Here is a 57,671-nt window from a genome sequence, read left to right on the forward strand (position 1 = left end):
CGGCGCGCAATTGTTCGATTGCCATCATGGCTGTGATGGGATCATTGATCGCCGGCGAGAGCGAGCGGATGGCCAGTTGGACCAGTTGATTGACCGGGAATTCCACATCTTGTTCGTTCGTCCGATCGACGCCCAGCAGCAATGCCGTGTTGACGGTTGTCGAGAGCAGATTGGGATCGTCCAGTTCAGCGGACGTGAAGGCGACCGTGTCGCCGGGAACAACAAAGTCCCCCGGTCGGACCGGCACATGAACGAGCAAATCATGCTTTTCAGCCATTTGCAGCAGCTCAGTATGTTCGATGGCTTGGATATAACCCCGGCTGGTTGCGCCGATGGCATAGGTGGCGGACGCGAACAAGTCGTCCGCTGCTTTGGAATCGAATTTCTCGTCATCCAACGTGGCATCGAATTCATGATCGATGGTTGTGTCGAGGTCCAGCCCCACTGCGGCGATGATATGCGACGCTTGCAATGAAGCCGAGAGATGATTGATGAAATAGATCAGCACGCCCAAGCTGAACATCCCCAGCGCGATGGCTGTTCGCACGGAAATCTCGGGAACAAACGGATTATTGCCACTGGCGCGCACCGTGCGGAGGATCAACACGCAATACACAAACGTGCTGATAAACGTGCCGATGGCCACTTGATCGACGCGATCGCGCAAAAAGGTCCGCAGCAGTCGCGGCCCAAATTGTGATGAGGCGAGCGTCAACGCCACGATGACGATGGAAAACACCACCCCAAAAATGGTCACCATCGAAGCGGCCAACGTCGCCAACAGCGCCCTGGCCCCTTCGCCCCCACTGGAATAAAACCAATCGGTCCCGTCTCGATTGGTTGGCAGAGCGAAATCGATCTTGAGCGTGATCACCGATAAAATGATCGCGCCGCCCACCATCAGACAGGGCAAAAACCAATAGCTGGAACGAATCGAGTTCCAGGTGATCGCGAATTTGATTTTCATAAGAGGGGAGTTGAGACGCGCTGGAGGGAACTCGAAGAACAACCCGGGGTGCGCCGGGAGGCTGCTTTGCAAAACGACCGGCGGAAACGATGTTAGTGCACCGGGGTTTGAAGTACAAATCAGGTGGCGGCGGTTGGGGGATTCGCTTAAGCTGCGACTGCTGTGTTACTCTCCCATTATTGTATGACGGTGGTCGGCGTGCATGACTTACGGCGACTTATAGTTCCCCAATTTTACGAGTTTTTCAGCCAACGCCTTTTCAACTTGTGAAAACGTCTCCTTCATTTTTCGTTTGGGGAAACCGTTTCTCTCGTCTTGCATTGGTTTTGTAGCGAGCAAAAATGCCATATCCCAAAGTTTCGAGGGTGGCCTTGTTCCCACCTTCCAAATTTTTGCATCGATCTCAATCAATTCCTTCAGGGCAGAGAGCGCTAATTCTTCGTCATGGCCAGCAGCTTGGGCCAGAAGGATCTGTTTTCGGGCAGTTGCTTTGCCATACGCATCCTGAATGTGGATCGCCACTTCGTCTGCCGCTTCATAGTTCCCCGATTTGGCCACTGCTGAAGCCAGGGTGGTTGCCGATAATGCACTTGAGAGCGAGACGACCTCGATAGCCTTTTCTATGTCACCGGACTCAACGAACGCGACCGCATTCTCTGTGAGTCTAAAATGCTGAAGGAATGCGTTATCGCTCTGTTTTGCCGCATCGAAAGCTAGTCCGAGCACTTTCCGTGATTGTTCTTTGTCTCCATTCTCCAACAGAACGGAGGCAATGTTTATAAAAGCCGAAGCCTTGTAATCGGCATTTTCAATTTCGTGAGCAAATTTCAAAGCTGAGTCGATTTGACCTTCCTGAGCTGAAGCTGAGGCAATATTCCGGAGTGCACATGATCTGTACCACGGGCTTTCGATTTCTTGACTCACCTTCACGGCTTCCTCGATCTCGCCGATAGTCGACAAACCCGACGCGACGTTTCGGAGCGAGGAAAAGCGTAAATCTTTGTCCTTGATCTTCAGTGCCAGTTGCCACTCTTGCTTTAAAATGGCTAACGCTTGATCTCTGCCACCTGCTTGTAAGAGAGTCGCTGCCGTATCCCAGACATAAAATTCTTGATAGTACTCCTCGTCCACCATTTGAGCCAACTTCACCGCTTGAATGAGGATTGGTAGAGCAGCAGCATTTTCTCCCTGCTTAACTTGAATTGCAGCAATCCGTGTGAGTGCCGCTGATTTAAAAAGTTCCCCTTCAATGGTGTCGGCGATCTTCAAACCTTGATTGACCTCACCCCCCGAAGCTGTGGCTGATGCAATCTCGACTAGTTGTGGATCTCGATGGAACGCATGCTTAACCTCCTGGTTCGCTTCCGCCGCCCAGGCAAGTGTTGTAACAGCCTGTTCATTATCTCCAGCAGCTTGCTGAGCGAGCGCGATCTCGGTTAGAGCCAACGCCTTACTGCCGGCATCGTGAATCTGCTGAGAGACGAAGACTGCGAACCGAACGGGGGTTTCCCACGGACGCAACTCATCGAGATTGATGGTCGTCTTCGCCGGCTTCGATTGATTAGGTTTGGGAAAAGTCTGCGCCACCTCAGCGTTTTGCTTCTCGCTACATCCTGCAACGAGAACACAACCCAAAAGAATGGCCAATAACCACTTGTTCTGAATTGCATGTGAATTGAGAACGGAGTTGGCCATGGATAATTGTCTCGTTGGTTTTTTAGGGACGTTCAACATTCACCACGTCAGGCACAGCATGAACTACGACTACTTTGCAAAACCACCGACGGAAACGATGTTAGTGCACCGGGGTTTGAAGTACAAATCAGGTTGCGGCGGTTGGCCTGTAACGGTGGCTTATGAACTCAATCGCGGCTCCGCACGTCAAGTGGCTGACTGGCCTTCGGCCTCTTCAAATGCTTCGATGTCAAGTAGTTTTAATGTGCTTCCAGTACTTGTGGGCTCAGCAGTAATTGTCACGATCTCACCCCACAATGGTTTTACGATATCATCAAGCATTCCGGGCGGTACAATTAACGTATGTTTCTCTTTGTCATTGACTTCAATGCCAATCCTATGACTCTTATGAGTCATTTCGTCGGCCATTGTTAATCTACCAATAAACGTGGTAACTGTAGTCGAATCCGATGATATACGAGACCACTTCGCCGTTGCTGGTTTTGTCAAACTCGTTTCAGTTTGTTCGTCACCTCGAAACGAAGTAAATCCAACATTCGTGATTTTAGTTCCGTCAGGAGCTAACTTTTTGGTGAGTGACACGAAGTTTTGATAATACGCATCGTGATCGATGTGTTCGTTCAAATTATCCACTTCGTCGTCGTTAAATAGAGTGATGCATGAGAGAAAGTCGTCAACTACAACATTAGGGCTAAGGAAGCCCGGTAGCAACATCTGGCGATTCGGACGGCCCATCCTTACGGTAATTGCGAAACTGGCTGCCCTTGGCACCGACAAATAGGTCTCAAATCCATCCAATTGTGTGGGATTTGGTCTGCCCGTTTCACGAAATTCAATTCCTTTCATGCGTTCGGCAGTGCGGCAAAGTAATTTCGTAGTGATTTCTGCACGCCGCAGGAATTGCCTGCTTTCTACGAGGCCCCTTGAGATGGCGGCACCCGTAAGAGTGAGTTGAAATTCTGTTGGGTCTAACTCCATGCCTCTCAATGAAAGGTGTCGGCTAAAGTACACTTTTTCTAACAAGTCACGAAGTTCTTCGGCAATCTCCTCTGGTGGATTGCCCGATAGTGCAATCGAAACAAGTTTTTCTGCTTCTCTGAATTTGTGGCAATCAATCGCAAGGGAGGCTGCGCTTCGCAAAAGAATTGACCTGGACGGTTCCGCTGAATGGTCAAGTGCTACAAGATCAGCCGCCTTTGCCTCTGATTCGTAAGCTTCCGTGAAAAGTTTTTGTGCTGCATCGTAGTAACCATGGAGGTCCGCAATATAGGCTTGTTCAGCCAACAGCATGGCCTCGTCGTGTAATTGTCTAACATTACTCATCGTTCTTCCAGTTGAGCTTTCGGGGGACCAAAATCGACGACAATTACAAATGCGGGCAAACGAGTCGAGTCGGATATTTTTGTCTGTTCGAGTTTTTGCCTTACCCGTGACGTTAGGCGACTGTCGGATCCATCGAGTAAGCCAGAGACCTCTAGTCGTGCACGATTTTGAAATGGTAATCCATCATGTTCGTCACTCCGTCCAAGCCAATAATCAAACCCAGTGCCTTTCCACGATCTTTCCACGACTGTTAAGTCTGTCATTTCCATAATAAGCAAAATTGCGATCCCACACGCCCCCATTTCGGTAGCATCCTGCAAGTCAGCGTACGCACGAAGCATTTGGTGGGTTACTTTTGGCCAAGAAAGGGGGAATATTTGTGAATCACCTTTAACCAATAGTGAAACGCCTTGCGCGTGTTCATTGTGTTCGAGGCAAACCGCAGCGGCTTCGGCATGCATTTGCCCTAAACTATCAGTCAAACCGGGAATTTTTCCACCAAGAAGATGGAGATCGAGGGTCCTATCATCCACACTTTGAATTCCTTTTAGTCACGTATGTCAGGCAGCCGCATGACGTTTTGCTGGCAGCGAATGCGTGTTTTGTTTGGCGGGAGCCTGACCCATAATTGCTTACACAGCTACCTTCGAGCGGAGGTTTGTCCAGACAACATGATACCCGTGTTGATTCTGGTTGTCACGAAAAAAGTAGGCGACGAAATGCTACGACGTGATGGCTCGCAACGCTTCAATTGCCGCGTCGATGTCCTCTGCCGTTGAAAACGGTCCGGGGCTGAGGCGGATGGTGCCGCCTGCCTGTTTGGTGCCGAGGGATTCGTGGATGCGGGGGGCGCAGTGCAGGCCGGCGCGGGTTTGGATGGCGAAGCTGTCGTCGAGGATCCCCGACAGGTCTTGCGGGTCGAAACCTTCCAGCGTGATGCTCACCACGGCGACGCGCTCCCTCGGATCGGTCGGGCCGTATTGTGTGAGGCCGGGGATCTGCGCGAGGCCCTCTAACAACTGCGCTGTTAGCTGCTGTTCGTGGGCGCGGATGTTGTCGATGCCGCGCTCGGTTAGAAAATCGAGCGCCGCCGCTAGGCCGACCAGACCGGGGGCGTTGTGATTGCCCGATTCGTATTTGTCGGGCAGACTTTCCGGCTGCCGGTCATCCTCACTCTGCGTCCCCGTGCCCCCTTGCCGGAGGCTGCGCAGCCGCTCTTCGATGCCCGGTCGCACGTACAGCAATCCCGTCCCCAACGGGCCGAGCAGTCCTTTGTGTCCGGCGCAGCACAGTACATCGATCGGCAACTCGCCCAAGTTGAGTGGAATGTGTCCGGCGGATTGAGCGGCATCGACGACGAATGTGGCGCCGGCGTTCCGCGCGATCTGGCCGATGTCAGCAATCGGTTGAATCGTGCCGGTGACGTTCGACGCATGATTCACAGCGACGACGCGCGTGTTAGGGCGCATTGTAGCGCGGATATCTTCCGGGGCGACGCGGCCGACGGCATCGACGGGGACGTAGGTGACTTCGATGCCCAACCGGTCCTGCAATTCCCGCAGCGGACGCAGGACGGAGTTATGTTCCACATCGGTCGTCACGACGTGCGCGTTGGAGTCGATCAACCCGTGCAGGGCGGTGTTGAGGCTATCTGTGCAATTGAAAGTAAAGGCGATGCGATCGGGCGACTCGGCGCCCAACAACTCTGCCGCCCGGGAGCGACAACGATTCACACACCCTTGCAACTCAACCGCCTGATCAAACGCCCCACGTCCGACGGCGACGCCCAGATGGCGGTTGTAGTGATCGACGGCATCGTAGACCGCCTCCGGTTTAGGAAAACTGGTAGCGGCGTTGTCGAGATAGATGCGGTTGACAGGATTCATAGCCACAGATTGAACACAGATGAGACACGGACATGAAACTCGTTCCCAAGCTCCGGCTTGGGAACGCACATTCGCGAAGCTCTGCTTCGCTAGCGGTGGCTTACTTTGGAACCAGGTGAAGTTGTGGGCTGGTCGTCAGGTGATTCGGTAGGCGTATTTGAGTTGGGGAAATCGATTGTCCTATGCGAGAAAGGTGCGTCGCGACGCACCTACGGCACTCGAAGCGGAGCTTCGAGAAATTGGGAACCAGGTGATTCTTCCGTGTTTCATCCGTGTTAATCTGTGGCTAAATTTAACCGCCTATGGAGTACATTGGCCGGTCGGGTTGGATGAAGCGGGCGGTGTTGATTTCGTGACCTTCTTTTTTGGCAGCGATCGAGTTGCACATCGCTGCGGCAATTTCCTCGTCGCTACCGCCGCCGCGAATAATCGATTTCACGTCGGTCTCTTCCAAGCTGAACAGGCAGTTACGGAGTTTGCCGTCGGCGGTGACGCGGAAGCGGTTGCAACTCATGCAGAAGGGTTGGCTGACCGAGGCGATCAAACCGATCCGTCCACGGCCGTCGGCGAATTCAAAATCGGTCGCCGGTGCACCGGGGTCCGTTTGTCCGAGCGGCGTCATCGGCCCGAATTCGCGGGTGAGGATGTCGATGATCTCATGGCCAAAGAGCACCTTCTCGCGTTCCCAGGCGTTGTCGGCATCGAGCGGCATGAATTCGATGAAGCGAATTTCGACGCCCGTGCGGCGGGCGAATTCTCCCAGCGGCACAACCTCATCCTCGGTCAGTCCCCGCACGGCGACGGCGTTGATTTTGACCGGTTTGAAGCCGACTTTCTGCGCGGCTTGGATGCCTTCGATCGCTTTTTCGAATCCGTCGCGTCGCGTGATTTCCTTGAACTTGGCAGCGTTCATGGCATCGAGGCTGACATTGATTCGTCGCATGCCGGCGTCATACAACTCCTGAGCTTGTTCGCCCAGCAGAATGCCGTTGGTGGTGATGCCGATGTCGTGGATTTCGGGAATGGCGGCGATCTTGGCGACCAGTTTGTGCAGGTCACGACGGACAAGCGGCTCGCCGCCGGTCAGCCGGACCTTATTCACCCCCAGCCGCGCAGCGACTTGGACAAGGCGTTCGATTTCCTCAAACGTGAGCAGCAGTTCCCGATCCATGAACTGCACATTCTCCGCCGGCATGCAGTAGAAGCAGCGGATATTACAGCGATCGGTCACGCTAATCCGCAAATTCGTATGCACGCGTCCAAAGCTGTCAATAAGTTGCTGAGTCATGATCACGGTCGCTGATTGTAGGTGATGGGAACGTTTGGTTTGGGGCGGTTTTCATAGCCACAGATTGAACACAGATGAAACACAGATTCTTTCATTTAGAAAACCATTCGCTTGAATTCGACTTTGGTTCTTCCAAAGTTGATCAGCAGGCCTGTTTTGATGTTGCTGGCTTTGAGAGCGTTTAGCAATTGGGGCTCATCATTAGGATTGTACTCTTTTGCCACTTTTAATTCGACGAGGACCACCTCGGCGACGAGGAGGTCGGAACGATAGTCGCCGACAATTGCCCCTTTGTAGTGTACCTGAATTACAGGTTCGACGACCGCTTCCAACCCGCGTTTTAGCAGTTCGACCTGCAACGCACGCTGGTAAACTTTTTCCAGAAAGCCATATCCCAACACATTATACACTTCAAACGCTGCCCCAATGACCTGCTCAGTAATTTCCTTGTGAGCAAAGTTCATGAGGGGCTTTCTTTGTTTTTTGATCTGTGTTTAATCTGTGTTCAATCTGTGGCTAAATAAAACTTTTCAATCGCTGTTGGACTCTGGTTCAACGCCGGGGTGGACCCATTCTGTGGTGCCGTCGGTGAAGTTTTCTTTTTTCCAGATGGGGACGATTTCTTTGAGGCGGTCGATGAGGTGTCGGGCGGCTTCGAAGGCGTCGGGGCGGTGGGGGGTGCTGACGGCGACGGCGACGCTGACTTCGCCTAGTTCCAAATGTCCGATACGATGGATCATTGCCACTTCGATAATCGGCCAACGATCGCGGGCTTCGGTTTCCAGTTCGGCCAATTTGGCGAGCGCCATTTCGGGATAGGCGTCGTAATCCAGGGCGGCGGTTTGTCGTCCGGCGGTCATTTCTCGCACGGTCCCGAGGAATAAAACGACGGCTCCCGCTTGGTCGGAACGGACCGATTCGGTGAGGGCGGTGTAGTCAATCGTGTCGCGGGTCAATTCGATCATAGGTACGGACCGTCGTTGAGGCGGAGTGGTTTTGTGAGAAACAGTTACCCGCCGCTGACGGGCGGGAAGCAAGCGATATCGGCGTCGGGAGACAGTACGGTCTCGTCTGAGGCATAATCGGTGCCGATGGCGATCAATAGATTTGGCGACAGCGGCGCAAGCTGAGGGAATTGAGCGGCCAATGCTTCGCGGAGATCGGCGACGGTGCTGCTGTCGGGTAACTCTACGGAGACATGTTCGGCCCCGGCGAGATCACGGGCCTGGGCAAACAGGCGTACGTCGAGTTTCATGTGACAACCAGTGGTTTTTGGGGAGGCTTCAATTTCTCGCGCAGTTCCGGCATCAGGCCGTAAGAGAGCGCGAGGAGTTTGATCGGATGCAGCGTCGGGATCCGCGCGCCTTGCTCCATTTGCATTTTGCAACTGCTGCACTCGGTCGCCCCGATGTCCAGGCTGTCTTCCCGCAACTGGGTGATCAACCCCCAGCCAATGCGGAGCGATTCGCGGAAATTTTGGGTCGATACCCCAAATGTCCCCGCCATGCCCGAACAGCCTTGCTCAATTTTACGCAGCTTGAGGCCGGGAATCAATTCGAGCAAGTCGGCCAACGGCGTTCGGTCCCCCAGGGCCTTCAAATGGCAGGGGGTGTGGTAGCCGACAGTCAGGTCGAGCGGCCCAAAGTCGACTTTCAAACGCCCCTCCGCATGCAGGTTGGCTAAAAACTGGCCTGCTTCGATCGTTTGCTCGGAAATCAACTCCAGGTCGGGATGATCGAGCAGAGCGGGGTATTCCCGCTTCAGGCAAAGTGCCGCTGTCGGTTCGGTGCAGACGATCGGAATCTCTTCGCGGGCAAATTCCGCCAATTCGCGGATGTTGTCCTTGGCGATATCGCGGGCGGCATCCAGATCGCCAGCCGAAATCAGCGCCATGCCGGAGATTTGTTGTCCGGCGGGCGCGTGGACGGGAATGCCGTTGTGACGCAGGATGGCGACAAATGCTTTGCCCAACTCGGGATCGTGAAGATTGGCATAGTGGTCGACAAAATAGACGACACCTCGGCTTTTTCCGCTACGGGACGGATTACGGGTCAGCGCTTTGTGCGACTTGAGAAACGGTCGGCGGGCAAACAATGGGAGTTTGCGTTGGCGGGCGATGCCGAATAGTTTCTCTGCTGCCCACCGCGAAAGGGAGTTTTGTATGGCCCAATTGATCGCCAAGGAAGCGGCACCGATGATCCCGCCGAACAGGTGAATTCGCGACAAGTACCATTCGGTCCGTGACAATCCGTTGGAGGCGACATGCGCGGCTTTGGCCTCAACCATCAAATGCGGGATGTTGACGTTGGTGGGGCATTCCAGTTCGCATTGTTTACAGTTAAAACAAAGATCGGCGACCCGTTTGAATTCATCGCTCTCCAGCAGGTCGGCGTCGAGAGTGCCGGCTGCGATTTGACGCATCAGGTTCGCTTTGGCCCGGGGGCTGGCTTCCTCCAGGTGGCTGCTACGGAACAAGGGGCACATCCGCTGATCGGCGTCTTGTGTGCGACACGATCCACAGCCGTTGCAACGGACGGCCTCTTCGGCGACCTGCTCCCAATTCCAATTCATCTGCAGCGGGACAAGATCCTCGGGTGGTTGCGTCGGGGGGCGGAGGTTTTTGATTGTCAGGTGCGGGTCGTCGCTGATGATCTTGCCCGGATTCATAATGTTATGCGGGTCGAAAATCTGTTTGATTTGCTTAAAGACAGCATACAGCGCGCCGTATTGTGAGCGGAGGAACGACGTGCGCGACAAGCCGTCGCCATGCTCGCCGCTGATGGTTCCCCCGACCGAAAAGACAACTTGATATAAGTCGCGAGCGATCTCCTCCAACCGGTGCGCGTCGGCCGCGGTGGGTTGCGTCAGAAACGGCCGCATGTGCAATTGCCCGGCGGCAGCATGGGCATAGAGCGATGAGGTGACTTCGTGTTTTTTGAAGACGTTTTGGGCGCGGACCAAGAAGTCGGGCAAGGCTTCGGGGGGGACGGCGACATCCTCTACGAAGGGCAGGGGATGCGTCGGCCCGGGAAGCCGCATCAATAACGGCACAACCCGTTCGGGCAGGGACCATAAAAACTCGACTTCATCCGGTTCATAGGCCTCGTGTGTGACCACATTCACACCGGAAAGATCGTGCACGGTCGAGATGACCATGCGGATGCGATCACGAATTTGCCGAGACGTGAATCCAGTTTGCTCGACCAACAGCGCCGCCTCGCCGGTGGTGGGGATCATCTCGGCAAACCGGGGATGGGCGTCGCGCGCCAACGAGAGCACACGGCGGTCCAACAGATCGCACGCGCTGGGCTGTTGCGGAGCGACGGCCTGCACGGCTCGCAAGGCCGATTCCAACTGGCCAAAGACAATCAATACCGCGCCGCGATGCGCCGGCAACGGACTGGTGTGCAGCGTGGCTGCGGTGAACAGCCCCAACGTCCCTTCGGATCCCACCAGCATCCGCGCCATATTCAAATGCGATTTCGTCAGCACCCCGCGTAAGTAGTAGCCTGAGCGATTGCGGATCAAAGGGGGCTGGTGGATGCGGATCAACTCGCTATTGTCGTCGAGTAATTTTGCGAGTTTGCTGATCAAGGTCCGCTTGACCGTCGGTGCATCGCTGCCGGAGTCGAGCCCGGCGGGACTTTGGGACGAGTGAAACGGTGCGGGGGTGTAGGGTTGACCGGTCAGTTTGGTCAGCGGTTCTTGACCCAATTCGACGACATGTCCCCCGGAGAGCACCACTTCCAACTGCCGTACATGGTCGCGTGTGGAACCGATTCGCACAGAGTGTGATCCAGCGGCATCCAGCGCGAGCATGCTGCCAATGGTCGTTACGCCTGCGCCGGAGGGATCGGGGGGAAAGTACCGTCCGATTTGGCGGAGTTCGCGATTCAACATCGAGCAGACCACGCCCGGCTGCACGCGGACCGATTCGTCGTCGATGATCTCGATATGCCGCATGTGCCTGGAGAAATCGACAATGATTCCGCGTCCGAGCGATTCTCCCGCCAAGCCCGTTCCCGCTCCACGGGCCACCAAGGGGGTATCGGTCGATGCCGAGTATTGGGCCAGCGTGACGACATCTTCCTGATCGCGGGGATAGGCGACGCCGGCGGGCGGGATTTGATATAAGCTCGCGTCGTCGGAATACATCGCGACCGTCAACGAGTCACATCGGATTTCTCCTTTGAGGACTCCGCTTAGGTCTTCGGAAATTCGCGTCCGTAGTTCATCCACGCGTGAAACCGTTGCTGCCTGCGTTCATTGACGGATAGGGATGGTAGAAATGAGCCGTGCGGCGACCGCGTTACCGGCCATCATCCATTGTCGAGAACCAGTCCAGACAATCAAGTGCGCGGCACCGCCGGGACGTTGGGGGAAAGCTGCGTTGTTAGCGGTCACAGCGAATGTAGCGACCGGCCGATTCCCCAATCGGTAAGATCCCTACAAAACGCGTCCTCGAGTTGATCGCGATCAGAACGAGGAATAGCCGTCGTTCACATCTCGTGTTTTTCCGACTGCTCTTGCGATTCGGCCAGACGAATCGCCTGCTGCCGATAACGTTCGGCTACTTCCAGATCAAATGCCGGATGCGGTTCGTCCTGCAGATTCGTCCGACGATGGGTGGCTCCGCACCGGTAACAAACGAGAACATCAGGCATCAACCAAAACAACAGCATATCGATCAAAGCAAATACGACCAGTACAGCGATCGCTGTTTTGATCCAATAGTTGTAGTAGGCAATTGTGCTGATCAGGATGCCGACCCCCACCATGGCGACACCGATTTTTTGTGGAAAGTCCTTTTGCCGCCACAGGTCATCGCAACCGCACATCAGACATCGTCGCGGGCGGTTTTCGGCAATGTCGTCCGCCACGACCGGTCGCGACCAATCGCAGGCATCACAGTGCAATCGATCTGCCGTCGACGTAATCTCTGCCCGGACTGCTTGTTGACAACTCGGACATCCCCCAGAAACACGCATCGTCTCATTCGCCTATAAAAAATCAATCACCGCACACAAAGTATCGTAGGGTGCGTCGCGACGCACCTTTCTACGTAGGAAGGAACGCGTCACTCACAAAATAAGTTAGCCACAGTTTAAACACGGATCGAACACAGACTCTATGGCCATCAGAACGTCGCTCCCAACTCAAAGAATAGCAGGATGCCGCTCAGTTCTCCAAGGAAGGTGACAATCACTCCTACGAACAACACCCCCGTCGCCGCCTGGGTATTGCGGTATTTTAATATTCGCCATGCCATTAGATACGTGACCAGCGGGGCCAATACGCCGAAACACCACCGCATCAACAGCAACATCACCATCGTCAAACCGGCGATTTCCGGCCAACCCCACCACAGGGCGACCGCCGAGACTAATAACCGGACAACGGCGGCAACACCGTAGAATTTCGTCATTCGCAATAACGGGTCGAGCGACATCTCCGGAGCGGTTAAATACCAATGTCCCAACAACATACCCGTCATTGCCCCGCCCAGAATCGCGCCGGAGGAAACATCGGAGATCCATTGAAACCATGCCGGCGATACCGCGTCGCTGTTGCGGTAGGCACCTATCGCCAAACCGGCAACCGCGGCCGCTAATATTAAAAGGACTAGTCGATAGGCACCGGCTTTGCGTTCCAACATCCAGAGGACCGACCCCAAAAACGCCAAAACGGCAATAGCGATGCAATCGACCGTCAGCCAGATTGAGGAGAGGATCGCGTTTTGTTCGACCGTCCCGCCCGAGCCGGCAAACATCGACGCCAGCACACTCAACCCCATGACTACCAGCATTTGAATGCGATAAAACCCCGACGAGGTTTTCCTGTAGTCGCTGGTCGCGAGCATCAGCGCCATTCCGCAAATCAGTCGCAGCGCAAATTGTGTCAGAGCCTGGGAGAGCATCGTAAGTTATTCGGGAGAAGGAATTCGGGGGGCCGCCGGGCAGACGGAGACCGCAAGCATGGAAAAGTGTTCGACCTGGCGGCGGACTTCATGCGACCGCCAGCCACCCTGGAGACACAATTTGCGACGTGGCCGCAGGCTGGGTTATTTTTTCATCACCCAGTCTTCGTCGAAGACCGCATGGTAGATTTGCGTGCGACGCTCGGTGAAGATCACGTGGATTTTTCCGTCACGGGTCTGTATCGCATAGGGGTAACCCAAGTCGACGTGGGGCGCTCCCATGATGACATTCCGGAACGGATAGGATTTGTCCATGTCGGTCGACAGGGCAACCGAAAGCGGGACGCGGCTATTCATGCTGTCGTTGTAGACCATCAACAAATTGCCGCTTTGCAGTTTCAGAAAATCCATGGCTGCGTTGGGATTGGGGAATTCAGAATTCCGGCCTTCACTCCAAGTCTGGCCGCCGTCGTGTGATTCACTGCGGACGATGAAGCCTTTTTCATTCGGACCGTAACCACCGCCGCGACGACAATAGGCGACGACATAATCCTTTTTCAATTCCGCTCCCGCCGGCTGGATATTACCGTTGGGAGATTTGATCCGTTCGCTTTCGGTCCAAGTCTTGGTTTTGGGATTGAAGCGAAAGAACATCGACGTGCTTTCCGGACCAACGATTTCGCGGTCATCGCCCCGTTCGCAATAGGCGGGGAGCATGTAATCGCCGTTGGAGAGCACAAACGGCCGGCCTTGGACCATCATGCCTTCTTCGAGTGTCAACAACCGGGAGTCGGTCCAGGTCTTCGCCCCGTCGTGTGAGATTTTGTACTTGATCCGCGAAGAAGACCACGTGTCGCCAAAGCGGACGACGTAAAACAGATAGACGTCGCCATCCGGGGCCTGCCAAACCACACCATTGCCGTCGGTACGGTGCGGGGTATTCGCCAGCTCCACCGGTTTGGTCCAAGTGCTGCTCCCCTTGGGCAGCCGCCCGCCGTAAACGGCTGTATCGGCCGCGTACTCCCCATCGCCGCCGTAATAGGCGACGAACAGGTCACCGTTGTCCAATTCGGTGATTGAGACGGGGTGCTTGTATTTATTGGGCAAATCCGGCCCATAAACCTTAGTGATCTTCAATTCACCCGCGGTCGCGAGGGATGTAATGCAGGCCATTATTAGGCAGATGAAGAGCTGTCGCATGGAATTTCCCGATGTTTTCGCAGTTTTATTGAGAGTATCGATGAGTCATGCATTTTAAGCTGCGGGCGGGGTGGAATGCGAGCCAGTAGAAGGGCGGGGCGGTGGGAAAACCTAGCGGAGAGGCGATCTGCGGGTTCAATTGTGGGATTGAGCGCAGGGAGACGCGGTGAAGAGCTGGGACGATTTTTAGAACGCCTAGCTACCGAGACGTTCCGCATCGTTTTGACAGGCGTGGCCACCATGTCGAATCATTCTAGTCGATGCCCTGGCTGGGGCTGATGCAACGAAAACCGAGGCAGCGGCCGCGGGCGTAGGGAGCCCGGCCGCGACGGAAGGAGCTGCGGCACAACTCGGCCGGTCCGACCCAACTTCCACCGCGTTCGCTACGCACCTGACCGGCAGTTCGGTTGACGGGATTAGGGGCTGTCGCTTCCGGTGTGCGGTAAAAATTCTCGTCATACCAGTCTCGGCACCACTGCCACACATTCCCGGCCACGTGATGCAGACCGAACGGCGACATGCCGAGTTGCTCATTGACAGCGGACAAGGGAAGCGTTTGGACTTGATATTCGACCGATTCGCGATGCCGTCCAAAATTCATGCGTTGTTGCGTTGGTGCCTCTTCACCCCAGGGGTACTGCCGTGATTTCGCTCCGCGCGCGGCGTATTCCCACTGGGCTTCGCTGGGCAAGAACGATTCCCCATCCTGTTCCGTCTCATGCCGATAGCCGCGCCAATCACGGCCGTTGGCCCACAGGGAATAGGCATTCGCGCCGTACCAGGAAACCAGAATCATCGGCCAATGTTCGGTCCCCGCAATCGGTTGCCAGAGCCGGTCCCGCCGTTTGATCGGCATGTGGATTACCCGGTCGTCGCTCGAATCGAGAATGAAGAATTCGGCCAACCTTTCGGTCGAGACATTTGAAATAGAATTGAGGAATCGGCAATAAGCGGTCGTGGAGACCGGCTCCGCATCAATTAAGAACGCATCTAAACCAACGACGTGCTGCGGTTGTTCATCCGCCCGTGCGGTGGGACCGCTAAAGCCGATTTCGACGTCTGCTGCTGGTATCAATAGGCAACGCATACCATCGGTGGGGCGACGATATTGCGGTGGTCCTTCATTGGTTTCCAACTTCTCGAACGCGGGGACATTGTCGTTTTGTTCCGGCTGCCAAATGCCGTCGAGTTGAGAGAAGGGGACGACCGGTCCCGGTTCTGGATCGACAATGGACATTCGCCACCCATGTCGCTGCGGCTTTCCGGTTCCCTGTTGCAAGTAAACCAATTCCGCCAAATCAGCCAGTCGAAATGGTTGCCGCGTGAAAACCGCTTTGTAAACCGAATTGGGATCATTGTCAGGAATCGCGACGTCGAACGACTCTTCCACTTCCATGATCAATTCGATGATATCTAGGCTGTCACAATGCAGGTCCTGAATTAACCGCGAACGCGGGGTCACCTTCTGGCGGGGTATTCCCAATTGCTCTGAAGTGATGTCACAGACTTGATGTTCGATCTCGGTGAGACGGAGTCGTTGTTGGAGCGTCATTGTTTATCTTCCCGCTATTTCAATGCGATGCGACTTATAAGCGTGGTCGTTCGGTCGATTGAGCATACCACACGCTGCGGGAGATTGGGAAACCGAATTGCCCGTGCTCTGCCGGTTGGGTACGATAAATTCTTGAACCATGCCCTCTCCCTCCGCACATTAGGAGCCGTTCGATGACGCAGTCGTTAGATCGCCGTGAGTTTTTGTCGCACGCCTCCGCTACAGCTTTGGCCTTCGGAGCTGGGGCCGTTTTTCTGCCGGGACGCACTCCTCATCTGAAAGCCGACGACGTGAACGATCTTGCTACGATGCCCATCATCGATACGCACCAACATCTGTGGGACCTCAGCAAATTCAATATCCCCTGGACCAAAAACGAAGGGGTGGAAGTCCTCAATCGCGATTACCTCACTGCAGACTACTTGAAGGCGACCGAGGGGCTGAACGTCGTCAAAGCGGTCTATATGGAAGTCGACGTGCATCCCGACCACCAAGTGAAAGAGGCGGAGCACATCAAGCGGTTGTGTGCCAGTGACGACAATCCGACCGTGGCGGCGGTGATATCCGGCCGGCCCAGTTCGCCGGAGTTTGCGGCGTATATTAAAAAAGTGGCTGACGGGAAATACATCAAAGGCGTCCGGCGGGTTTTACACGATGCACAGATCCCGGCCGGGCTGTGCCTGGAACCGCAGTTCGTCAAAAACATGCAACTGCTGGGCGACATGAATCTCAGCTACGACTTGTGTATGCGTAGCGGCGAGGTGATCGATACGGTCAAGCTGGTTGACCAATGCCCAGACACACGGTTTATTCTCGACCATTGCGGCAACATGGATGTCACCAGCACCGATGAAAAAGCGATCAACACATGGAAGCGGGGCGTGCGGGAATTGGCCGAGCGGGACAATGTGATCTGCAAGATTTCCGGCATCGTCGTGACGGCTAAGCCCAAGACTTGGAAACCGGCCGATCTCGCACCGGTCGTCAACTATTGCCTCGACAGCTTCGGCCCCGACCGCGTTGTCTTCGGCGGCGACTGGCCGGTCTGCACGCTCAAGGCCTCCTATGCACAGTGGGTAAATGCCCTCAAGGAAATCGTCAGCACGCGGAGTGCGGAAGAGCAACGCAAATTGTTTCACGACAATGCGGTGCGGCATTACGGTTTGTCGTAACGGCGGCGGATTTGATGAATTGCGTGCCGTTGGCTTCGCCTATGCTTTTCGGGCACAAAACCTTGGTATCGGGGATAGGCATGTACTTCACCGCCATCATCGCACTCTGTGTCGGATTGCCAGTTTCGTGGCTTATTTCGGAGTTCCAGTCGCAACGCTGGATTCGGATTGCGTTGGGATGTTGTGCAATCGGGATGTGCTATCTAGTCGCATTAGGCGTGGGCAAGACCGAACACTGGAACGCAAATGCCTGGTACGGGAGTGCATCGAAGGAATTAGTTGACACCACCATTCTAGAATTGGAAGCCGGGCAAACCGACAAGGTGATCCAGGAACTGCGAGCTCTACAATCGAAATTTCAGCCGACCTACGAAACTCGCGCACGGTATGATGAACTCGTAGAGGAGTACGTCACCGGACTTGGACACGAACCAACAGACGGGATATAGATCGTCAGCGCCGCGTGCCACTGTTGCTTGTCCAGCAGTGCGGGCTAAATTGGACGTACATCGGCTACGAAAACATACCGTGGCTCGGCACTGGCGGACGAGCCCAATCCTGTTCGGCACGGAATTTGCGCCATGGGATATGGTAGTCGATAAAACTGCCAATTTGACGGGGAGGCGCCCTGTGGCCAGGAAGAAAGCGAAGCGGGTTTCCGATGCGGATTTGACCGGACTGAAATATCTGAAACGAATCTCTTCGCTGCTCAAACGCTTGCGGCCCGTCGGCTGCGAACGGGACAAAGCCGGCAATCGTGACTTGTTTTTTGATCAGTATTGCGGGTTGATGCTGCTGTCTATGTTCAACCCGATCGTCACTTCGCTGCGCGGCATGCAACAAACCAGCCAGCTCAAAAAAGTGCAACGCTTGCTCGGTTGCCAACGGGCTTCGCTGGGTTCGTTGTCCGAAGCGGCACGTGTGTTTGACCCGGAATTGCTGCGGGAAATCGCCGGTGAACTGCTCCAGCGCGCTCCGCAACGCGCCGACTGCGACCCGCGGCTGAAAGACTTTGCGCAGACCTTGACCGCCGTCGACGGCAGTCTGCTGAAGAAGCTGCCGCAAATCACGCAGGCCTGTTTCGCCACCCGCAACGATCGCGGTTTTAAGCTGCACGCGCACTTTGAAATCCTTAAAGGCGTGCCTGTCAAATCGGCAGTCACTGACGCCAGCGGCCAAGGACCGGCCAATGAAAAAAATGTGTTGCGCAGCCAATTGGAACCGGATCGCTGCTACGTGATCGATCGCGGTTACGAACAATTTTCGCTGTTCAACGCGATCGTCGATGTCGGCAGCAGCTACGTTTGCCGCATCCGCAACGACCGCGCGTTTACGGCTGACGAGGTTCGCGAACTGGACGAGGAGGCGCGGGCGGCGGGCGTGTTGGAAGACGCCATCGGCCAACTCGGTTCGCCCAAATCGCGACGGATTGAGCATCCGCAGCATCGCGTGCGGCGGGTGGTGATTCGCGCCGAAACGCATCCCAAGCGAGGCGGACGCAAGCGGGCCGCTGCCACGCACGACGTCGTGCTGGTGACGAACTTGCTGGACGTGCCGGCGGAAATCATCGCGTTGATTTATCGCAGTCGCTGGATGATCGAATTGTACTTTCGGTTTTTGAAACATGTGCTGGGCTGCCGCAAGTTATTAAGCGACTGTGACAACGGAATCGAAATTCAAACGTACTGTGCGATCATCGCTTGCCTGCTGATCAGCCTAGTGACCGGCCGCAAGCCGACGCTGCGGACGTATGAAATGCTTTGTTATTACTTCCAAGGTTTGGCGGATGAAGAAGAACTACTGGCCCACATAAACCGTTTGCCGCCGCACGCCACGACAAGCGTCTAACCCCACTCGCTCCGCGACTCCCCGCAGATGACGAGCCGCTCAACGCTGCGCTGAGACAACTCCCCACCCCACCAACCGCAGCCCTTGCAGCCACGCCCTCCCCCAAAAAACAAGCAAACACACCGCCACCTTGCCATCACGCCCAACAATAGCAACAATCGAGCCGAACAGGATTGGGACGAGCCGCCAGTGGCACCCTCGAATCAATTTCTTGATCAATCGTCGTGGTGGAATTTCAGATACCGGCCCGGTAGGCCTTCAGACGTTGGATCGACCGCCACGCCATCGGCGATGATCGGGACTCCATTGACCAGCACGTGTTCAATGCCGGTCGATAATTGACGGGGATCTTTATATGTTGCGTGATCCGTGACGGTCTCCGCATCGAACACCACGACGTCGGCATAGTTTCCCTCGCGGAGTTCGCCTCGATTGACGAGACCGAATCGCTGCGCAGGATACCCGGCGAGTTTGTAGACCGATTCTTCCAACGAAAACAACTTCCGGTCGCGGACCAACGGGCCTAACAACCGTGGGGCGGAACCGTACATGCGGGGATGCACCGGCCCGTCTTCGCAATAGATGCCGTCAGTGCCCATCATGTAAAGGTCATGTTGCAGAATTGGGTCGATATGCCGATCGTCCCCTTCGTTGAAGACCAACAGCACGCCCAAGCGTTCTTCGATCAGCAGATCCATCAAAGCGTCTGCGGCCGGTTTGCCGGTTTCGGCGACGTATTCATCGAGCGGTTTGCCTTGGTGCCGGGAATTCTCCTTGGAGTGGGTCCAGGCGATATGAATTTCATCGAGCGGCAGTTTGTAGTTTCTCAAACCGACCTCCGCCCGTTCACGAATTACGGGATCGGCCAGTTTGCCGATGGCATGAATCGGCCCCTCTTCCCAGACGTCGTAAGGGACGAGGTAACTCAGCATCGTCGAGCCGGGCGAATAGGGGTAGACGTCGAACGACAGATCTACTTCTTTGCGCGCGATTTCTAGGTACTCTAATATTTCCTCGACTGCTTGCGGGTCGCCTCCCTTGAGGTGCGAGATGTGTACGGGGACGCCGGCGCGACGGCCGATGTCGACCGCTTCACGAATCCCATCCATCGTGCCGCGTTTGTATCGCACGTGCGAGACGTACAGCCCGCCGGCAGCCGCCATGGCTGTGCAGGCATCGGCCAATTCGTCGGTGGTGGAAAAGCATTGGCAGATGTAATCTAGCCCCGTCGACAGTCCCACACCCCCTTGCTCCATCCCCTCGGCAATGGCGGCTTTGATCTGCCGCATTTGAAAATCGTCGACCGCTCCACGACCCCAGCCCCGCACATTGGCGCGAATATTCGCATACGGAACGTGCGTGGCCACATTCTGCACCGTGCGGCCGTCGAGCAAATTCAGATAGTCTTCCAAGCTTTCCCAGCCGCTGTAGTCGGCCAGTCCCAGTCCGTTGAGCGCCTTGAGGTAAAAGATCCAATCGCGAGCAGTGTGTGGTGTGACCGGCGCATAGGAAATGCCATCGGCCATCAGGACTTCGGTGGTGAAGCCTTGCGTGGTCTTGGGCAGCAGGTGCGGCTTTTTCAGCAGCCAGCCGTCGCTATGGTTATGCACGTCAACAAAACCGGGGGCGACAATTTTGCCGCGGGCGTCGATGCGCTGCGTCGCTTGTGCCGCACTGAGGTCGCCGATGGCGCGAATTCGGTCGTCGGTGATGCCAATATCGGCGCGGATACGCGGGGCTTTTGTCCCGTCGATGACCGTACCGCCTTCGATGATGCTGTCAAACAATGTCAGTTACTCCTGGTGTATCGTGTTCCCTCTATCATCGTGAATAAAAAGGAATTCGCAAGCCGCTCGGTCTCCGGCGTGAAGCACTGAATCAGCATTGCCCACCGCATCCTCGCCCGGTAGGCTGTATTTCTCGCTCGTGGTGAAGAATGGTGAGAGATTTCAAACCGACCTGTTAGGAGACGATCAATGAGTGGCGCAGTCGAAAAAACCGTTACGTTGAAAGACCGTCAAATGACCTACCTGCAAGAAATGGCGGACAAACACGGTCTCGCCGACGCTTCGAAGGCCTTGCGCTGCTTGATTGACTTTTCAATCTCCAACGCCGCCGAAGAATCGCGGATCTTTACCGAAATCCGCTGCAACGATTGTTGAACCGCATTTTTACTTGAGCACGATACAACGATACATGAATTCCAAAACGATTTTCATCGCCGGAGCTGCACTACTCGCCTGTGCAGCCGTGACGGTCACCAACGCTGATGCGGCTGATAAGACGCGGCCGAATATTATTTTTCTGCTCTCCGACGATCAGCGCTTCGACACGCTCGGTTCGATGGGAAATCCGATTATCCAGACCCCGCATCTGGATGAATTGGCGGCTGAGGGGGTGTTATTTCGTAACTCGTTTGCCACGACATCGATCTGCGCCACCAGTCGGGCGAGCTTTTTGACCGGTCAATATGCGCGGCGGCACGGCGTGCACGACTTTCGCACGATTTTGTCGCCCGAAGCGTTTGCTAAGACCTATCCCATGCTGTTGCGTGAGAGCGGTTACCGAACCGCGTTTATCGGCAAGTGGGGTGTCGGTGGAAAGCTTCCCGCAGAGAACTTTGATTACTGGGACGGATTCGCCGGTCAAGGCCGCTACTTCTATCCGGACGATCCAGTGCACATCACACAGAAACTGGAAGAGAGTGCGGTTAAATTTCTAAAGACGGCCAAGGCAGATGAGCCGTTTTGTCTGGCGATGAGTTTCAAAGCCGCCCACTGCCAGGATGGCGACCCCCATCCCTTTCAACCCGACCATCGCTACGATGCGCTCTACAACGACGTCACGATTCCCACGGTCCCCAAAACCGAACCTGCGGTGTTCGAGAACCTCCCCGAGTGGTTACAAACCTCCGAGGGCCGCGTCCGTTGGCAGATTCGTTTTGCCACGCCCGAGATGTATCAAAAATCGGTCAAGGACTATTACCGGCTGATCACCGGCCTCGACCGCGTGGTGGGCTCGATCGTCGCGCAATTGCGCGAGCAGAATTTGCTCGACAACACGGTGATCATCTACACCTCGGACCACGGTTTTTTCCTGGGCGAATACGGTCTGGCGGGCAAGTGGTTGATGTATGAGGAATCGATCCGCACGCCGCTGCTAATCTATGACCCGCGACTTCCCCAAGCAGCGCGTGGCAAGATCTATGATGAGATGGTGCTCAACATCGACATCGCGCCGACCATTGTCGAACTCGCCGGCGCGAAACGCCCCGAGACGATGCAGGGCCATAGTCTCGTCCCCTTGCTCAAAGGCGAGTCGCCGGAGTGGCGCGAAGAGTGGTTTTACGAGCATCTGTTTCCGCACAAACGGATTCCCAAATCCGAAGGGGTCCGCACCGCGCGTTGGAAGTACATCCGCTACGTCGAATCGGACCCATTGCGCGAAGAACTTTACGACCTGCAAGCTGACCCGCAAGAACTGGACAACCTCGCCGGGAACGCCCAGCATCAATCCGCACTGACCGACATGCAGCAACGCTGGGAACGACTCCGCGAAGACCTCCGCTAGTGCTCCGAGGCTTGTCACAATTGATCGTTGGATTTGATTTGGGTGCCACTGGCTATTCAGCATCATTGTGTGATGGCGAGCGATCCAGGACCCAATACAAGGCTCCGCCAGCGGCCAAGGTTCCCAGGCCGGCGATGGCGACGTTTGGTTCGCGATAGATGACCATTCCGACAATCCACAGCGTAAACAGAATGAACAACAGCGGTGTCAGCGGATATCCCGGCATACGAAACGCATCCGCCGATTGGGGATGACGACGGCGTAACACGAAGAGCCCGCAGACGGCCAACGCGGAAAACAAAGACAACGTAAATCCGACATAGGCCATCAGGACCTGCAAGTTGCCCACAACGATCATGAGGACCGCCACGGCCGCTTGCACAATCAGCGCAACATGGGGACCGCCCCGGCCGCGGCGTAACGCGAACCAGCGTAATTGGCGAAAGTCCTGACCAACCGTTTCATAAACCCGCGACCCGGTCATAATCAGCGCGCCGGCCATCGAAACCAGGCCCAGCACGATTAGCAATGTCATCCAACGCGCCGCTGCGGCGCCGAATAAGCCGATGATTGCTGTATTGGCCACCGTCTCCACACCGGCCAAATCCGCTCTGGGGACAGCTGTTAAGTAGACGACGTTTAATCCCAAAAACAGCGCCGTGACGATCAAGGTCCCCAAGCACAAGGCGATTGGCAAATTGCGCCGCGGCTCGCGAATCTCCCCCGCCATGTAGGCAGCGGCATTCCACCCGGTATACGCATAGGAGATGAAAATCAATCCGAAGGCAAAACCGGGATTCAGTATCGCTTCCAGAATGGGCCGCTTATCGTCGGTAATCCGCGACAAATCACCTTGCGACAATCCGGCAATGATCAAAACAGACAGCAATACGACTTTAAAAATCGTAAACAGATTTTGAAAGCGGCTGCCGTGCGCAACGTGCAGTAGATGAATCAATGTCAGCACCAGCACCAAAATAATTGCGATGCCGCTGTTGACCCATTCAAGGTCCCGGGGCGAGGTGTCGCCGAAGAGAAACGACGCCGTCTGGTGGTAACCATCCGGAATGACCGTCTCCAAATATTTCGCAAATGCCAGCGCGGTGGCAGCGATGGGTGCGCAGAATCCGACGATCAAAGAGACCCAAGCCGACGTGAAGCCAATCGCCGGGTGAAACAACCTAGAGAGTATGTGATACTCACCCCCGTTGCGGGGCATGCAGGCCGACAACTCGGCATAGGCCAATGCTCCCAGTAATGCGGCGATGCCTCCCAACACCCAGGCAAACAAAATTGCAGGCAGCGACGGCACGTCGCGGACCAAGTAACCGGTGGTGGTAAAAATACCCGTGCCGATCATGCTGGCAACGACCAACAACGTTGCCGTAACAACGCCCAAAGTCCGCTGGGTCGGGTCGGAGTCGGGAGAGGCCGGTGTCATTAGACTTCCAACCCTCGTTCCGTTCGAATCTCGCGCACGCGGTCCAACACCGCATTCACCAATTCGCCATTACCACGGATTGCGACATATTCACCAACATTGACTGCCAAGTTGATCGAAACCGTTAAAATGACAACCCAGAGATGCACCTGTGCCGCTGTCAAACTGCCCCAGCCATCGAACTTGACCATCGATGCCGGATCCGCGGCTACGCCGGTGATCATCATGCCGATCAACAGCGCGAAACAAACGGTCATCGCCGGGTAAGCCGACCATTTGAGTTTCATGTTCCGCTCACGAAATTCCGGCCCCAACTCATAAGCCGTGCAGGTCTCCTCCAGCCAGCGTCCCGTTCCCATGAAATAGGTCAGCAACAGGGCATGGCAAAAGCAGCACAACAGGATCGCGAAGAGACCGAATTTCATATGAAACGACACCGCATCCTGCGCAGCCATCTCGGTGGCATCGCCGATATTCCAACCACGATAAATGGCATACCCCAATACGGCAGTCTGGACGGTCACCAAGGAGAGAAAAATACGCGACACGATCGGCTTTTCGTTTGAAGAGCGTGAGAGTGATTACAAAACGGAGCTACAGATCCAATTCTAACGCATCCCGCCGCCACCGTACAGAATACCGGGTTCTGCACAGCAACCGCTGAAAGGTGAATTCCCAACATCCCTGGAAGGCCGACAAATTGTGGAAACCACGAAAAACGCGAAACACACGAAAACATGCAGAGAAAACGGTGAAGACCTTCGGCGCCGAATTAGCGCTCAAAGCCAAAATGGATCTAAAATGTAAGTTCTTTTCGTGTCTTTCGCTTTTTTCGTGGTGACTAGACTGGCCGTCTCCTCCGTCCAGATTCTTCTTTCCGCTGTTGTTTTTTGTTACAACCCCCAATCTGTGTTAGGTTGATCACGCTTGAAACCACCCGTGACTGTTTAAACGGGGCATCAACAGAAAGCGACACTGCAATGGCGTATTGGATCTTCGCCGGCTTGGGATTTTGTCTGCTGGCCGTCATCATCTACGACCTGTTGCAAACCAAGCATGCGATACTCCGTAACTTTCCGGTGATCGGACATTTTCGCTACCTCCTCGAAGCGGTTGGTCCGGAGTTGCGGCAGTATATCGTGACCGACAACAACGAGGAGCGGCCCTTCTCTCGTGATCAGCGGCGCTGGGTGTATGCCTCTTCCAAACTGGCCAACAACTATTTCGGCTTCGGTACAGACAACGATCTTGAGACACCCGCCAATCATTTGATCGTCAAGCAGGTGATGTTTCCGCTGCCCATTTATCACGGTTGCGATGCTGAATTTGATCCGAATTTTTCACTGCCCTGCGCCAAAGTTCTGGGAGGAAAACGAGGCCGCCGGCACGCTTTTCGTCCGAAGTCGGTGGTGAATGTTTCGGCGATGAGTTTTGGATCACTCAGCGCGCCGGCCATCGAAGCGCTGAATCGTGGTTCGCAGATTGCCGGTTGCCTGCACAACACCGGCGAAGGGGGCGTCTCTCGTTACCATCTTCATGGCGGTGAATTGATTTGGCAAATCGGTACGGGCTATTTCGGTTGTCGTGACCCGCAGGGAAACTTTGACCTGCAAATGTTCCTCGACACGGTGGCCGCCCATCCGATTCGGGCGATCGAAATCAAACTTAGCCAGGGGGCCAAACCGGGACTGGGGGGCATGCTGCCGGCGGCTAAGATTTCTCGCGAAATCTCCGAGATCCGCGGCATCCCCATGGGGGTCGATTGTGCCAGCCCCAACAACCATCGTGCCTTTCACGATGTCGACAGCATGCTGGATTTCGTGGAAATGCTGGCTGACAAAACCGGCCTGCCTGTCGGTATCAAATCGGCTGTGGGGGAGCTTGCCTTTTGGCAGAAGTTGGCTGAAGCGATGTCGACTTCCGACCGCGGCGTCGATTTCATCACCGTCGATGGCGGTGAAGGGGGGACCGGTGCGGCGCCGCTCTCCTTCAGTGATCACGTCTCGTTGCCGTTTAAGCTTGGCATGAGCCGCGTGTATCGCACGTTTGCCGAATCGGGACTACACCAGGATATCGTTTTCATCGGCTCGGGGAAACTGGGACTCCCCGAGTCAGCCTTGTTTGCCTTTGCACTTGGATGCGATTTGGTCAATGTGGGCCGCGAAGCCATGCTGTCGATCGGTTGCATCCAAGCACAGCGCTGCCACACCGGCCATTGCCCGGCGGGAATCGCCACTCAAAACCGTTGGCTGATGCGCGGCCTGGACCCGACCTCGAAAGCGGCACGGATGGCAAACTATGTCGTCACGCTCCGCAAGGAACTCACCCATCTCTCCCGCGCCTGCGGAGTCTGCCACCCCGCTTTGCTCACCTGCGACCACTTCGAAATCCTACACAGCAATCTCGAAGTCCCTTCGATGCAAGAGTTATACCACTACGAACCCAACTGGGGCCTCCCCAACCCACAAGACGCAGAGACGCTCACACGCTTGGTGTTGGGGGATGTGCCGACGAAAACTTAATGCGAAAAAACGACGCATGATCCCCTTGCTGTTTACGCACCGACTTTACGTCGTGGGATCGCTGTTTTCCGTTGGATGAAATTCCTCCCAGCGCTGCCAGGCGTAGGTCCATTCCATCCACAGCCGCATGAATGACCACATCAGCCGCATTTTGACCAGTTGCTCGCCTTGTAGGCGGGCCTGTTGTTCCATGCTGGAGCGGACGGCATCGGCCAGATTCCAGCGTTGAGCCAATTCGTGCCCCACGCCGTCGGAGGAAAGATCGGGCAGGTCGGCATCCCCATCGAGCACGAAGCCGGTCGCTTCGGCCATGACGAATAACTCGAACAGCCGTTCTCGAAACGGATCGAGTTCCAGCGGTTTTTGTTCGCGTTCCGCCTCAAGAATCAAAGATTCGACGCGGTCGATAATGTCACGGGCCAGTTGTTCACCAGCGGTCAGTTGTTCGGGCATTTTATTAGTAGGCAGTAGGCAGTAGGCAGTAGGCAGTTACGAAATATTCGCTGGTGACTTCAGCGGTAGCGGCGTGGTTTCTTTTTGCCGCCGGCGAATAGTAAATACCCCATCACGCCGACAAAAGCGAGGGTCAGGCCGCCGGCAATCAGTAATGTGAGGTTGCCGGAACCTGTGCTTGTTTCCGGTACTGTCGCGGCGACCGCAGGTGAGTCGGTAGGCGATGCGATTGCAACGTCCTGTTCGCTGGTTGTGTCGGTTGTCGGTTCGGTGGTGGCGATGCTTACCGGCGGGCGCAGATCCGCGGGAGCCGTGCGGCCCAGATCACTATGGATGTCCTTGTTGAGGGCGTTGAGCTTTGTCCACCACGGGGTTTGACTGATGTTGGCGCCGGCGTGCACCGTGCTGGTGATATCTAATAGTGCCAATTCCAGATACCGCACTTGTTCATCGGTGGCCGATTGCGCAAGTCCCAACCGTCGTCGGCATACGGCCAACCAGTATCGGCTCTCGGCGAACAGTTGAGCCCACTCTTGGATTTTCTGAGCGTCGCCTCCTTGCAACATCGCCGTCAGGACTTTTTGTGACAAGGTCCCCCAACCCCAAATGATTTTGTCGCCGCCGCCCGAGGGTTTGACGCCGCCGATGGCCGCTTCCAGATGCTCCGCTGCATGGCTGGGATCTACAATGGCCCAATCGGTCATTAGCATGGCGGCCTCCATTTGGACGTCAATGGCCCGCGCGTTTTTGCTCAGGATCTGCATGATCAATTTCTGGGCTTGTTCATATTCCCCCTGTTGATGTAAGGCCCGCGCCAACCGCAATTGCCAGTTGTCCGCTTGCTTCCTTTCTCCCAACGTGGGGTCGGCTTCATAGCGCTTTAAGGCATCGGTGAAAACGGCAGCCGACCGGGCGAATTTGTCGACCGCTTCGGGAGGTGGCGGAACTTTGCCGTTACTCAATCCTTGACCCAAGTCATAGTAGGTCAGACCGACCCAAGACAGCATTTGCATGGTTTGGTTTTCACGCTCATACATAGCTGTCAGAAATTCTTCGAACGACTTCACTACGTCCGGCAAACGAGGATCGTTGCGACTTCGCAAGCGTTCCACTTCCTCCTGCAATTGTTTACCCAATTGTACAAGTTGGCCGGTCACCACGTCGCTACTTCCCAGATTTTCCAATTCCTGCAATACGGCCTGCGCTTTGTTGATGTCGCGCGTACCAACATAAGCACGCATCGCCTGTTGATAGGCGGCTGTGGCAAATTTGACGCTGGTCACACCTTGCTCCGGTCGCGGGGCGGTCGTGGCGACTTGCGGCAATACGGCGAATTGTTTTCCGGCCAGCAATTCCACCGCTGCGGGAAAATCGCCGGTCTCGTTATGAATCATCGACAAGGTCAACTTGGCATAGGTCAACGAGTCGGACGGTTTTACATCGGGGGCCAACTCTTCTTGCATCTTGGCGATGCCGACCACAAGGTGTTGCCGGGCTTTCTCCAACCATTGTTGCGTCGTTTTATCATCCACCGGTTCGTTTTCATTATTCGAGGCAGCTGCGACATAGGCATTCCAATAGGCCTGTCCCGCTTTCAACTGCGCGTCGAGATATTGATCCGCCGACTCGTCGACTTGATTATAATAGTCAGCGGCTTTTTGATATTCCTTGAGCCGATTATAAAATTCCCCCAGCCGCACCCGCGCATCATCCGCCTTGGGTTGCTTCGGCCAATGGGTGGTAATCAGTTCCGCCATCGAGATCACCGGCTGCAGATCCACCGCATCAATTTCGGCCGAGGCGTCCGGGGAGCGGTTGGCATTGATAGCCTCGATGTGAGCGGTCATCGACAAAAATGCGGCGTCGAGTGCGACGCTGGGAGTCGCGTCTTTGTAGCGGCGCGCGATGAAATCTCCAATCACGGCCGCGTCATACTCATGGTCATCCATAAAGAAATAGGCGACCGCCAGCCAATACCGGACTCGGTTGAGGTCCTCAAGTTTTGTGGTCTGGTCGGACAACTGAATTGCCAAGTTCAATATCCGAACCGCCTCAGCGACTGTTTCGGCACGTTCTTGTTTTGTAGCTTCGATTGCGGTTTCGTTATTCGAGTTTTGGACCTCACGAAGCTTTTGATTCAATGTGCCGATACGTGTGACCAAGGACCGCCCCTCCGTTAAGGCGACGTCAAATTCCTCTGGATCGGTATTTGCTATTTTTAAAAGCCCCAGAATGACCCGTTCTTTCTCTGAGGCCATTTCGCGTAATTCAGCCGAACGTGATTTGATGAACGTCAGGTCAGACCGCGTTGGACGGAGCAATTTCCCCTTTTCCTTTTCATCGGTGCCTTCAACTGCCGCCAATGCTTCGCGGGCGAGAATCCGTTCCCATAGAATCCCCAGGTGATCGCGGGATCCGTATCTGACCCGCTCGCGTTGATTGAGCCATTCGTTGGCCTCATCGATGACCAGTACATGGTCACCACGGGAATTGAGGCAGGCCATACGAAATCGCTGCACGGCGTCTTGGAGTCGAGCCAGCGTTTCATTCGTGCCGGGATGCTTCAGCAGTTCGGAATAGATCCCCAACGCTTGTGACGTATTCCCCAGTTCTTCGTGGCACTTGCCCTGCCACATTCGCGAATACAAACCCACAATCAAGCTGCGGTAGGCATTGTGGATTTTTTCGAATTGTGCGGCTGCTTTTTCTAACAGTTTTTTATTTTCGTCCGATCCAGGGTCGAAGGTTTCGGATTCATAGAAGGTGACATGCGCTAAATTGAATTGAGCCTGCAGATAGTTTTTCTCCGCGGCGCGTCGTGCCGCATACTCTTTGGGGTTCTTTTTCTGATCAATGTGCGTGTCAAATTTCTCGAAGGCTGCTTTGTGTTGGGCCTCCGCTTTGGTGAAAACCTCTCGGGCTTTCTGAAAATACTCGCGGGCCGACTTGCGCAATTCCGATTTGCGCCGCAAATTGGCCGGCGAGCGGGATTGAAACACATCCACCCGCCCTTTTTGCACAAACACCTGACCCAATTCACTGTTCGCCTGAGCGGCGCGTTCATGGTCCGGATTGGCCTTTAGAAACCGTGACAATTCCGCACTCGCCAAATCCAACTGGGCGTGTTGTTCGGCTGCTGCCGTCGATTGGCGGACATCTTCCAACAAGATCAACGCTTTTTCCAACGGCAGTTCTTGGCGAAACTCATCCGATAGGTCCTGCCGAGCCTCCAATTGCTCCAAATACAACAGGGCATAATCAAAATACGCCCTCTCACGCAGCGCACTCAAGAACTCCAAACGTCGATCCCCCACACGATCCTCGGCCGCAGCCACGGTTGTGAGTACCAGCGATATCGAGATGAGCCAAGCGAGTTTCATATTCACATCCCACGATCAACAAAAATTCGCGATAAATTGCAACAAACCAACTTCCCCCAGAATATAGCCCGCCACCGCTCATCGCAACTCGTCACCAGCGGAGGGGGGCTTTTGCTGTACGTTGTGGCGGATTGCGGATTTCGCATCGTGCGGCGTTTGCCTATAATAGGCAATACGGTATTTTTGCCCTCGTGTTCACGCGGATATTGACGATCGCATGCGATTTCACAAAACCGAAGGCCCCAACCCCTATTTCAATGCCCGTGATCAACGCCGGTTGTTGTTGATGGTGGCTACGTTGGGGGCTGTCGTCATGGGTTTCCAATTCGCCGCCCAGCCCGAATCATGGTACTGGTTGACCGGTCCTCCGGTCGATGCACAGTCATCCGCGGCCAATCCCCCCGAAAAACCGATTGATGCGCGACTCAATCCCGAAGCAGACGCGGTGCCACCCGGCGGGTTTCGTGTGGCTGAACCGCTTCCCGCCAATCCGCCGGTGGAAAATCCGCAACAAGTCGACGACAACGACCCCACCCGTCTCGACCCAGCACTGCTTTCCAACCTGTACGACAACAAACTAGGCATTCGCAACGCCGAACAAGGTGCGTACTACAAAATCCTGGCGCAGGCCCGCGACCTATCGGAACAACAATTGGAGTCCGCTGCGGCTGATGACGTGACGTTCGCTCAGATGTTCACCGATCCGGATGATTACCGCGGACGCTTGGTCACCATTCACGGACGCGTTAAACAGTTGACGCCCATGCAGGCAGTCAAAAACGATTTTGGGATCGAGACGGTCTACGAAGCGTGGATGCTTACGCCCGACTCGGGGACCAACCCGGTGCTGATGCATTTCACAAAAATCCCCGAGGGAATTCCCACCGGCACCGATTTGGATCTCGATTGCCGCTTCACCGGGTACTTTTTCAAAAAGTATGCTTTTGTCGCCCAGCACGGCCCGCATTCGACCACCATGCTGTTGGGTAAAGAGTTGCGCTGGACACCGCCGCAAACCATCGCCCCCGAGTTGGGACTGGCGCCTTACATCCTGGGCGTCGTCGTCCTGATGGGCGTTGTGCTCGCAGCCTTGTTTTGGCGCTATTCAGCCGGCGACCGTCGCTTTCGTCGCACACAACTGCAACGCATTCAACATGCGGCACACGAGCCGCTGGTTGATTTAGATACAGCCTCGGTGAACGAACTGCAGCCGGCGACTGAGGAGGAACCGCCCGGTCCCGACGCATGATCCTTGCGCCGCATTTCGCCCCCGTTAGGCGGCGTAATCCCATTCCTCAAAACTTCTTTGCCAAGCCTGGGCGATGGTGGCCCGGAGTTCCGGCTCGAGATCAGGATGGGAGTTTTTCTGGTAATTCGAAATCCCATTGACGTAGGCCTGCATGTCCTCTTTCACTCCGTTGAAATCGGGCAGGTTGAGTTGGGCGTAAGCTTTTTCAATCTCGCCGTAGGGATCGGCATCGAGCGCTTCGTAGGACAACTCGTGGAATTGTCCCTCGGGAATCAGCGAACGCTCTTCAAAGAACACGTCGTACAATTCTTTGTAGCGACGAATCAAATAATCGTCCAGCGCGGCAAAATCTCGTACCTGTAAGCGATGCCAGCGGTCCCAACCTGTAATCAAGCCGCGTGTCGAACGGAAGACGCTATACGGTTCGCGGTGGATGTGAATGAACTTGGCGTCGGGAAACATCTCGAGCAAAAGTTTAATCCGACAGGTGTGCGACGGCGACTTGAGCACCAACGGCTTCTGGTATTTCCAGGTCAGTTTTTTCAGAAACAGCATCAACGCCGCCCGCCATTGTGCCAATTCTTCAGCCGGGACGTCGCGCATTGTCAAATAGCGGTTGTTCTCTTCTTCCGCATGGGGAAACGCCATGCTGGTGTAATTTGAGAAATGCGTGGAGACACATAGCGCAAATTCGTCTTCGTAGGGCACATCGAACGCGAGTTTCACATTGTCGACAAAGCGTTTCTCGGGAACGATCGCTTTGAACATTTTTGTGATGGTCGACTCGGTCGAAAGAAACGAGTGCGGGTATAGGACCTGATAAAAATTGGGGTAGGCAAACCGTTTGTCGACGCACATTAAATTGTGCAGATGCGTGGTGCCGCTCCGCCAATGGCCCAACACAAAAATCGGGGGTTGCACTTCGACATCGCGCACCTTTGCGGAGTACCGCAGGCTTTCGTAATAACTACAGGCAGTCGTGGCGGCGGAGATCGCCGTGATGGCGCCGGCGCGTAGCATACATTGCGGCGCGATCGAAAAACCGTTCGCCCACAACAACTTCATCCAATGCCCCAAGGTGGTGCCCCCGAACAACCCAGGCCCAAGTTGAATGATTAAATTATCTCGCAAAGACGACATAGCAGTTTTGATTGCTTCCTATTGAATTCGCGCCGGCATCTCCGGTGGCGGGATCGTGTGATGAGGAACGGAATCGAGGCGGTGTGCGATTGCGTCAATGTTTAAATTGCCGCACTCCGCGCACCAGGGGCAATTTCCTAACGGCCAATTGCCGTTCAACGGAGCGCTCGTTTGCAGTCTATTATAGACGTTGCCGCCCGATTTTCGACCGTATAAGACGGATTCTGCCACAAAGATCAGCAACACGGCTAACGTTCGCACCGCTTCGGCAATACAGGCAGATTTAACAGCCTACCCTAAGTCAACGAATCATCGGGCATGCTCCACATCAATCACCTCGATCTTTATTTTTGCCAATGCAGTCATCATCGGCAATAATGCCGTAATGGGAGCACCCGCATCATCCGCCATACTGGTTTCGGACAACTTAATGTGCCCGCCGCCGATACCACCGGCACCCAGCGTCGCGTCCAGCGGAATCCAATGCCCCGCCACGTAGACCTCGGTCCACATGTGGCCTCCAAAGCTGCTCAGTCGGTCGACATAGACCAATCCGGCCGCAATTCGTGAGGGGATACCCGCCGCACGGGCCATCGCCGCTAGAAGGACCGCATGCTCGGTACAGTCCCCCTCAAGATTCGCCGCCACTTCAGCGGCGGACGCCATCGCCGTCGAAAAGTTCTTTTTTGTTAATTTTTGATGCACGTATTGTTCCAGCAGCAACGCTTTCTTCCAAGCGTCCTGTTCGTCACCGACGGCGAGCCGGGCATGTTTTGCCACGGTTGGGTCATCGCTTTGTAGAAACGGCGTCGGAAGCGTGTAATCGTCGTCCACCGCCGCTGTCTTAGAATCGCCGGACTTAGGCTTCGCCGCTTGGGTGACGGATAAGGTCACTACTTCGGGATCTGTGGTTTTCTCGATTTTCTGTGTTTCACCGGCGATGAGGAATTGTGCCGGATCCTCTCCCGGCATGGTGATGGAATAGACGACTTTGCTTGCCTGATGCGCGTTTTTGATCCGCGGCACTTTGACCAACGTGCTGATCCCCAAATCCAGCTCGTCCCCGGCCAGTTCTTTCAGTGCCGCAGACTTCTCGACGCGGAACATCGACATCGTCAGTCCTGCCATGGGCAAAGTGGTCCGCAGCGTTGCCCCCTCTTTGTCCAGGTAGGAATCGGAAGTGATTTTGACTCCTCCGGGCAGGGTCATTGTGCTGGCAACTTTCATTAAGTTATGCAGCTTCCCATCCAGCAACTTCACTTTCTCCTCGCCGATTGCCGTGATATCGACCGTTGAAAATTGGAGTGAATCGGAGGTGAAGACTTTAATCGTCCGCGTCTCGCCCGGCTTGAGCGGTTGTTCTTCGAGCAGCCGCTGTTGGTAAGCAGGAGATTTCGCCTCGGGATCCCAGGCGACTTTTTTGTGCGATTTCTTGCCGGCGATCTCGGTCGTAATGTCGAGTTGGTCGCCGGAACGTATTCCGATCGATGTCATGCTAGAGAAAGGCGGGTTGTTCATGCTCATCGAGAACGAAACGACATCCCCATCCGCCGTTTCTTCATACGTTTCCAGCATCGTGATTTTCAACGCTTGTCCGAAACGTTTGATGACCATATGCATTTCGGTTTCGCTGCGAATCAACTTCTGCCCATCGCGCACAACCGGCATGGTTGTCGATCGCGCGTAGCCCACACGCGAATCACCGAGATAGATGACGTCCCACGATTCTTCCTTTGCCGCAGGAGTAGTCGTTTCCTCAGCCCAGGTCGGCGCCGCAAGAAGAAACGCCATCAAGCCAAGCAGTTTCCAGAGGAGCGGCCGGTATCGAATTGAACGCATAAGTCGAGGTCATTTCTGAAATGGTCAGGGGATTCCCACAACCGGTTTGAATGCAGCGGTCATGGCCCTGTTTAGACGCGCCGCACGATAATGTAATTTCCTTCGGCGGAGACGACTTCGATGTCGCTGCCGGCGTCGATGAAAGGTCCATCGCTGACGACGTCGATGAGATCATCATCAATTTTCGCTTTGCCCGCCGGCCGCAGAACAGTCGTCGCGACCCCAGTGCGGCCCACCAATCGTGCTGTCCCAGCACCAACAAGATCCGGTGCCAATTGCGGTTGCCCGGCATGTTCAGCACCGGGGGGCGTGAGGACCAATTGATCGAACAGCGGCATTTTGGGCAAAAATCGATTCAGTACCGCAGCAATGACCACCACGCCAACAATAGCACCTGCTAGCGAGATCACGGAGCGTTCCAGGATTTTGTAATCCATCGAGGATTGCGGAATGACAAATGTCTGGCTGGCTAAAATCAGCGAGGCGATCATCAACAGTCCGCCGGAAACGCCAAAGACCGTCAAGCCGGGGATCACAAACAACTCGATCCCGATGCAGATGATTCCGCACAAGAAGAGCACGACCTCCAACCAACCGGCGGTGCCGCCCAGATAACTGGCCCAGAAAAACAATGCAAAACAAACTCCCGCGCCGATACCAAACAGTCCGCTGGGAACATGCAATTCGATGTAGACACCGATAATACCCAGCACGATCAGCAGCAACTTGACACCTGGCTCGTTGAGCACAAACACCAACGAGTCGACCCACGTCCGACCGACCGCCTGTAACGAAACCTCCGGCGGAATCGAAAGCCGTTCGCGCAACTCTTCCTGATCGGCCACCGGCGCTTCGGCGATCAACAATTCCTCGGCGCGTTCGCCACTGATGGTCAAAAACATATTGTTGCGGGTTTCAGGAACGATAGCACCCTTGATCCATTCGTCCCCTTTGGCATGAATTTCATCTTCGGTCATATACCACACGCGGCCCGTGTCGCGGTGTTTGACCTGATAAACTTCCGTTTCTTTGATGATCATGGATAAGGCCAACGCTTCGGGCCGATTCTTCTTCCGGGCGAGGTCCTTGGCGTCTTCTTTCAAAACGGTTAAGAGTTTTTCCGGAATGAATTGAAATTCTGCATTGGGGCCTTGCTGCGCAATTACACCAATATCACCGATCTTCGCATCCGGATGCATATAGATTTCGTCGCAACCCAACGATATCAAAGCCGCTGCGCTAATGGCTTCGTGGGGAATGTATGCGATGGTCCGAACCTTTTGGCTGTCTAAATCTGCAATCGTGTGGGCAATTTCCTGGCCCGCAAGTAGAACACCGCCCGGCGAATCAATTTCAAAAATGATCAGATTTGCCCCTTCCGCGACCGCTTGCTCGACGTGACGCACCACAAAACCTTGCAGGACCGATTCAATGACGTCGTCGATGCGAATCACCCGCACAATAGGGGCATCGCCGCCGGCGGGGTCTTCCCGCATGGCTTGGCGGGGTAGGCCGTATAATTCGGCCACATCCGATTTGTCCTGTGCCACGGCCGAAACCAAATACCCGCCGTGGGCTGCCTGGCTGCCGGTGAAGGTTCCGGCTCGACCGGGATTTTTGACTGTTTCGTGTTGAGGGATCGCCACCCGCTCGACACGTTGTAAACGTTCGAATTCACCGGGCAACACCAACCGCGTTTCGGTGGCGTCGTTGGGTGGCTCGCCGGATTGAATCTGCACTTGGATGACTTCGACCTGTGGGTCGGTCATCCCCATTGCCAGCGCCGAACTGAGCTTGTTGTTGTGCCGGCGATTGACCAGATTCACGACGAAATTTTGTTCATCCGGATCGAGCGGTTTGCCCAAGCCGATATTTCCCAACGCAGCATCGGGGTGCATCACAATGTCGTTGCAGGCCAATGCGGCGACGACGTTGTTTCCGGAGACGTCCTGCGGAATCCAGGCGACTTTGCGCAGCCCGGGCAGGTCTTTGGAGAGAAAATTGGCCAACCCTTGCACGTTGTGAAATTGGCTGGTCCCTTTGGTGATTTCCAGCACCAAGACGCCTTTGCGGCCTTCTTGTTGCGCGCGGTTTTGTAGCGCCAAGCCCATCCGTTTGACGCGGCCGATTGCCGCATCGTCGATGGTCCCGTCCAGCGTAATGAATTGTCCGATGGCGGCGGCTTGCGGTTTGGCTTGGTCGACATCCGCATCACCCAGCGCCGCTGAAATGGGGAGAAACGCCGCGAAAGCGCCAAGCAGCCACGCCGCCCGCCGGCGGCGTTCCCGGTCAATGCACATTTGTTCCATAGCCACACATTCCGTTTTCCACGAGATGTTATCGATTATCCACCGTCGGCAATCGTCACAAATGCTTTCGCATCCTGAATCCCACACCCGTTGCGCGGTGCCGCAGCGGACCCTTCAATTATAGGGCTGTAGAACCTGCCGTCAATTTCTGCTGCACGCGATTGGGCATTCCCGGCGATTCCATGCGTTTTTAATGCGGAATCTGGAGCTGCAAAATTCGCTCCTGGCTGAGTGTATCTGGCCACTGAAACACCGATTACGGCGGGTCGTAGCCGCCGGGGTGGAAGGGATGGCAGCGGGCGATGCGTTTGATTCCTTTCCAGGCACCAACGATCAAACCGTATTTTCGTATCGCCTCAATCATGTATTGACTGCACGAGGGGTGAAAGCGGCACGTTTGACCGAGTAGCGGGCTGAGCGTCATTTGATACAGCCGTACCACGCCGATCAGGCCCCGGCCGGGCAATTCCAACACCAGTTTCCAGAACCGGCTTTGTTTGCTGTTGTCTGCCAATTCCAACTCTGCCCATATCAACTGATAAGTTTGGGAAACCTGAACAGAACCGCGCGGAGCTTTATGTTGTGATCCGTTTTGCCAACCGCTGAGCAATCCGTCGTAACGACCCGCCATAGTCCGCCAGTGTGCTCTTGGCCCCTTGCCGGGGAATCAGAATCAAGTCCATTCCAGTGGGCAAATCATGTTGATTCAACCGAAATGCCTCACGCAGCAAGCGTTTGATCCGCGACCGTCGGACAGCATTGCCATGTTTCTTGGAGACACTCAGCCCGATGCGGGTCTGTCCCACGTCGTTGGCAGCGGCAAAGATTAACAAGTGGTTATCTCCCGCACGCTGCTTGAGATCGTACACCCGTGTGAAGTCTGAGGAACTTCGCAAATGTTGTGGCTTGCGGAATGTGTAACGGCGGGTGATGGGCATTTGTGGGTGAGTGGCTCGTGGCCGGTGGTCAGTGGCCAGACAATAAAGTAGGCAGCGTTACCGGTTGAGCTTACCACAATCGAGATGGCGTTGGCCACGATTGAGTGGGCAAATTACGGGGGATCACGCGTTGTGGATTTGACCGTCGCGAATCGTCAGCACCAAGTCGGCGGGGTCGATGAAACTGCGATCGTGCGTAACGATCACGATCGTCGACTGTTGTTCGCTGCACAATTCGCGGAGGTGACGATAAATCTCCGCGCCGCTGTCGCTGTCCAATTCTCCCGTCGGCTCATCGGCTAAGACCAACAGCGGCCGTTTGAGCAGTGCGCGGGCGATGGCTACGCGTTGTTGTTCTCCTCCCGAAAGTTGATTCGGGCGATGTTCCAAACGATCACCCAAGCCCACCCGTTTGAGCAATCGCACCGCCTCCTCGCGCCGCTGGGCGGAGATGCCTCCCGGTAAAAAAGGAACCAGTACGTTGTCGACCGCATTCAGGTTGTTGAGCAGATTGAAGTTTTGGAAAATGAATCCCACGTCATCTCGGCGAAAGGCATTCCGCTGCCGCGCGGAGAGTGCCGACAATGCCCGTCCATTCACAGAAATCTCACCCGACGCCGGTTCATCCAACGCACCGAGCAAATACAACAAACTGCTCTTGCCGCTACCCGACGGCCCCACGATGAACGTAAACGCCCCCGCGGGAATATCACACGACACCCCACGCAGCGCATGCACCACAGTTTCACCCGCCAGGTAATCTTGCCGGACGTCCCGAATTTCAATCATATTCTTTCACGTCCCGGTGCAAATAGCCACAGATTGAACACAGATTAAACACAGATTTCGTCGCGTACTTTTTCACCATGGGTGTTAAATAGGCCTTAGGCTATAGACCGTAGACTGTAGGAAATGCATTGGCTACCCAATCCTAAAGCCTATGGTCTAAAGCCTATGGTCTAAAGCCTCCGTGCCTCCGTGGTGATTAAAAAATTCGCGCCGCTTCAATCAGCCGCGGCGGATGGCCTCCATGGGGGTCATTCGTGCAGCCAAGTAGGCGGGGTACAGGCCGCCGGCGATGCCCAAGAGAGTACTGAACGCGACGCTTGCCGACAGCAAACCCGGACCGGCGTAGAGATAGACGCGCTCCGCCCAGTAATAATTAATCACCAGCGTCGCCACCCAGCCGATGGCTGCGCCGATTACGCCGCCGGTGACACCCAAGATTCCGCTTTCCAATCCAATCAACAGCAAGATGTCCCGCCGGGACCAACCGTTCGCCTTGAGGATTCCAAACTCAATCGAACGCTCAGTGACGCTCATCAGCATCGTATTCAGAATACTCACCACGGCGATCGTAATGCCAATGCCTGTCATGATGACTAAAAAAATGTCGAGGTCCGCACTGAACTTTTCGAAGTCATTGGTCCAATCTTCGACGCTGCGGATTTCCAAAGGCAATTCTTCCGCAGGATCGACGGTCCCGTCGTCGGTTTCGTTTTCTTGAGACAGAGCAACCTCGCTCGACGGTTCTTGTGGAGCAACCGACTCGCCGTTGGTTGTTGCGGGGGGCGTAAACAACCTATTGAGCCATTGTGCCAAAGCTCCGCCTTGCCCATTCACTGCAGTGGTCGGCTGCGCGCCCATGGCCATGTTCAACAGGCTATTCGGGTCGACGGCATCCAACTTGCGACCGCGAAACCGATCCTGAACGGCGGCGATGACCGCTTCGCTGTTGGCTCCTTCAGCCAATTCGACATAGTAGGCCGAAACGGTATCCTGCCCGGTCCGCGAGATTCGCCGCACGGCATCGACATCTAAAATGATCGTCACATCCAGGAACAACGAGTTGCAATCATAAATCCCCACGATGGTCAAATTGTTTCCATCGACCCGGAGCGTGTCTCCCAACTGCTTGTCGAACTCCTCGGCGATGCTGCGGCTGATGACCGTGTTGAGCGTGCCGTTATCGGACGGCGTTAAAAACCGCCCCTCTTCGAGGGCATCGCGATAGACACCGTGCCGCAACTGTGTTCGGGTGGCGATATCGGTTCCGAAGAGAAACCGCGGCGGGCTGAAGACCTGTTTGCCTTCGATGATTTGCGCTCGGTTCCAGACTTCGGCATTCACGACCCCCACCCCGGGCGTGTCGGCAATGTCCGCTCCCCAGGCAGAGGGGAGTTTGGAAAACAACGGAATCGGCGCTCCGGGCTGCACGGCGATCAAGCCGGGAATGCGTTCGAAGGTGTCGTGGATCATGCGATCCAGGCCGTTGGCCACGGAAAACAGCCCGACCATAGCAGCAATCGCCACGGTCAGTCCGATCAACGACAACAGTGTCCGCAACGGGCGGGTCAACAAATTCCGGAGCGAAAAGTGGAGCAATGGAGTCATCAAATTTCGTGCTCAGTGGAATTCGTAGGAAGAGATCGGCAGAGCTGCGGTGCAGAATGGTTTGACGGTACGCATCACCCCGCCTGCCGTCAATCGTATGCGGCGGATCGCACAATGCAACCCGTTACAATTCCGCAATCCGCTATAAATTCACGTGTCTGTTCCATAAAATAGCGTTTTCACCTGCGCAAACCTCAGATGATTGACGCTAAGGGTGCAGGGGATTACAAATGGCTTGCAGAAAAACCGGTGACCGGCACTATAGATTCACGATCCCCCCGTTTGAGCGTTCCTGTCCATGTCCGTCGATTATTACAAAACCTTGGAGATTTCCCGCGAAGCCTCGGCGGACGAGATCCGTAAGGCGTACAAGAAGATGGCACGCAAGTATCATCCCGATTTGAACCCGGATGATGCGGTCGCCCAACAAAAATTCAACGAAATCCAAGAAGCGTACGACGTTCTCAACGATTCTGACAAACGCGAACAATACGACCGTTACGGCACCGCTTTTAAGGGAGGCCAAGGTCCGCAGCCGGGGTATAGCTATAGCTGGAAAGAAGGCTCCGGTGGGCCGGGCGGATTCAGTGATCTGGACCTGGGCGACCTCTTCGGGGGACAAGTCGACCTGGGGGGCATGTTCGGCGGGGGTGGCAGCCCATTTGGACGCCAAACCGGCCCGCGCGGCCGCCGCCAGCGGGCAACAAAAGGCCAGGATCACCGCCTGGAAATCGATATCCCCTTTCATGTTGCCGCCGAAGGGGGCGAGCATCGTCTGGAACTGAGCCGTGACGGCAAGCCGGAACGCCTGAACATCAAGATTCCCGCCGGCGTCGACAACGGCAGCGTCATCCGGCTCGCCGGCGAAGGCAGCCCCGGCTCCGGCGGCGGTCAGAACGGCGACCTGCTGGTCACCATTCGTGTCGCACCCCACCCCTATTTTAAACGGGATGGAAACAATATTCTGGTGGAGGTCCCCATCACAGTTTCCGAGGCGGTCTTGGGGGCCAAGGTGGATGTTCCCACCCTGAATGACGGCAACGTGCTTCTGACTGTCCCGGCCGGTTCCTCAAGCGGCACGAAATTGCGGCTCCGCGAAAAAGGTGTGCCCGACCGCAAGACCAAAGTCCGCGGCGATCAGTTCGTCACTTTGAAAATCATCGCCCCGCAAAATCTCGGATCCAAGGCCGATCAGTTGATGCGGCAATTCGCCGACTACGAAAAAACCAATCCCCGCGAAAACCTCTGGTAATCGCTCCCATAGTTGGTAGGCTCGTAGGATTGGTTTCAATTGCGCGATCAGACACCGATTGCCAAACGGCCGACGCTGACATGACCCTGGAAAGGCAGACCGGAAATATGACCGCCGCACAACGGTGTTTTATCGTTTTCATTTGCGGACTGTCGGTAGTTCCCGGATCACTGTCCGCACAGGACAAGCCAACGACAGTCCCGGCAGACACGCCCGCCACACAAGGCCTTCGTGAGGTCGATCCTGCGAACCTAGAGGAGAAGCGGCAGCTCACCTTTACGGTGGGAGTGATGGTCCTGCTCGGCATCACAATCACCGGGCTGGGGCTGTTATTGGTCGTAATTCTGTGGGGGCACCGCGTCCGCCGAAAATCCCGCGCACCGCTCCCCGAAGCTTCGCGGGGTGACGACCTGTTCTATCTAAAAACCGGCAATAAACCACAGCCGGATACGACGGTCATTCCCCCCAAACAGTCGCCCAACGATGAGTGATCCTGGGGCGGCTGGCAGCGACGTTGGCAATGCATCAGGGTGCCATTGGCTTAGCCAGTGCGAGACACATTTTGCTGAATGATGGACAGACACTGGCACACTGACGGAACATGAAATCGTGACCAAATTCGATAAAAAGCGGCGGCGGAATCGATCATGACAAGCATTCGAGTGGGCAATGCCGCTGGCTTTTGGGGCGACAATCTCGACGCGCCGCGGCTGCTGTGCGAATCCGGGCAGCTGGATTACCTCACGCTGGAATACTTGGCGGAACTCACGCTCTCCATTTTGGCACATCTCAAGTCGCGAGATCACAATGCCGGTTTCGTCAGCGATTTTCCCACCGTGGTGGAAAGTCTGATTCCCCAGTTGCGCGCGCAACCGAATCTAAAAATCGTCACCAACGCCGGCGGCATGCACCCCTCTGCCTGTGCCGCCGCCGTCTCGGGAATTCTCCAAAAAGCGGGCATGAACGACGTGCGCGTCGCCGCTGTGGCGGGCGATGATCTGTTGCCGCAACTCGATACGTACCTCGCCGCCGGTGAGCCGTTTCAGAACCTAGAGACCGGCGAGGCGCTGGATCAAATCCGTCCGCAAATCGCCAGCGCCAATGCGTATCTCGGCGCAGCGGGAATTGTCCAGGCGCTTCGACAGGAGGCGAGAATCGTCGTCACCGGTCGCGTGGCCGATGCGTCACTGACCGTCGGGCCGGCCGTGCATGAATTCGGCTGGGACTGGACCGATTGGAATTCCTTGGCGGCGGCCACGGTTGCGGGGCATCTGATCGAGTGCGGCGCGCAGGCAACCGGCGGTATGTTTTCGGAGTGGGATCGCCACGGCGCGCCGCTCGCGCTGGCGAACGTCGGTTACCCGATTGCGGAAATCTCTGACGGCGGCGATGTCGTAATCACCAAACCTTCTGGGACTGAGGGGGCGGTCACCGTCGCCACCGTGGCGGAGCAACTGGTGTACGAAATCGGCGATCCGGCGCACTACCTGACCCCCGACGTCGATGCTGATTTTTCGCAGGTGACACTCACACAAATCGGCGAGGACCGCGTTGCTGTTGCCGGGGCGCAGGGCGGACCTGCACCGGAGAACTTTAAGGTTTCGTTGGCCTATCGCGATGGATATATGGCGACCGGGAGTTTGGTGATTTGTGGACGCGGCGCCATCGCCAAGGCGCGTGCGTGCGGACAAATCATCCTCGACCGTGTGGCCCGCGCCGGGGTGCATTTGCAGCGGACAAACATCGAAACACTCGGCGGCGGCGACAGCGTCCCGGGCGGGTGGCCCGATCGACCGGAGCCGTGGGAGGTCGTGCTGCGTGTCACGGCGCACGATCCGTCAAAGCCCAACCTGGAACGATTTCTCCGCGAATTTGCTCCGCTCGTCACGGCCGGTCCCCCTGGTGTGACAGGGTACACCGGTCCGCGTCCCAAGCCGTATCCGGTGATGGCCTATTGGCCAACGTTGATCGCCCAGACGCGCGTCACCCCGCAGGTCGAAGTCCGCGCCGCTGGAGATTGGACACGATGAACAACACAATATCCCTCAAAGAAATCGCACACGCCCGCTCGGGCGATAAAGGGACCGGCGCCAACGTCGGCGTGATCGCCTATACCGCCGCCGGATATGCGTTCCTGGAGCAAGAACTCACATCCGAACGTCTAACTAAACATCTGCACGAATTGCATCCACAAGGCGTCCAACGTTACTCGCTGCCCGGGATCCGGGCCTACAATTTTGTTTTACCCAGCATTCTCGACGGTGGCGCGAGTCGTTCGTTGCGGATCGACAGCCAAGGCAAGGTGCTGGCGCTGGCGGTACTCGAAATGCAATTGCCGCGTCCGGAGAACTTGGCACAGATGCAACCGAAATCACACCAGAGCTAGGTCAGACTATGCACGACGAACAACTCGCGGAATACCTCACCGAGACGCTCGAGGATTATCGGATGTCTCGGGCGGAGAAACGGGAACTGGCTAAGCGATTGACGCACATCGACCTCGATAAACATCGCTTGGCACGCTGCCACAGCTTGGCCTTCGATATCGCGCGACAATCGACCGTACCGGCGAATGCCGATTTGACACTCGATTGGTTAGAGGAAGTCACCAAAGTCCTGCGCCGCTCTGCTGAGGAATCCCCGGAAGGCAACACCGATACTTGCTTTAGTCCCGGCGATCATTGTTGGCAAAAAATCAACGGCCTGTTTCGGGCAGCGCGGTCCCGCGCGGATGTTTGCGTGTTTACGATCACCGACGATCGCATCACAAACGAAATCCTCGCCGTTCACAAGCGGGGCTTGAAATTGCGGATCATCACCGACAACGACAAAGCATTCGATACCGGCTCCGACACCGAACGTTTGGCCAAAGCGGGGGTGCCGGTCAAAATCGATCGGACATCGAATCACATGCACCACAAGTTCGCTCTGTTCGACCGCAAACAATTACTGACCGGTAGTTACAACTGGACCCGCTCCGCTGCACAGTACAACGAGGAAAATTACATCATCACCGACGATCGCGCCCTGCTGGTCCCGTTCGAAAAAGAATTCGAACGCCTTTGGAAAGAGTGCGACGCGTTTTAGTATTTGCAACTCGTGTTTATGTGTCCCGGGAGGGCGAAGCTCCTGCTGAGCCGCAATTGTCGTTAACGGAGCGGTTGGCATACCGGGCAGAAAAACGTGGAGCGCTGCGCCTGCACGATCCGCTGCACCGGTGTTTCGCGGCATTTGGGGCAGAATTCTTCCGCTCGTTGATAGACCTGATGCGAGTTTTGATACGAACCGTTTTGATTGAGTGCATTGCGGTAGGTGCCATCGGAGAGCGTCGAGCCTTCATGCTCGATTGCTGTGCGGAGCACGGTTCGTGTAGCGGTCGCCATGCGCTGGATTTGAGGCTGCGTGAGTTCATCGGCCGGCTGCTGGGGATGAATGCCTGCGCGATGCAAAATCTCGCTGGCGTACAAATTGCCAATCCCGGCGACGAACTTCTGGTCCAGTAAGGCAACTTTGATCGCCCGCTTGGTCTTTCCACAGACGACTTTCCATTGCCGCTGCGTGATCTTCAGCGCATCGACGCCCAGATGCGGCGGGGCCAGCCGCTGAGTCAATTCCGCAGCTGAGTACAACGAGAGGGTCCCTAAGCCGCGACGGTCCCAAAACCAGAGTGACGAGTCACCCCCAGGATGCTCAAAATCCCAACGCACGCGCAAGTGTCCACGGTCGGGAGGATCGTTGAGCAGTAGTAGCCCGGTCATCCGCGGCTCAATCACAATGGCATCGCCACTGGACAATTGGAACACCGCCCGCTTGGCGATGCGGGTCACTTCAACCACCTTCTGCCCCAAGACCCGTTTGGTGATCCGCGGCCAAGTGGGGTTCATCGTGATCGGCTTGCAGGGGCAGCGGCACTTTTTCATGGCGGTAATCACACGTCCTTCGACGCTGGGGCGAATCCCCCGCACCATGGTCTCTACTTCCGGCAGCTCCGGCATTTCATCTGATCCTTGGGGCCAATGGATGTCCGTTTATTAAGATGCCTGTTATGACCGAAACCGATCCGGAGGGGAACCAACGCAGGAGAACGGTGCCTGGGGCACCGTTTTGAGTTATTGTTTTGTTGCCTGGGGGACAATATATGTACATGCGAACACTTTTTTGATGGGTTTACGTTGGACTTTGCCCGGGCCAGTCTTGCTAACGGGGGCGACTTGGATTGCCAGGGCTTCGTAAAGCGGATTTCGGTCTGGGAAGTTTGCTAGTCGTGCACGCATTCTGTCAATTGTTCTTGACATTCGTCCATTCGGAAGGTGTAATACTTACGCCTGATATTGAGTGAATCTTAGTTTTCTGCGGGGGTGGGACCCCTTGGATTGCTGGATTTTGTTGGGCAAGCAAAACGCTGAGGGTCTCGTTGCAGAGGCTCTCACATGTGTCTTGCTGGGTGACACTCTACAAGTATGACTGCCTGTCGCGGTCGGATTCTCGCACGATTTTGTGCGATAAACCGAAGGTTCTCTCTCTAGAGATCCGTTCTCCTTGAGAGATCCGTAGCGTGCAGGTGCAAGGAATTGCTGCTATGTCGATGCAATCGGACCGAATGGACTTCTGGTTAAGCAACGGTTCGTGAACATGTCGATAATAGTGGCACGCGATTGAGTTGCGTACGCTCCAAAAACAGTTTGGACGGCCTCTGTAAGGGACACGCAGGGGATTAGTGAACGAAATTGGCGTCCGGTTGCAGGAAAGCTGCGGACGAGCCTCATTGATTGTGGGTCAAGCTATGATGGCTGAAACTAGCCCCCGTGTTGTAATCACGGGTGTGGGTGTTGTTTCACCGGTCGGTATCGGAAACGATGCGTTCTGGCGCAATCTCTCTTCCGGTCGATCGGGTATCGATTTCATGGAAGCTTTTGTCCGTTCCGATTTGCCGTGCAAATTCGCTGCCGAGGTGCAGGACTTTGACGCGATGGGCTATTTGCGGCAACGGAAAATGCTCAAAGTGATGTCCCGCGACATACAGCTGGGCGTCTCCTCAGCCAATCTGGCGATGGAAGATGCCGGTCTCAGCCGCGGCGATGTCGACCCCGACCGCCTGGGTGTCGAGTTCGGCGCTGGCCGGATCTCCTCCACACCCCAAGAATTGGCCCAAGCAGCCAGCGACTGTGCCGACGCTCAAGAAGCCTTTGAATACACGCGGTGGGGCGAAGGCAGCATGGGCAAGATTGCCCCGTTGTGGCTGCTCAAACAACTGCCGAACATGCCCGCTTGTCATGTCTCGATCGAGTTCGATGCACGCGGCCCCAACAACACAATCACCAGCCGCGATGCCTCAGCATTGTTGGCATTGGCCGAAGCGACACGCACGATTCAACGCGGCGCCGCCGACGCCATGATCGTCGGAGCGTGCAGCTCCAACGTCGATCCTGTCGATATTGCCCGGATGAATTTGATGGACAGTTTGTCGCACAACGGCGAAGATCCTAAGCGAGCCTGCCGGCCGTTCGACATGAATCGTGACGGCAGTATTGTGGGCGAGGGAGCCGCTACTTTTGTTGTCGAGCTCTACGAACATGCCGTTGCCCGCGGTGCCGATATTTACGCCGAAGTCATTGGCTTGGGCGCCGGTTGCGACGGCACCGGCTATGCCAACGGAGCCGGCGGAACGGGACTGGTGCGAGCCATCCAAAAAGCACTGCAACAGGCGCAGTTGCGACCCGATGAATTAGGCCACATCAACGCCCATGGCAAAAGCACGCAGCGGGACGACTTGGTCGAAGCACGAGCCTATCACCGTTCGATGGGGACCGCTGCTGAACGGGTTCCGGTGACAGCGATGAAGAGCTATTTCGGCAATTTCGATGCCGGTTCAGGAGCCGTCGAATTGGCCGGCACCGTGCTGGCCTTGCGACATCAGCAAATCCCGATGACGCTCAACTACGAAACGCCCGATCCGAACTGCCGCCTCAATGTGATTCACGGCAGCCCGATGCGATCCCGCAGTTCAGCCGCGATGACCGTCAACCGCACCGACGTCGGCCAATGCGCCGCCGCCGTACTGCGTGCCGTCTAACGGCGATCCCATCGACCTCTGATCGGGTTGCCACTGCTGGCTTGTCCGGTAAAGCGTAGGTCATGCTGTGCATGACGAATCTCGAACGATTCACGCTCTCCCAAACTACGTCATGCACAGCATGACCTACTGGTTCGTTTGGCGATCAGTGTCAGACCGTCGGTGGCTGGTGGTAAACGATCACTTCGTCTTCCTCCGACGGCGGGCGCGACTCTTGCGTTCGTAGCGTACGCCGCAACCGATGGCGACGGTTTCTTCCGTTTCTGGTTTCTTGCCGGCTAGTGCCGCTTGGACCGCCAATTCGACGTAGTTTTTCGTCACCTTTTTGGGGTCGGTGGAATCGTCCATCGCTCCCATGTAGATGATCTTCCGCTGTTTATCGAGCACGAAGAATTCCGGGGTGCGGGTCGCGCCGAACTCGCGGCCGATTTTTTGCGATGCGTCGAACAGATAGGCGAAGGGAAACTTTTTTTCTTTAGCCCGCTCCTTCATCGCCGGTAGCAGATCCGCTTCTTCGCGGGTGTTCACGCTCAAGGCGACGACGGCGATTTTGGATTTCTCGCCGGCGTGTTTCTTGGCGAACTCGATGATGCGGTCTTCATACTCAACCGCATAGGGACAAGTATTGCAGGTCACCACCACGACGATGGCCTCTTTGTCCTTCAAGTCGGCGAGTGAATGTGTATTGCCGTCGGTCCCGGGCAGATCTTTCCAGACCGGGGCAGGGTCACCAATGTTGCGTTCCGGATTGTACTTGCCCGCCGATGTGGTTTCCGCTGTAACCAAGACAACCAAGGTCGCGACAATCAAAATCCAACTTCGCATGGCAATCCCTTGAACTTTTTTGGGTGGGAGAAAAACTGCGAGCGGATGAATCGAGCTTAGCTAGCAGTTCACGTTATTTTAACCGTTCCGCCCATCATCGTTCAACAGGGCTACTTTTCTTGGGGAAACTCAACCGCTATACTTCGGTCGCAGACACGTTAATAATGGCAGTACGGAGCACACGGAGATTTGCTCTGTTTCATCCGTGTCCAAGTCAATTCGCAGCGACATTTCAGTCGTCCAGCATACACAACTTTAGGCTTCCGGAGATCGATCATGACGACCCCCTTGGAATCACTCATTGCCAGCGGAACCAAACTTTGGCTCGATAGTATCGATCCGGATCTCGTAGCCACGAATCGCGCACAAGGTGCGACGGGAGCGACTTCGAATCCGATCATCGTGGGCGACTTGATCAAAACAGGCCGCTTTGACGACCGGTTGGCCACGCTGATGGATGAGGGATTCGACGACGAAACGGTGGCTTGGCAGGTGACGAATCTGCTGGTCAAAGAAGCGCAAGAAGTCTTTTCGGATGTGCATGAGAAAACCCGCGGCAATGACGGCTACGTCAGCTTCGAGTTGGACCCGTTGTTGGAAGACGTCGAGTGCAAACTGTCGACCGAAGAACGAGCGGCGGAGTATATTGAACTCGGCAAGAAATGGGCGGCAGGTCAAAGCAACCGCATGATCAAAGTCCCTGCCACGCCGGGGGGATTGGCGGCACTGGAAGAACTCGTCGCTGCGGGGATCACCGTGAATGTCACGTTGATCTTTAGCGAGCGGCAATATCAAGCGGCTCGTGACGCCGTCTGGCGGGGAGCACAGCGACGCGATTCGCTGGACAACTTCAAATCGGTCTATAGCATTTTCGTCAGCCGCATCGATGTCTACACGGCCAAGCACGTTGCCGAGTTGAGCGAAGCGGCCCAAGGCATGGTGGGGATCGTTAATGCCCAACGGTTGTGGCAGGACAACCAAGCATTCTGGGCGGACAAAAAATTGCCGCTGGATCAAGAGATCATCTTCGCCAGCACCGGCACGAAGAACCCCAACGATCCCCCGCAAAAATACGTCGCCGCTTTGGCAGGTTCAGACATCCAAACCAATCCGCCGGCCACGAACGATGCGATCCAAAAAATCGACGGCTTAACATTCGAGCGCGCGGTCGACCAACTGCCGCCACAAGAGGTCCTCGACGACATCGACGCCAAGGTTGACTTCACGAAGATGGAAGAGACGTTGATGGAAGAGGGCTTGGCCAAATTTGCCGACCCGCAGAAGGCGCTGCTTGCACTGATCGCTGAGAAACGTAGCACCTTGCAGGCGGCGAAGTGAGACGGCACGCTGCCCATCAACCGTTCGCGCGGGTGCCACTGGCGGCTTGTCCGCCAGTGCCGTACCAGGCTGAGTTTTCCTTGTCCAGGGACGTCGTTCCACGTGCGCACTGGCGGGCAAGCCGCCAGTGGCACCCCGAATCATGACGACTGAATGCTGAATGTATCGCTGTCGTAACTAGATATTTACAAGTAGTTTCAAAACCCTCTGGCGCGTCACGCAAACACTGGTATATTAGATTCCTGAACAGGCGCAACCGGGTTTTGAAACTGGTTCCAGCATCATAGCGTGCATTTGACGCCACTAGGGTCGTGCGATACGATCGGCTCCGTTTGGTTGCGTCTCCGCTTCCGCACCATGTTTCAGTCGTTATCTAAGTCTCAGGAACCGTTCCAATGTCCGCCCCCCGTCGCGCGTTAGTCAGTGTCAGCGATAAGACCGATCTGGTCCCTTTTATTTCCGGATTGGTGGAACTCGGTTTCGAGATCATCTCGACCGGTGGCACGCGGCGCACGCTGCACGATGCGGGGGTGCCGGTGATGGATATTTCGGAGTACACGAAATTCCCCGAGATCATGAACGGCCGCGTGAAGACGCTGCACCCCAAGGTGCACGGGGCGATTTTGGGACGGCCCGATTTGGCTGACGACCAAGCGGCGATGGCGGAGCATGGGATTATTCCGTTTGAGTTGGTCGTCTGCAATTTGTATCCCTTTGAAGAGACCGTTGCCCGCGAGGGAGTGACCGTTGCCGAAGCCATCGAGCAGATCGACATCGGCGGCCCGAGCATGATTCGGTCATCGGCCAAGAATCACGCCTACGTGGGGGTCGTGACGAGTGCCGCTCAATACAATTCGGTCTTGTCCGCTCTCAAAGCTGGTCCGCTGTCTGAAGAGTTGCGGCGGAAGTTGGCAGCGGCGGCGTTTGAAATGACGGCCCGCTATGACCGAGCCATCGCCAACTACATGGCGGGTGTCACGGCCGAGAGTGACGAGGATGCAGAAACCTTTCCACAGACTTTGTCGCTCGACTACGAGCGGCGGGCGACGTTGCGGTACGGTGAGAACCCGCATCAACAGGCGGCGTTTTACGTCGAACCCCGCGCCGGTGAATCCACATTGGCGGCGACCCAGCAATTGCACGGCAAGGAACTTTCGTACAACAACCTGTTGGATCTCGATGCGGCGTTGGAATTGGTCCGCGAGTTCACCACCCCGGCGGCAGTGGTCCTCAAACACAACAATCCTTGCGGCGCAGCCATTGGCGACAGCTTGGCGGCGGCGTTTGAAGCGGCCTATGCGGGCGACCCGATTAGCGCGTTCGGCTCGATCATCGGTTTCAATCGTCCGGTCGATTTGGCGACGGCGGAGCAGATGTGCGATCCGGGGAAATTTGTGGAAGCGATCATTGCTCCTGGTTTCGACGACGATGCATTCGAGGCGCTCACCACGCGTCCCAAATGGAAAGCGAACGTGCGGTTGATGAGTTGTCCCGCCTTGGCAGAGCAACGGCCGGAGAGTTTCGCCACGCGCACGGTCGGCGGGGGAGTTTTGGTGCAGACCCGCGATGATCGTCCGGAAGATCCCGCCCAGTGGCAGGTCGTCACCGAGCGGCAACCGACGGACGAGGAGCGGACGACACTCGATTTCGCTTGGAAGATTTGCAAGCACGTTAAATCCAACGCCATCGTATTCGCCAAACAAGGAGCGGTCGTCGGTGTGGGAGCCGGGCAAATGAGCCGGTTGGATTCGGCGTTCATTGCCGCCCACAAATCCGAAGGGCGTGCCGTGGGGGGCGTGGTCGCTTCCGACGCGTTTTTCCCCTTCCGTGATGGAGTCGACGAGGCAGCCAAGGCGGGGATCACTGCGGTGATTCAACCGGGCGGTTCGCGGCGGGACGACGAAGTCATTGCGGCTTGCAACGAACATGGCATGACGATGATCTTCACCGGCTGCCGACATTTCCGGCATTAACAGTTGCGGGGAGCAAGTTCGCACGTCGTTTCACTGCCGCGAGAACATGCGCTGAAACGCCTCTCCCAGGACCTGCTTAAAAACCTTACGCCGTCCTGAGGCAATCACGTAGAACGCGATGCCCAGAAAGGGCATGAGCAGGACAATGGCGACTGCCAAGACCGTGCGCCACGATCCACCCGGCAAGTAGGATCTTAATGGACGCTGACCGGTTTCGTTCGTGGTCGGTTCCGGTACGGAGGACGATTCGGTTGGTTCTTGCGGAGCCGCCGCCTGTTTCAAGCCAAACCGTAGCGCGCGTTCGTAAGGCGGAGCATATCCTTGGTTGATGTTGCGATAGCTTCTCCCACGCATATTGACCTTCTCGAATTCCTTACCCACGCCATCGCCGATCGCCAAGCCGTTGATCACGAGGTCGCGAATTTGATCTTCCAGGCGAAACACGATTTTGGAATTGTAGACGGCACAGTCGCTGACGGAGACCAAGGTGTTTTTTTCCGAGCCACGCAGGCGAAAGCAAATGTCGTTGTCGCGAAACACGCAGTTCTCAACGGTGGCGTTGATATGTTCCTTGAGGTTTAGAGCGGATTGATTTTTGATTTGGCCGCTTCCCCAACCGTAGAACAGGCTGTTTTTCACATCCAGATGCGCGCGAGGCTGGTTATCGGCGCATTTGGTGTCGATCGCATTTTCGCCGGGACGTTCGCCGGCTAGAAAGTCAGCCGCTGCTTCTTTGAGGGGGCCGGTCCAAAATGTACAGTTCTCGATAGTGACGTCATCCCACTTATTGCGATCGGGGTCGAACTGTACGGCGTCGCCGGAGACATAGTAAATTTCGCAGTTGCGAATCGTCAGGTTTCGCGGACTGCCGGTAATTCCATGCGCGTCTTGTTGCCTCAAAAAGCTGCCTGCTAAGCAATGGTGGATTTTGCATGATTCGATCGTGACGTTTTTGCCGCTCACAAAAATTCCGTTGCTGCGAGAATTCCGAATCTCGCAATGCCGCAAGATCACATTGTCCGCGCGAATTTTAACGAGGTTCCCGTCGTACCATTCGCCGTCGATCAGTTGGTTTTCGTAGGTGCCCGATTCGTCAATGATCAGCCGCTTGGTCTGATTCGGTTCAGGCGATTCTAGGCAGCCAACCGGTTCGTTCGTGCCAATGACCGCCAACGGCTCCGCGGCGCGCGTGACACAGGGCACCAAGCAGCTTGCGAGGATGGCGAACGCAACGTGACTGAAAAATTGTCGCGGCTTAAACATAGTCGTGGATTCAATGGGAGAGCGCAATGGGAGTGCAGGGGATGGTTTGTACGCTGAAACATACGAGGAAGCGCTCGAAACTACAGCCTAACATTGTGCCCAGACCGCGTCAAAAACCCTTGTCTGTGGCAAGCTGTTTTTTACAAAATTTATCCGGCTTTGCAGCCTGAATGATTGTTGACTAGGGATGTGAAGGCGTTCCCGCGTTCGCGGAAATCGCGAAACCAGTCATAACTGGCACAACCGGGCGATAGTAACACAACATCACCCTGAGTAGCCCGCGCGTGACACCACCGCACTGCCTCCTCCAAGTTGCCAAAGCGCTGGAAATCGGCTGCGGATCCTTCGGCTTGCAGGCAGGTCTGTAATTGCTCACCTGTTTGCCCCAGCAGCGCGATTGCCTTGCAGCGCGTGCCGATGAGCCGCGCGAAATCCGTCAGGTCAATCCCCTTGTCGTACCCGCCGGCCAACAGAATGATCGGAGCGGTGAAGGCCTGCAAAGCGGCAGCCACCGATTCGGGGGTCGTGGCAATCGAATCGTCATAAAACTGTCGGCCGTCGATCTCCGCGACCAATTGCAAACGGTGCGGCAAGGCTTGGAACGATTTCAACCCCGCTTCCACTGCGGTGAGCGTCGCACCCAGCGATATCGCACAACCTGCAGCCGCCAGTGCATTTTGAAAATTATGGGCTCCCGGCAACGGCAACCATTGAGCGAGCGGAAAACGTTGTGCGGCGCAGCCGTCAAAATAGACCGCGTCGTCGCCCTCGCGATAGATGCCGGGTTTGTCGTGTGGCTGCGCGGAAACAATCAACCGCCGCGCAGGCGTTGGCCACTGCATAACGTCGGAGTCGTCGGCATTGAGAATCGCCAACTGATCGCTGCGTTGCCAGGCAACGATGTTTTGTTTGGCGTGGCGGTAAGCCTCTAACGTGCCATGCCGGTCGAGGTGGTTGGGAGTAAAATTTGTCACAACAGCGACGTCGGGTTGCGGATGCAACGGCGCCAAGTCTTCCAACTGAAAACTGCTGAGCTCCAGGACGACTATGTCGTCGCCGGCGATCTCAGAAACAAGCGGCAATAGGCTATGACCGATATTGCCCCCTAAATGACAGCGACGTCCGGCAGCGGTGAGGAGGGCGTGAATCAGCGCAGCGGTTGTCGACTTGCCGTTGGAGCCGGTGACGGCAACGACCTTGCCGCGATTGTGTTTCCAAAACAGATTCATTTCGCTGGTGACTACGGCACCGGCGTCACGGCCGATCTCGAGAAAACGATTCGTGCGCGGGACCGCCGGACTGGCCACGATCATTTCGGCGTTTGAAAAGTCAGCGGCGCGATGTTCACCCAGATGGACAGCGGATATCGGCAGATCACGAATCGCCGCGAGCGACTCAGCCAGCTCCGTTTCGCTGCGGAGGTCGGCAATGGTCACCTGGGCGCCCTGGGCGGCCAAAAATTGGACCGCACCGACTCCGCCACCAAAACCACCCAACCCCATGACGGTGACACGTTTCCCTTGGTAATCCATTCTCGTCTTCATCACTTTGAAAATGCTGCTCGGCACGATAAATCCGTGACCGGACCGTTGCCAGACACGCACGTCTACCAATTTCCCCTGGTCGCGGAAAGGGCAAATTCTCCCCGGCGGTTTGCAACGTTGATCGTCGCCCGGTAGGCTGGTCGAGAACTTGGTTTGCAACCCACGGTGGTTGGCAGCCTGAATCGGTGTCGTCCCATCGTCGCTGGTTCCACTAGGTAACGATTTTCTCTCACAAAACATCGAGATCCCCCCACTATGTCTCTGTTGTTCGCGCAGGCTGTCCCCGACGTCAATAAATATATGGGTTTGGATATCGCCGATTGGTTGGTGCTGTGCGCCTATTTGGTTGGTGTCACCGCCATTGGTGTTTGGTCCTATAAAAAAGTCCATGATATGTCCGACTTCTTTATGGGAGGTCGACGATTCGGCAAAGTGTTCATGATGTTCTTCGCCTTTGGTGCGGGTACCAGCAGCGAACAGGCGGTGAGCGTGGCGGCCGGTTCGTTTCGCTATGGGTTGGCGGGGATTTGGTATCAATTCCTGTGGTTGTGGTCCACGCCGTTTTATTGGATCGTCGCTCCCGTCATGCGCCGTATGCGGGCTTTGACCACCAGCGACTTCTTTGAATCCCGTTATGACACCTCGACGGCGACGTTGTATTCGTTTCTGGGAATCACTATGTCGATTGTCTTTATTGCCGGCGGTTTGTATGGCTGCGGCGAAATGGTGGAAGGGCTTTCCGGTGGGATCAACCCGGAAACCGGCCGCGCCTATTTTCCGAAGGAAATTGCCATCGCTGCCATGACGGTCATGTTTGTGTTGTACGGATTGGCCGGAGGGTTGGGAGCGGCGATTATCACCGACTTTATTCAAGGCGTGTTGACGATCATCTTCTCGTTTCTGTTATTGCCATTTGCTTTGAATGTCGCCGCACAAGTCGCCGGCACCGACGGTGGATTCGCTGCCTTGCAAGCGGGAATTCCGGGACGACCCGGGGACGAGATGTTGGGGCTGACGCTCACCGAAGAAATGACCAAAAGCATGGGGCTGGAACCGATCACAACGTTTTATGTGATCGCTCTGTCGCTGACCGGCTTGGTGGGGATTGTTGTGCAACCGCACATTATGGGTGTTTGTGGAGCGGGCAAAACTGAGTTTGAAGGGCGGTTTGGATTCACCGTCGGTAACTTCATCAAACGCTTTTGCACGATCGCTTGGACCTTCACCGGTTTGGCCTGCATCATTATTTACCTTTCGCCCGGCAGCGATTATCTCAGCGGCGAAGAGTTGACCGTCTTGCAAGACGATCCGGCTGCCATGACCAGTTTTGCCAATCAAGTGTTCGGTCGTGCGGCCCATGATATTCTGCCAACCATCAGCCGCGGTTTGGTGGGGTTGTTAATGGCGTCGTTGTTGGCTGCGGTGATGAGCACCTGTGATGCGCAAATGGTCGTCGGATCGGGGTTGTTCACGGAAAACATTTACCGGCGGTTCCTTGTGCGGAACGGCAGTGCAACCCATTACCTGTGGGCTGGGCGGATTTCCGGGTTGGCAATTGTGGGCCTGTCGTTGTTGATGCTCACGCAGTTTGAAAACGTGATTCAGGTGCTAACCCGATATATCCAACCGATCCCAGCATTCATGGGGATGTCATTTTGGTTCGGCATTACCTGGCGGGGATATACACCCAAGGCGGTTTGGGCATCGACGTTGGCGACGGCGACCGCTTGGTATTTGACGACATCGCACAAGCCGTTTCAATTCATTGCCGCCCTGGGAGATTCGGAGTTCCTGCAACGCAACATCGACTACCTGCCGGGCCTGTTCCGTGGTTGGATGTATGAGTTTGTCCCCAGTATTATGTTGGCGAATTTAAACGACGCCGGGGAGATCGTGTCCATTAAAACGAGCCTGCCGTGGCAGATTTCGATTTACTTGGCAGCCGGAGCTATTGCCGGAATTGTGGTGAGCCTAACCACGCGCCGCACACCGACGGAAAAACTGGATCATTTCTTCCAATTGATACGGACTCCCGTTCGTAAGGGTGAAGAAATTGAGACTCCTTGCACATTGCCTGAAGACCATCTGCCGACTGAAACTGGCAAACTGATTCCGCTAAAGGACTTGGAAATTCCCACTCCCAGTGTACTCGGCATGGTCGGATTCGCCTGTGCCTGGGCTGTGGTGGGCGGTATCATTTGGCTCACCATGACCTTGGCAAAACTCGGCACGTAATCCTGATTGGTGACAAATCTACGCATCATTTCCATAGTGTTTACTAGAACATGCCGCACTCCGTAAAAAGCATCGAAACCATCTGGGTTGATCTGCCTATAAGGCCGGTGCCGGCGCGGAACATGGTCCGGGAGATCCCGCACTGGACCTTGTTCGAGATCTGCATTGTCACGCTCGATTGCGGCATCGTCGGCTTCGGCGAGACGATGGTCTATTACACGTGGGGCGAAAGCACCGTCACCGATGCGGCCAAGAATCAGGTGATTGGCAAGCACCCGGCGGAAAACATGTGGGACGACTCACTCGGCGCCGGCTTGCAAATCGCCCTGTTCGACGCCGCCGCCAAGGTCCTCGATGCGCCGCTGCATCAAATGCTTGGGCGGCAAGTCCGCGATGGCTGCCATCTCTCTTGGTGGGACATCGACCTGCCCGCTGCGGATTGGATCAGCGAATGTGAATTGGCGATTTCCCAAGGGTACACCGCCTTCAAGTCCAAGGGCCGCCCCTGGTGGGACCTCATCGAACAAACGCGACAACTGTGCGCCACTCTGCCCGATTATTTCGAAGTCGACATGGATTTCAACGGGTTCGGCATCGATGCGGCGCATTGCACGCGATTGCTGAAGGAAATGGAACAGTTTCACCACGTGGTGATGTTCGAAAGCCCGTTGCCGCATCATGACGTTGCCGGGTATAAGCATTTGCGACAACACACACATGTGCCGCTGTCGATGCATACGCAAACACACATCGGCGACCCGTCGCTGGAAGTTGCGATTCGCGAAGAGATGGTCGATGGATTTGTGCTGTGCGGCGGGGCGACAAAAATCCAGCGTGAGGCCCATTTGTGCGGCCAGTTCAACAAGTCGTTTTTCCTGCAAGTCGTCGGCACGAAAATCGCCGCCGCCTTCGGTTTGCATCTGGGAGCCGTCTTGGAAAATGCCCGTTGGCCGGCGGTCAATTGTCATCAGCTTTTCGAACGTGATTGCGTTCAACAATCCATTCCTGTTTCCAACGGTCTGGCAACCGTTCCGAACGAGCCGGGCTTGGGGATCGATTTGGACGAAGAAGCCATCGAGTTATTC

47 protein-coding genes (2 of these 47 cut by a window edge) are annotated in these 57,671 nt (G+C 55.8%); 17 read left to right on the plus strand and 30 right to left on the minus strand.

The window, feature by feature from the left end; translation table 11 throughout:
• From Mal52_RS03460 to Mal52_RS03525, 14 genes are all read right to left on the minus strand, one after another.
• Positions 1 to 967, minus strand: partial view of a DUF2254 domain-containing protein gene (locus Mal52_RS03460; RefSeq protein WP_145374335.1) — the 5' portion only. It extends 359 nt beyond the left edge of the window; 967 of the gene's 1,326 nt are visible here — the first part of the coding sequence; it begins with the start codon at positions 965 to 967; its stop codon lies beyond the left edge, outside the window.
• Between the two features lie 207 nt (positions 968 to 1,174).
• Positions 1,175 to 2,662 carry a tetratricopeptide repeat protein gene (locus Mal52_RS03465; RefSeq protein WP_145374336.1) on the minus strand — a complete coding sequence of 496 codons (1,488 nt, stop codon included), beginning with the start codon at positions 2,660 to 2,662 and terminating at the stop codon, positions 1,175 to 1,177.
• A 186-nt stretch (positions 2,663 to 2,848) separates the two neighbouring features.
• Positions 2,849 to 3,985 (minus strand): hypothetical protein, encoded by a 1,137-nt coding sequence (locus tag Mal52_RS29560; protein WP_197534636.1) that lies wholly within the window; start codon positions 3,983 to 3,985, stop codon positions 2,849 to 2,851.
• The gene (locus Mal52_RS03475; protein ID WP_145374337.1) at positions 3,982 to 4,518 is read right to left on the minus strand and encodes a hypothetical protein; all 537 of its coding nucleotides are present in this window, start codon (positions 4,516 to 4,518) and stop codon (positions 3,982 to 3,984) included. Before Mal52_RS03475 ends, Mal52_RS29560 begins: the two co-directional genes overlap by 4 nt.
• A 189-nt stretch (positions 4,519 to 4,707) precedes the next feature.
• A complete protein-coding gene (locus Mal52_RS03480) occupies positions 4,708 to 5,871 on the minus strand; it encodes an aminotransferase class V-fold PLP-dependent enzyme (protein ID WP_145374338.1) in 1,164 nt (387 codons plus the stop codon).
• Positions 5,872 to 6,163: 292 nt separating this feature from the next.
• Positions 6,164 to 7,159, minus strand: coding sequence for a GTP 3',8-cyclase MoaA (moaA, locus tag Mal52_RS03485; RefSeq protein WP_145374339.1), 996 nt, complete (start codon positions 7,157 to 7,159; stop codon positions 6,164 to 6,166).
• Between the two features lie 95 nt (positions 7,160 to 7,254).
• Positions 7,255 to 7,623 (minus strand): GxxExxY protein, encoded by a 369-nt coding sequence (locus Mal52_RS03490; protein ID WP_145374340.1) that lies wholly within the window; start codon positions 7,621 to 7,623, stop codon positions 7,255 to 7,257.
• Positions 7,624 to 7,689: 66 nt separating this feature from the next.
• Positions 7,690 to 8,124 carry a molybdenum cofactor biosynthesis protein MoaE gene (locus tag Mal52_RS03495; protein ID WP_145374341.1) on the minus strand — a complete coding sequence of 145 codons (435 nt, stop codon included), beginning with the start codon at positions 8,122 to 8,124 and terminating at the stop codon, positions 7,690 to 7,692.
• A gap of 44 nt (positions 8,125 to 8,168) precedes the next feature.
• Complete coding sequence (locus tag Mal52_RS03500) at positions 8,169 to 8,414, minus strand: MoaD/ThiS family protein (RefSeq protein WP_145374342.1); 246 nt, start codon at positions 8,412 to 8,414, stop codon at positions 8,169 to 8,171.
• The gene (locus tag Mal52_RS03505) at positions 8,411 to 11,398 is read right to left on the minus strand and encodes an FAD-binding and (Fe-S)-binding domain-containing protein (RefSeq protein ID WP_145374343.1); all 2,988 of its coding nucleotides are present in this window, start codon (positions 11,396 to 11,398) and stop codon (positions 8,411 to 8,413) included. The genes Mal52_RS03500 and Mal52_RS03505 overlap by 4 nt, the downstream gene beginning before the upstream one ends.
• A gap of 260 nt (positions 11,399 to 11,658) precedes the next feature.
• Positions 11,659 to 12,075, minus strand: coding sequence for a hypothetical protein (locus Mal52_RS03510; protein WP_145374344.1), 417 nt, complete (start codon positions 12,073 to 12,075; stop codon positions 11,659 to 11,661).
• 221 nt (positions 12,076 to 12,296) lie between these two features.
• On the minus strand, positions 12,297 to 13,076 hold the full coding sequence (locus Mal52_RS03515) for a hypothetical protein (RefSeq protein WP_145374345.1): 780 nt from the start codon (positions 13,074 to 13,076) through the stop codon (positions 12,297 to 12,299).
• A 144-nt stretch (positions 13,077 to 13,220) separates the two neighbouring features.
• Positions 13,221 to 14,276, minus strand: coding sequence for a sialidase family protein (locus Mal52_RS03520; RefSeq protein ID WP_231962516.1), 1,056 nt, complete (start codon positions 14,274 to 14,276; stop codon positions 13,221 to 13,223).
• A 253-nt stretch (positions 14,277 to 14,529) separates the two neighbouring features.
• Complete coding sequence (locus tag Mal52_RS03525) at positions 14,530 to 15,828, minus strand: SUMF1/EgtB/PvdO family nonheme iron enzyme (RefSeq protein WP_145374346.1); 1,299 nt, start codon at positions 15,826 to 15,828, stop codon at positions 14,530 to 14,532.
• Between the two features lie 173 nt (positions 15,829 to 16,001).
• On the opposite strand from Mal52_RS03525, the gene Mal52_RS03530 reads away from it, so the two are divergent.
• The 3 genes from Mal52_RS03530 (at position 16,002) to Mal52_RS03540 (ending at position 18,848) form a co-directional block, all read left to right on the plus strand.
• Positions 16,002 to 17,000: an amidohydrolase family protein gene (locus tag Mal52_RS03530; RefSeq protein WP_145374347.1), complete on the plus strand. Its 999-nt coding sequence runs from the start codon at positions 16,002 to 16,004 to the stop codon at positions 16,998 to 17,000.
• A 14-nt stretch (positions 17,001 to 17,014) separates the two neighbouring features.
• On the plus strand, positions 17,015 to 17,449 hold the full coding sequence (locus Mal52_RS03535) for a hypothetical protein (RefSeq protein WP_145374348.1): 435 nt from the start codon (positions 17,015 to 17,017) through the stop codon (positions 17,447 to 17,449).
• A 181-nt stretch (positions 17,450 to 17,630) separates the two neighbouring features.
• Positions 17,631 to 18,848, plus strand: a complete 1,218-nt coding sequence (locus tag Mal52_RS03540; protein ID WP_197533420.1) for an IS4 family transposase — start codon at positions 17,631 to 17,633, stop codon at positions 18,846 to 18,848.
• Positions 18,849 to 19,063: 215 nt separating this feature from the next.
• Here Mal52_RS03540 and Mal52_RS03545 read toward each other — a convergent pair whose 3' ends face one another.
• Complete coding sequence (locus tag Mal52_RS03545) at positions 19,064 to 20,635, minus strand: N-acyl-D-amino-acid deacylase family protein (RefSeq protein WP_145374350.1); 1,572 nt, start codon at positions 20,633 to 20,635, stop codon at positions 19,064 to 19,066.
• A 189-nt stretch (positions 20,636 to 20,824) separates the two neighbouring features.
• Here Mal52_RS03545 and Mal52_RS03550 point away from each other — a divergent pair, with 189 nt between their 5' ends.
• Together Mal52_RS03550 and Mal52_RS03555 are read left to right on the plus strand one after the other, a co-directional pair.
• Positions 20,825 to 21,010, plus strand: a complete 186-nt coding sequence (locus Mal52_RS03550) for a hypothetical protein (RefSeq protein ID WP_145374351.1) — start codon at positions 20,825 to 20,827, stop codon at positions 21,008 to 21,010.
• 34 nt (positions 21,011 to 21,044) lie between these two features.
• Positions 21,045 to 22,418: a sulfatase family protein gene (locus tag Mal52_RS03555; protein WP_145374352.1), complete on the plus strand. Its 1,374-nt coding sequence runs from the start codon at positions 21,045 to 21,047 to the stop codon at positions 22,416 to 22,418.
• Positions 22,419 to 22,470: 52 nt separating this feature from the next.
• Here Mal52_RS03555 and Mal52_RS03560 read toward each other — a convergent pair whose 3' ends face one another.
• Both Mal52_RS03560 and Mal52_RS03565 read right to left on the minus strand, forming a co-directional pair.
• A complete protein-coding gene (locus Mal52_RS03560; RefSeq protein ID WP_145374353.1) occupies positions 22,471 to 23,859 on the minus strand; it encodes an APC family permease in 1,389 nt (462 codons plus the stop codon).
• Positions 23,859 to 24,407 carry a hypothetical protein gene (locus tag Mal52_RS03565; protein ID WP_145374354.1) on the minus strand — a complete coding sequence of 183 codons (549 nt, stop codon included), beginning with the start codon at positions 24,405 to 24,407 and terminating at the stop codon, positions 23,859 to 23,861. The genes Mal52_RS03560 and Mal52_RS03565 overlap by 1 nt, the downstream gene beginning before the upstream one ends.
• 432 nt (positions 24,408 to 24,839) lie before the next feature.
• Here Mal52_RS03565 and Mal52_RS03570 point away from each other — a divergent pair, with 432 nt between their 5' ends.
• Entirely contained in the window at positions 24,840 to 26,381 is a 1,542-nt protein-coding gene (locus Mal52_RS03570) for an FMN-binding glutamate synthase family protein (RefSeq protein ID WP_145374355.1), read from the plus strand.
• A gap of 45 nt (positions 26,382 to 26,426) precedes the next feature.
• Here Mal52_RS03570 and Mal52_RS03575 read toward each other — a convergent pair whose 3' ends face one another.
• Both Mal52_RS03575 and Mal52_RS03580 read right to left on the minus strand, forming a co-directional pair.
• Positions 26,427 to 26,834 carry a hypothetical protein gene (locus Mal52_RS03575; RefSeq protein ID WP_145374356.1) on the minus strand — a complete coding sequence of 136 codons (408 nt, stop codon included), beginning with the start codon at positions 26,832 to 26,834 and terminating at the stop codon, positions 26,427 to 26,429.
• A 59-nt stretch (positions 26,835 to 26,893) separates the two neighbouring features.
• Entirely contained in the window at positions 26,894 to 30,214 is a 3,321-nt protein-coding gene (locus Mal52_RS03580) for a tetratricopeptide repeat protein (protein WP_145374357.1), read from the minus strand.
• Between the two features lie 217 nt (positions 30,215 to 30,431).
• On the opposite strand from Mal52_RS03580, the gene Mal52_RS03585 reads away from it, so the two are divergent.
• Positions 30,432 to 31,463: a hypothetical protein gene (locus Mal52_RS03585; protein WP_145374358.1), complete on the plus strand. Its 1,032-nt coding sequence runs from the start codon at positions 30,432 to 30,434 to the stop codon at positions 31,461 to 31,463.
• A gap of 24 nt (positions 31,464 to 31,487) precedes the next feature.
• Here Mal52_RS03585 and Mal52_RS03590 read toward each other — a convergent pair whose 3' ends face one another.
• From Mal52_RS03590 to Mal52_RS03620, 7 genes are all read right to left on the minus strand, one after another.
• A complete protein-coding gene (locus Mal52_RS03590) occupies positions 31,488 to 32,603 on the minus strand; it encodes a sulfotransferase family protein (protein WP_145374359.1) in 1,116 nt (371 codons plus the stop codon).
• 309 nt (positions 32,604 to 32,912) lie between these two features.
• A complete protein-coding gene (locus Mal52_RS03595; protein ID WP_145374360.1) occupies positions 32,913 to 34,442 on the minus strand; it encodes a transglutaminase-like domain-containing protein in 1,530 nt (509 codons plus the stop codon).
• 71 nt (positions 34,443 to 34,513) lie between these two features.
• Entirely contained in the window at positions 34,514 to 36,751 is a 2,238-nt protein-coding gene (locus tag Mal52_RS03600; protein ID WP_145374361.1) for an NfeD family protein, read from the minus strand.
• A 256-nt stretch (positions 36,752 to 37,007) separates the two neighbouring features.
• Positions 37,008 to 37,223: a membrane protein insertion efficiency factor YidD gene (yidD, locus tag Mal52_RS03605; RefSeq protein WP_420824945.1), complete on the minus strand. Its 216-nt coding sequence runs from the start codon at positions 37,221 to 37,223 to the stop codon at positions 37,008 to 37,010.
• A 103-nt stretch (positions 37,224 to 37,326) separates the two neighbouring features.
• A complete protein-coding gene (rnpA, locus tag Mal52_RS03610) occupies positions 37,327 to 37,689 on the minus strand; it encodes a ribonuclease P protein component (protein WP_145374363.1) in 363 nt (120 codons plus the stop codon).
• A 123-nt stretch (positions 37,690 to 37,812) separates the two neighbouring features.
• The gene (locus tag Mal52_RS03615) at positions 37,813 to 38,478 is read right to left on the minus strand and encodes an ABC transporter ATP-binding protein (protein WP_145374364.1); all 666 of its coding nucleotides are present in this window, start codon (positions 38,476 to 38,478) and stop codon (positions 37,813 to 37,815) included.
• Positions 38,479 to 38,697: 219 nt separating this feature from the next.
• On the minus strand, positions 38,698 to 40,083 hold the full coding sequence (locus Mal52_RS03620; RefSeq protein WP_231962518.1) for an ABC transporter permease: 1,386 nt from the start codon (positions 40,081 to 40,083) through the stop codon (positions 38,698 to 38,700).
• 298 nt (positions 40,084 to 40,381) lie between these two features.
• Here Mal52_RS03620 and Mal52_RS03625 point away from each other — a divergent pair, with 298 nt between their 5' ends.
• The 5 genes from Mal52_RS03625 to Mal52_RS03645 all read left to right on the plus strand — a co-directional run bounded on the left by Mal52_RS03625 (position 40,382) and on the right by Mal52_RS03645 (position 44,422).
• Positions 40,382 to 41,335: a DnaJ C-terminal domain-containing protein gene (locus Mal52_RS03625; protein ID WP_145374365.1), complete on the plus strand. Its 954-nt coding sequence runs from the start codon at positions 40,382 to 40,384 to the stop codon at positions 41,333 to 41,335.
• A gap of 107 nt (positions 41,336 to 41,442) precedes the next feature.
• The gene (locus Mal52_RS03630) at positions 41,443 to 41,826 is read left to right on the plus strand and encodes a hypothetical protein (RefSeq protein ID WP_145374366.1); all 384 of its coding nucleotides are present in this window, start codon (positions 41,443 to 41,445) and stop codon (positions 41,824 to 41,826) included.
• Between the two features lie 156 nt (positions 41,827 to 41,982).
• A complete protein-coding gene (locus Mal52_RS03635; protein ID WP_145374367.1) occupies positions 41,983 to 43,365 on the plus strand; it encodes an acyclic terpene utilization AtuA family protein in 1,383 nt (460 codons plus the stop codon).
• On the plus strand, positions 43,362 to 43,721 hold the full coding sequence (locus Mal52_RS03640) for an AtuA-related protein (RefSeq protein ID WP_145374368.1): 360 nt from the start codon (positions 43,362 to 43,364) through the stop codon (positions 43,719 to 43,721). Before Mal52_RS03635 ends, Mal52_RS03640 begins: the two co-directional genes overlap by 4 nt.
• 8 nt (positions 43,722 to 43,729) lie before the next feature.
• Entirely contained in the window at positions 43,730 to 44,422 is a 693-nt protein-coding gene (locus tag Mal52_RS03645) for a phospholipase D-like domain-containing protein (protein WP_145374369.1), read from the plus strand.
• Between the two features lie 62 nt (positions 44,423 to 44,484).
• Here Mal52_RS03645 and mutM read toward each other — a convergent pair whose 3' ends face one another.
• Positions 44,485 to 45,330 (minus strand): bifunctional DNA-formamidopyrimidine glycosylase/DNA-(apurinic or apyrimidinic site) lyase, encoded by an 846-nt coding sequence (gene mutM, locus Mal52_RS03650; protein ID WP_145374370.1) that lies wholly within the window; start codon positions 45,328 to 45,330, stop codon positions 44,485 to 44,487.
• Positions 45,331 to 46,121: 791 nt separating this feature from the next.
• Between mutM and Mal52_RS03655 the strand changes: the two genes are divergently transcribed.
• Positions 46,122 to 47,408 (plus strand): beta-ketoacyl-[acyl-carrier-protein] synthase family protein, encoded by a 1,287-nt coding sequence (locus tag Mal52_RS03655; protein WP_231962680.1) that lies wholly within the window; start codon positions 46,122 to 46,124, stop codon positions 47,406 to 47,408.
• Between the two features lie 180 nt (positions 47,409 to 47,588).
• Here Mal52_RS03655 and Mal52_RS03660 read toward each other — a convergent pair whose 3' ends face one another.
• Positions 47,589 to 48,233: a thioredoxin family protein gene (locus Mal52_RS03660; RefSeq protein ID WP_145374372.1), complete on the minus strand. Its 645-nt coding sequence runs from the start codon at positions 48,231 to 48,233 to the stop codon at positions 47,589 to 47,591.
• Positions 48,234 to 48,509: 276 nt separating this feature from the next.
• Here Mal52_RS03660 and Mal52_RS03665 point away from each other — a divergent pair, with 276 nt between their 5' ends.
• On the plus strand, positions 48,510 to 49,571 hold the full coding sequence (locus Mal52_RS03665; RefSeq protein ID WP_145374373.1) for a transaldolase family protein: 1,062 nt from the start codon (positions 48,510 to 48,512) through the stop codon (positions 49,569 to 49,571).
• Between the two features lie 395 nt (positions 49,572 to 49,966).
• A complete protein-coding gene (purH, locus tag Mal52_RS03670; protein ID WP_145374374.1) occupies positions 49,967 to 51,544 on the plus strand; it encodes a bifunctional phosphoribosylaminoimidazolecarboxamide formyltransferase/IMP cyclohydrolase in 1,578 nt (525 codons plus the stop codon).
• 30 nt (positions 51,545 to 51,574) lie between these two features.
• On the opposite strand, the gene Mal52_RS03675 is transcribed toward purH, so the two are convergent.
• Complete coding sequence (locus Mal52_RS03675) at positions 51,575 to 52,747, minus strand: right-handed parallel beta-helix repeat-containing protein (RefSeq protein WP_197534638.1); 1,173 nt, start codon at positions 52,745 to 52,747, stop codon at positions 51,575 to 51,577.
• Positions 52,748 to 52,956: 209 nt separating this feature from the next.
• The gene (gene murD, locus Mal52_RS03680; RefSeq protein WP_197534639.1) at positions 52,957 to 54,591 is read right to left on the minus strand and encodes a UDP-N-acetylmuramoyl-L-alanine--D-glutamate ligase; all 1,635 of its coding nucleotides are present in this window, start codon (positions 54,589 to 54,591) and stop codon (positions 52,957 to 52,959) included.
• A 15-nt stretch (positions 54,592 to 54,606) separates the two neighbouring features.
• Between murD and Mal52_RS03685 the strand changes: the two genes are divergently transcribed.
• Positions 54,607 to 56,586, plus strand: a complete 1,980-nt coding sequence (locus tag Mal52_RS03685; protein ID WP_145374377.1) for a sodium:solute symporter family protein — start codon at positions 54,607 to 54,609, stop codon at positions 56,584 to 56,586.
• A 50-nt stretch (positions 56,587 to 56,636) separates the two neighbouring features.
• Positions 56,637 to 57,671, plus strand: partial view of a mandelate racemase/muconate lactonizing enzyme family protein gene (locus Mal52_RS03690; RefSeq protein ID WP_145374378.1) — the 5' portion only. 249 nt of this gene lie beyond the right edge of the window; 1,035 of the gene's 1,284 nt are visible here — the first part of the coding sequence; it begins with the start codon at positions 56,637 to 56,639; its stop codon lies off the right edge, out of view.

The sequence above is a fragment of the Symmachiella dynata genome (genome assembly GCF_007747995.1).
Taxonomy (GTDB): Bacteria; Planctomycetota; Planctomycetia; order Planctomycetales; family Planctomycetaceae; genus Symmachiella; species Symmachiella dynata.

Bases quoted from the DNA above. Each gene is read 5' to 3' on its own strand.
- Mal52_RS03550 (WP_145374351.1), top strand. From the start codon at position 20,825: ATGAGTGGCGCAGTCGAAAAAACCGTTACGTTGAAAGACCGTCAAATG.
- Mal52_RS03515 (WP_145374345.1), bottom strand. From the start codon at position 13,076: ATGCTCTCCCAGGCTCTGACACAATTTGCGCTGCGACTGATTTGCGGA.
- Mal52_RS03480 (WP_145374338.1), bottom strand. From the start codon at position 5,871: ATGAATCCTGTCAACCGCATCTATCTCGACAACGCCGCTACCAGTTTT.
- moaA (WP_145374339.1), bottom strand. From the start codon at position 7,159: ATGACTCAGCAACTTATTGACAGCTTTGGACGCGTGCATACGAATTTG.
- Mal52_RS03635 (WP_145374367.1), top strand. From the start codon at position 41,983: ATGACAAGCATTCGAGTGGGCAATGCCGCTGGCTTTTGGGGCGACAAT.
- Mal52_RS03620 (WP_231962518.1), bottom strand. From the start codon at position 40,083: ATGACTCCATTGCTCCACTTTTCGCTCCGGAATTTGTTGACCCGCCCG.
- Mal52_RS03555 (WP_145374352.1), top strand. From the start codon at position 21,045: ATGAATTCCAAAACGATTTTCATCGCCGGAGCTGCACTACTCGCCTGT.
- Mal52_RS03520 (WP_231962516.1), bottom strand. From the start codon at position 14,276: ATGCGACAGCTCTTCATCTGCCTAATAATGGCCTGCATTACATCCCTC.
- Mal52_RS03615 (WP_145374364.1), bottom strand. From the start codon at position 38,478: ATGATTGAAATTCGGGACGTCCGGCAAGATTACCTGGCGGGTGAAACT.
- mutM (WP_145374370.1), bottom strand. From the start codon at position 45,330: ATGCCGGAGCTGCCGGAAGTAGAGACCATGGTGCGGGGGATTCGCCCC.
- Mal52_RS03660 (WP_145374372.1), bottom strand. From the start codon at position 48,233: ATGCGAAGTTGGATTTTGATTGTCGCGACCTTGGTTGTCTTGGTTACA.
- Mal52_RS03600 (WP_145374361.1), bottom strand. From the start codon at position 36,751: ATGGAACAAATGTGCATTGACCGGGAACGCCGCCGGCGGGCGGCGTGG.
- Mal52_RS29560 (WP_197534636.1), bottom strand. From the start codon at position 3,985: ATGAGTAATGTTAGACAATTACACGACGAGGCCATGCTGTTGGCTGAA.
- Mal52_RS03590 (WP_145374359.1), bottom strand. From the start codon at position 32,603: ATGTCGTCTTTGCGAGATAATTTAATCATTCAACTTGGGCCTGGGTTG.
- murD (WP_197534639.1), bottom strand. From the start codon at position 54,591: ATGTTTTGTGAGAGAAAATCGTTACCTAGTGGAACCAGCGACGATGGG.
- Mal52_RS03500 (WP_145374342.1), bottom strand. From the start codon at position 8,414: ATGAAACTCGACGTACGCCTGTTTGCCCAGGCCCGTGATCTCGCCGGG.
- Mal52_RS03580 (WP_145374357.1), bottom strand. From the start codon at position 30,214: ATGAAACTCGCTTGGCTCATCTCGATATCGCTGGTACTCACAACCGTG.
- Mal52_RS03465 (WP_145374336.1), bottom strand. From the start codon at position 2,662: ATGGCCAACTCCGTTCTCAATTCACATGCAATTCAGAACAAGTGGTTA.
- Mal52_RS03560 (WP_145374353.1), bottom strand. From the start codon at position 23,859: ATGACACCGGCCTCTCCCGACTCCGACCCGACCCAGCGGACTTTGGGC.
- Mal52_RS03665 (WP_145374373.1), top strand. From the start codon at position 48,510: ATGACGACCCCCTTGGAATCACTCATTGCCAGCGGAACCAAACTTTGG.
- Mal52_RS03530 (WP_145374347.1), top strand. From the start codon at position 16,002: ATGACGCAGTCGTTAGATCGCCGTGAGTTTTTGTCGCACGCCTCCGCT.
- Mal52_RS03685 (WP_145374377.1), top strand. From the start codon at position 54,607: ATGTCTCTGTTGTTCGCGCAGGCTGTCCCCGACGTCAATAAATATATG.
- Mal52_RS03595 (WP_145374360.1), bottom strand. From the start codon at position 34,442: ATGCGTTCAATTCGATACCGGCCGCTCCTCTGGAAACTGCTTGGCTTG.
- Mal52_RS03625 (WP_145374365.1), top strand. From the start codon at position 40,382: ATGTCCGTCGATTATTACAAAACCTTGGAGATTTCCCGCGAAGCCTCG.
- Mal52_RS03575 (WP_145374356.1), bottom strand. From the start codon at position 26,834: ATGCCCGAACAACTGACCGCTGGTGAACAACTGGCCCGTGACATTATC.
- purH (WP_145374374.1), top strand. From the start codon at position 49,967: ATGTCCGCCCCCCGTCGCGCGTTAGTCAGTGTCAGCGATAAGACCGAT.
- Mal52_RS03640 (WP_145374368.1), top strand. From the start codon at position 43,362: ATGAACAACACAATATCCCTCAAAGAAATCGCACACGCCCGCTCGGGC.
- rnpA (WP_145374363.1), bottom strand. From the start codon at position 37,689: ATGCCCATCACCCGCCGTTACACATTCCGCAAGCCACAACATTTGCGA.
- Mal52_RS03645 (WP_145374369.1), top strand. From the start codon at position 43,730: ATGCACGACGAACAACTCGCGGAATACCTCACCGAGACGCTCGAGGAT.
- Mal52_RS03630 (WP_145374366.1), top strand. From the start codon at position 41,443: ATGACCGCCGCACAACGGTGTTTTATCGTTTTCATTTGCGGACTGTCG.
- Mal52_RS03525 (WP_145374346.1), bottom strand. From the start codon at position 15,828: ATGACGCTCCAACAACGACTCCGTCTCACCGAGATCGAACATCAAGTC.
- Mal52_RS03535 (WP_145374348.1), top strand. From the start codon at position 17,015: ATGAATTGCGTGCCGTTGGCTTCGCCTATGCTTTTCGGGCACAAAACC.
- Mal52_RS03490 (WP_145374340.1), bottom strand. From the start codon at position 7,623: ATGAACTTTGCTCACAAGGAAATTACTGAGCAGGTCATTGGGGCAGCG.
- Mal52_RS03495 (WP_145374341.1), bottom strand. From the start codon at position 8,124: ATGATCGAATTGACCCGCGACACGATTGACTACACCGCCCTCACCGAA.
- Mal52_RS03585 (WP_145374358.1), top strand. From the start codon at position 30,432: ATGCGATTTCACAAAACCGAAGGCCCCAACCCCTATTTCAATGCCCGT.
- Mal52_RS03655 (WP_231962680.1), top strand. From the start codon at position 46,122: ATGGCTGAAACTAGCCCCCGTGTTGTAATCACGGGTGTGGGTGTTGTT.
- Mal52_RS03570 (WP_145374355.1), top strand. From the start codon at position 24,840: ATGGCGTATTGGATCTTCGCCGGCTTGGGATTTTGTCTGCTGGCCGTC.